The 42,296-nt window shown below is 60.5% G+C and carries 46 protein-coding genes and 1 pseudogene; 28 read left to right on the top strand and 19 right to left on the bottom strand.

Translation table 11 applies throughout. The features are described from left to right. Both HX812_RS32470 and HX812_RS23985 read left to right on the top strand, forming a co-directional pair. Positions 1-212 (top strand): HNH endonuclease (locus tag HX812_RS32470; RefSeq protein ID WP_372849575.1); only part of this gene is annotated, 212 nt, incomplete at its 5' end. 52 nt (positions 213-264) lie between these two features. Continuing rightward, on the top strand, positions 265-906 hold the full coding sequence (locus HX812_RS23985) for an HAD-IB family hydrolase (RefSeq protein ID WP_038846731.1): 642 nt from the start codon (positions 265-267) through the stop codon (positions 904-906). 536 nt (positions 907-1,442) lie between these two features. Here the strand turns inward: HX812_RS23985 and HX812_RS23980 are convergent. Next, positions 1,443-2,402: a LysR family transcriptional regulator gene (locus HX812_RS23980; protein WP_038846733.1), complete on the bottom strand. Its 960-nt coding sequence runs from the start codon at positions 2,400-2,402 to the stop codon at positions 1,443-1,445. 193 nt (positions 2,403-2,595) lie between these two features. Between HX812_RS23980 and argH the strand changes: the two genes are divergently transcribed. The 7 genes from argH (at position 2,596) to HX812_RS23945 (ending at position 9,458) form a co-directional block, all read left to right on the top strand. Next, positions 2,596-4,023 carry an argininosuccinate lyase gene (argH, locus tag HX812_RS23975; RefSeq protein WP_038846735.1) on the top strand — a complete coding sequence of 476 codons (1,428 nt, stop codon included), beginning with the start codon at positions 2,596-2,598 and terminating at the stop codon, positions 4,021-4,023. A 118-nt stretch (positions 4,024-4,141) separates the two neighbouring features. Beyond that, the gene (locus HX812_RS23970; protein WP_016979819.1) at positions 4,142-5,020 is read left to right on the top strand and encodes an amino acid ABC transporter permease; all 879 of its coding nucleotides are present in this window, start codon (positions 4,142-4,144) and stop codon (positions 5,018-5,020) included. Between the two features lie 24 nt (positions 5,021-5,044). Next, entirely contained in the window at positions 5,045-5,809 is a 765-nt protein-coding gene (locus HX812_RS23965; protein ID WP_010208290.1) for an amino acid ABC transporter ATP-binding protein, read from the top strand. 25 nt (positions 5,810-5,834) lie between these two features. Beyond that, complete coding sequence (locus HX812_RS23960) at positions 5,835-6,656, top strand: ABC transporter substrate-binding protein (RefSeq protein ID WP_038846737.1); 822 nt, start codon at positions 5,835-5,837, stop codon at positions 6,654-6,656. A gap of 171 nt (positions 6,657-6,827) precedes the next feature. Next, positions 6,828-7,997: an MFS transporter gene (locus tag HX812_RS23955; protein ID WP_038846739.1), complete on the top strand. Its 1,170-nt coding sequence runs from the start codon at positions 6,828-6,830 to the stop codon at positions 7,995-7,997. Positions 7,998-8,051: 54 nt separating this feature from the next. Next, complete coding sequence (locus HX812_RS23950) at positions 8,052-8,999, top strand: hypothetical protein (protein ID WP_038846740.1); 948 nt, start codon at positions 8,052-8,054, stop codon at positions 8,997-8,999. 93 nt (positions 9,000-9,092) lie between these two features. Further along, the gene (locus tag HX812_RS23945) at positions 9,093-9,458 is read left to right on the top strand and encodes a helix-turn-helix transcriptional regulator (protein WP_038846741.1); all 366 of its coding nucleotides are present in this window, start codon (positions 9,093-9,095) and stop codon (positions 9,456-9,458) included. Positions 9,459-9,462: 4 nt separating this feature from the next. Here the strand turns inward: HX812_RS23945 and HX812_RS23940 are convergent, their stop codons facing one another. After that, entirely contained in the window at positions 9,463-10,401 is a 939-nt protein-coding gene (locus HX812_RS23940; RefSeq protein WP_038846742.1) for a GlxA family transcriptional regulator, read from the bottom strand. A 114-nt stretch (positions 10,402-10,515) separates the two neighbouring features. Between HX812_RS23940 and HX812_RS23935 the strand changes: the two genes are divergently transcribed. Next, positions 10,516-11,319: an SDR family oxidoreductase gene (locus tag HX812_RS23935; protein ID WP_038846744.1), complete on the top strand. Its 804-nt coding sequence runs from the start codon at positions 10,516-10,518 to the stop codon at positions 11,317-11,319. On the opposite strand, the gene HX812_RS23930 is transcribed toward HX812_RS23935, so the two are convergent. The 3 genes from HX812_RS23930 to HX812_RS23920 form a co-directional block, all read right to left on the bottom strand. After that, entirely contained in the window at positions 11,303-12,805 is a 1,503-nt protein-coding gene (locus HX812_RS23930) for an amidase family protein (protein ID WP_038846745.1), read from the bottom strand. The genes HX812_RS23935 and HX812_RS23930 overlap by 17 nt on opposite strands. Before the next feature lie 97 nt (positions 12,806-12,902). Further along, positions 12,903-13,385 carry a hypothetical protein gene (locus tag HX812_RS23925; RefSeq protein WP_038846747.1) on the bottom strand — a complete coding sequence of 161 codons (483 nt, stop codon included), beginning with the start codon at positions 13,383-13,385 and terminating at the stop codon, positions 12,903-12,905. Positions 13,386-13,772: 387 nt separating this feature from the next. Next, on the bottom strand, positions 13,773-14,822 hold the full coding sequence (locus tag HX812_RS23920) for an MBL fold metallo-hydrolase (RefSeq protein ID WP_038846748.1): 1,050 nt from the start codon (positions 14,820-14,822) through the stop codon (positions 13,773-13,775). A gap of 123 nt (positions 14,823-14,945) precedes the next feature. Between HX812_RS23920 and HX812_RS23915 the strand changes: the two genes are divergently transcribed. The 5 genes and pseudogenes from HX812_RS23915 to HX812_RS23900 all read left to right on the top strand — a co-directional run bounded on the left by HX812_RS23915 (position 14,946) and on the right by HX812_RS23900 (position 18,986). Beyond that, a complete protein-coding gene (locus HX812_RS23915; RefSeq protein ID WP_038846750.1) occupies positions 14,946-15,560 on the top strand; it encodes a TetR/AcrR family transcriptional regulator in 615 nt (204 codons plus the stop codon). A 190-nt stretch (positions 15,561-15,750) separates the two neighbouring features. After that, positions 15,751-16,809 carry a diguanylate cyclase gene (locus tag HX812_RS23910; protein WP_038846751.1) on the top strand — a complete coding sequence of 353 codons (1,059 nt, stop codon included), beginning with the start codon at positions 15,751-15,753 and terminating at the stop codon, positions 16,807-16,809. 172 nt (positions 16,810-16,981) lie between these two features. Then, positions 16,982-17,839: pseudogene (locus HX812_RS32465) on the top strand (PAS domain-containing protein); the annotation flags it as partial. Next, positions 17,840-18,391 carry a methyl-accepting chemotaxis protein gene (locus tag HX812_RS32460; protein ID WP_371317939.1) on the top strand — a complete coding sequence of 184 codons (552 nt, stop codon included), beginning with the start codon at positions 17,840-17,842 and terminating at the stop codon, positions 18,389-18,391. Between the two features lie 76 nt (positions 18,392-18,467). After that, positions 18,468-18,986, top strand: a complete 519-nt coding sequence (locus tag HX812_RS23900; protein ID WP_033896262.1) for a DUF1003 domain-containing protein — start codon at positions 18,468-18,470, stop codon at positions 18,984-18,986. Here HX812_RS23900 and HX812_RS23895 read toward each other — a convergent pair. Next, positions 18,983-19,861, bottom strand: a complete 879-nt coding sequence (locus HX812_RS23895) for a LysR family transcriptional regulator (protein ID WP_038846754.1) — start codon at positions 19,859-19,861, stop codon at positions 18,983-18,985. The genes HX812_RS23900 and HX812_RS23895 overlap by 4 nt on opposite strands. Before the next feature lie 80 nt (positions 19,862-19,941). On the opposite strand from HX812_RS23895, the gene HX812_RS23890 reads away from it, so the two are divergent. Then, positions 19,942-20,643 (top strand): CTP synthase, encoded by a 702-nt coding sequence (locus tag HX812_RS23890; RefSeq protein WP_177128222.1) that lies wholly within the window; start codon positions 19,942-19,944, stop codon positions 20,641-20,643. Further along, positions 20,640-20,963, top strand: a complete 324-nt coding sequence (locus HX812_RS23885; RefSeq protein WP_038846759.1) for an antibiotic biosynthesis monooxygenase — start codon at positions 20,640-20,642, stop codon at positions 20,961-20,963. Before HX812_RS23890 ends, HX812_RS23885 begins: the two co-directional genes overlap by 4 nt. 221 nt (positions 20,964-21,184) lie before the next feature. On the opposite strand, the gene HX812_RS23880 is transcribed toward HX812_RS23885, so the two are convergent. Next, a complete protein-coding gene (locus tag HX812_RS23880; RefSeq protein WP_033896266.1) occupies positions 21,185-21,508 on the bottom strand; it encodes a DUF2025 family protein in 324 nt (107 codons plus the stop codon). A gap of 232 nt (positions 21,509-21,740) precedes the next feature. On the opposite strand from HX812_RS23880, the gene HX812_RS23875 reads away from it, so the two are divergent. Both HX812_RS23875 and HX812_RS23870 read left to right on the top strand, forming a co-directional pair. Continuing rightward, positions 21,741-22,868, top strand: coding sequence for a glycerophosphodiester phosphodiesterase family protein (locus HX812_RS23875; RefSeq protein WP_033896267.1), 1,128 nt, complete (start codon positions 21,741-21,743; stop codon positions 22,866-22,868). Beyond that, the gene (locus tag HX812_RS23870) at positions 22,869-23,522 is read left to right on the top strand and encodes an AraC family transcriptional regulator (RefSeq protein WP_038851063.1); all 654 of its coding nucleotides are present in this window, start codon (positions 22,869-22,871) and stop codon (positions 23,520-23,522) included. Here the strand turns inward: HX812_RS23870 and HX812_RS23865 are convergent. After that, positions 23,514-24,377, bottom strand: a complete 864-nt coding sequence (locus tag HX812_RS23865; protein WP_038851061.1) for a sterol desaturase family protein — start codon at positions 24,375-24,377, stop codon at positions 23,514-23,516. The genes HX812_RS23870 and HX812_RS23865 overlap by 9 nt on opposite strands. A 152-nt stretch (positions 24,378-24,529) precedes the next feature. On the opposite strand from HX812_RS23865, the gene HX812_RS23860 reads away from it, so the two are divergent. Beyond that, positions 24,530-24,835 (top strand): PepSY domain-containing protein, encoded by a 306-nt coding sequence (locus HX812_RS23860; RefSeq protein WP_033896270.1) that lies wholly within the window; start codon positions 24,530-24,532, stop codon positions 24,833-24,835. Between the two features lie 134 nt (positions 24,836-24,969). On the opposite strand, the gene HX812_RS32455 is transcribed toward HX812_RS23860, so the two are convergent. Then, a complete protein-coding gene (locus HX812_RS32455) occupies positions 24,970-25,578 on the bottom strand; it encodes a methyl-accepting chemotaxis protein (protein WP_372849579.1) in 609 nt (202 codons plus the stop codon). Positions 25,579-26,861: 1,283 nt separating this feature from the next. Between HX812_RS32455 and HX812_RS23850 the strand changes: the two genes are divergently transcribed. Together HX812_RS23850 and HX812_RS23845 are read left to right on the top strand one after the other, a co-directional pair. Continuing rightward, positions 26,862-27,884, top strand: a complete 1,023-nt coding sequence (locus HX812_RS23850) for a transporter (RefSeq protein WP_016978332.1) — start codon at positions 26,862-26,864, stop codon at positions 27,882-27,884. Positions 27,885-27,985: 101 nt separating this feature from the next. Next, the gene (locus tag HX812_RS23845) at positions 27,986-29,602 is read left to right on the top strand and encodes an inorganic phosphate transporter (RefSeq protein ID WP_038845272.1); all 1,617 of its coding nucleotides are present in this window, start codon (positions 27,986-27,988) and stop codon (positions 29,600-29,602) included. 125 nt (positions 29,603-29,727) lie between these two features. Here the strand turns inward: HX812_RS23845 and HX812_RS23840 are convergent, their stop codons facing one another. The 3 genes from HX812_RS23840 to HX812_RS23830 are packed head-to-tail and all read right to left on the bottom strand — an operon-like array spanning position 29,728 to position 32,393. Continuing rightward, positions 29,728-30,702, bottom strand: a complete 975-nt coding sequence (locus HX812_RS23840; protein WP_038850615.1) for a biotin-dependent carboxyltransferase family protein — start codon at positions 30,700-30,702, stop codon at positions 29,728-29,730. After that, positions 30,699-31,577 carry an allophanate hydrolase subunit 1 gene (locus HX812_RS23835; RefSeq protein ID WP_038850612.1) on the bottom strand — a complete coding sequence of 293 codons (879 nt, stop codon included), beginning with the start codon at positions 31,575-31,577 and terminating at the stop codon, positions 30,699-30,701. The genes HX812_RS23840 and HX812_RS23835 overlap by 4 nt, the downstream gene beginning before the upstream one ends. Before the next feature lie 57 nt (positions 31,578-31,634). Further along, on the bottom strand, positions 31,635-32,393 hold the full coding sequence (locus HX812_RS23830) for a 5-oxoprolinase subunit PxpA (RefSeq protein ID WP_038850610.1): 759 nt from the start codon (positions 32,391-32,393) through the stop codon (positions 31,635-31,637). A gap of 120 nt (positions 32,394-32,513) precedes the next feature. On the opposite strand from HX812_RS23830, the gene HX812_RS23825 reads away from it, so the two are divergent. Next, positions 32,514-33,431, top strand: coding sequence for a LysR family transcriptional regulator (locus tag HX812_RS23825; RefSeq protein ID WP_016978327.1), 918 nt, complete (start codon positions 32,514-32,516; stop codon positions 33,429-33,431). Here HX812_RS23825 and HX812_RS23820 read toward each other — a convergent pair. Then, positions 33,428-34,324: a LysR family transcriptional regulator gene (locus HX812_RS23820; RefSeq protein WP_038850609.1), complete on the bottom strand. Its 897-nt coding sequence runs from the start codon at positions 34,322-34,324 to the stop codon at positions 33,428-33,430. The genes HX812_RS23825 and HX812_RS23820 overlap by 4 nt on opposite strands. 106 nt (positions 34,325-34,430) lie before the next feature. On the opposite strand from HX812_RS23820, the gene HX812_RS23815 reads away from it, so the two are divergent. Together HX812_RS23815 and HX812_RS23810 are read left to right on the top strand one after the other, a co-directional pair. Continuing rightward, positions 34,431-35,189, top strand: a complete 759-nt coding sequence (locus HX812_RS23815; RefSeq protein WP_038850607.1) for an SDR family NAD(P)-dependent oxidoreductase — start codon at positions 34,431-34,433, stop codon at positions 35,187-35,189. 50 nt (positions 35,190-35,239) lie between these two features. Then, positions 35,240-36,145, top strand: a complete 906-nt coding sequence (locus HX812_RS23810; protein ID WP_038850605.1) for a LysR family transcriptional regulator — start codon at positions 35,240-35,242, stop codon at positions 36,143-36,145. Here the strand turns inward: HX812_RS23810 and HX812_RS23805 are convergent. Beyond that, on the bottom strand, positions 36,132-36,572 hold the full coding sequence (locus HX812_RS23805; RefSeq protein ID WP_038850604.1) for a multidrug/biocide efflux PACE transporter: 441 nt from the start codon (positions 36,570-36,572) through the stop codon (positions 36,132-36,134). The genes HX812_RS23810 and HX812_RS23805 overlap by 14 nt on opposite strands. 88 nt (positions 36,573-36,660) lie before the next feature. Here HX812_RS23805 and HX812_RS23800 point away from each other — a divergent pair, with 88 nt between their 5' ends. Beyond that, positions 36,661-37,515: a LysR family transcriptional regulator gene (locus tag HX812_RS23800; RefSeq protein ID WP_038850602.1), complete on the top strand. Its 855-nt coding sequence runs from the start codon at positions 36,661-36,663 to the stop codon at positions 37,513-37,515. A 10-nt stretch (positions 37,516-37,525) separates the two neighbouring features. Here the strand turns inward: HX812_RS23800 and HX812_RS23795 are convergent, their stop codons facing one another. Next, the gene (locus HX812_RS23795) at positions 37,526-38,368 is read right to left on the bottom strand and encodes a LysR family transcriptional regulator (protein WP_038850601.1); all 843 of its coding nucleotides are present in this window, start codon (positions 38,366-38,368) and stop codon (positions 37,526-37,528) included. 111 nt (positions 38,369-38,479) lie between these two features. Here HX812_RS23795 and HX812_RS23790 point away from each other — a divergent pair, with 111 nt between their 5' ends. Beyond that, complete coding sequence (locus tag HX812_RS23790) at positions 38,480-39,205, top strand: SDR family oxidoreductase (protein ID WP_038850599.1); 726 nt, start codon at positions 38,480-38,482, stop codon at positions 39,203-39,205. A gap of 1 nt (position 39,206) precedes the next feature. Here HX812_RS23790 and HX812_RS23785 read toward each other — a convergent pair whose 3' ends face one another. From HX812_RS23785 to HX812_RS23770, 4 genes are read right to left on the bottom strand one after another with little or no spacing between them, the layout of a single operon-like run. Continuing rightward, positions 39,207-40,415, bottom strand: a complete 1,209-nt coding sequence (locus HX812_RS23785; RefSeq protein WP_038850598.1) for an RNA polymerase sigma factor — start codon at positions 40,413-40,415, stop codon at positions 39,207-39,209. Then, complete coding sequence (locus tag HX812_RS23780) at positions 40,412-40,891, bottom strand: SRPBCC family protein (RefSeq protein WP_038850597.1); 480 nt, start codon at positions 40,889-40,891, stop codon at positions 40,412-40,414. The genes HX812_RS23785 and HX812_RS23780 overlap by 4 nt, the downstream gene beginning before the upstream one ends. 34 nt (positions 40,892-40,925) lie before the next feature. Beyond that, entirely contained in the window at positions 40,926-41,270 is a 345-nt protein-coding gene (locus HX812_RS23775) for a YciI family protein (RefSeq protein WP_038850595.1), read from the bottom strand. Positions 41,271-41,312: 42 nt separating this feature from the next. Further along, on the bottom strand, positions 41,313-41,732 hold the full coding sequence (locus HX812_RS23770; protein WP_038850594.1) for a nuclear transport factor 2 family protein: 420 nt from the start codon (positions 41,730-41,732) through the stop codon (positions 41,313-41,315). 149 nt (positions 41,733-41,881) lie between these two features. Between HX812_RS23770 and HX812_RS23765 the strand changes: the two genes are divergently transcribed. Next, on the top strand, positions 41,882-42,296 hold a 415-nt coding region (locus tag HX812_RS23765), incomplete at its 3' end, for a GNAT family N-acetyltransferase (RefSeq protein WP_178949130.1).

Here is a 42,296-nt window from a genome sequence, read left to right as displayed (position 1 = left end):
GACAGCGGACATTTTTTATGCCCGATGAATGGCCACTTCTTGAAGCACATCAGGCGCACCGACTCGCCCAGAAGGGTTCGGATCGCATCACCAATGCTGTAGCCTTGTGCCCCAATTGCCATCAGCGTAGTGATCGGGATGCCTTCACCGAGGTGGCTTTACGCCAAAGTAGGAAGATTGGCACGGGAGTAAACTCCCGCTGTCACACCTGATGAACACTCAAAAAATACCAGATAGGACCGAGGCCAACCCGTGACCCCAGACATGCTCGAAGCCGGCCCCGCTGACGCCAAAGTACTCTCCGTCTTTGACTTCGACGGCACCCTGACCCACCACGACAGTTTCGTACCCTTCCTCAAGTTTGCCTTCGGCCCTGGCGAGTTCTATGGCCGGATGGTCAAGCTGGCGGTGCCGGGGCTGCGCTTTTTGGTGCGGCAGATCAGCCGGGATGAGTTGAAGGCGCAGTTGATCCGCACGTTTATGACCGGGGTGGAGAAGGCGTGGGTGCAGCAAAAGGCCGAGGAGTATTGCCAGAAGACCTGGGCGCGGTTGATGCGGCCGACGGGGGTGTTGTCGGTTGAGCAGGAGTTGGGCTCCGGGGCGGAGGTCACGCTGTGTTCGGCGTCGCCGGCGTTGGTGTTGCAGCCGTTTGCGAATCGGCTGGGGATCAAGTTGATCGGGACTGAGCTTGAGGTGGTGGATGGGGTGCTGACCGGCAAGCTCACCGGGAACAACTGCCGGTGTGAGAACAAGGTGCTGCGGCTTGAAGCTGTGTATGGGGATTTGGGCGAGTATCGGCTGCGGGCTTGGGGCGATACACGTGGGGATCGGGAGTTATTGGCAGCGGCGCAGGATGCGCATTTTCGGCACTTTCATGCGAAGAAGAAGCGCAAGCAACTGCGGTAGTCGCGCACTAGCATGGGGTGCTAGGGGTTGAGAGATTGAATTACGTTGCCCCGAAATCTCGTTTTCATTAAGCCCAATCTGGAAGATTGGGCTTTTTTATACGCGCTCTGCGTCGATACCAAACTCAATTCTTTCGGACGGTTTCTGTCTCAGCCTCGTTGATCAGATCGTCGAGGGGCACATGAATGGGCGTTTCACTGGCGTCGAGCCGTTCCTGACCTATCTGATTCAATTCCAGAACCTCCAATCGGTCATCCTCAGACATAAGTCGTCAGACACTGATTCGCCATGGAGAAAATAGCTGTCCCAGGTGCTTCTTGCTGGGGGGCTGTTTTTTGTTTCAGTCATGGGCATCCCACCTTTTGGCTGGCTGAAGACAATACAAGTCAGTTTGTTTGTTGCCTAGGCGGAAAATGTATCGATGCTGATGGCTGATTCGGCAGGGAACCCGGGTCGATCCCTTCGTAGCCTCGCTGGGGCTCGACAACTCCCACATTTGATCTTTGTCGGCTCGTTAATCGGTGTTCAACGGGTGTTTATGTCGTGGCTTTGAGGTCCACGCCCAACGCTGTGGCGAAGGCTTTTACCATCGGGCTTCTGGGGGCGTTGTGGCGCAGGATGAGGTTGAAGGCGGTGCTGAGGTGAACCTGCTCCGGGCACAGTGCGCGCAGGCGCCCTTCTCTCACCAAGGGCATGGCGTAGTGTTCGGGCAAGAAGCCGAGGAAACGGCCAGTAAGGATCAGGATCGCGACGGCTTCGACTTGCGAGGCCGAGGCGGACTGGCTGTCGTAGTTGACGAAGTTGACCTTGTCGCGGTGGATCGCATACCGGTGGTTCACCACTTCGTACTGGCGCAGCAGTTCCGGTGTGATGTCACTCGCGTTGAACAGCGGATGTCCTACAGCACAGTAAGCGTGGGCCTTTTCTTCATACAGCGGGAAATAGTCGAATTCTTCGCGGCGCTGGTACACCGGCACGATGCCGACAATCAGCCGCCCTTCCACCACGCCGCGTTCAACTTCGTCCAATTGCGAGGCATGTAGGCGCAATCTAATCTTGGGTGATTCGCTATGTAATGTCCCCAATGCGGTAATCAGCGGGGAATTAGCATCGGAAACCGTGTTATCAATAACGCCGACACTAAGATCACCAATAAGCTCGTTTTGCGCCGAACTAAGCTTGTCGCGAAAACTGTCCACCGAGGTAAATAATTCGATGGAGGCTTGATATACCAGCTTGCCTTCTTCGGTCAACCCGAACCCTTCCCGCCCCCGTGTACACAGGCGCATGCCGATGCGGATTTCCAGGTCGGAGATCTGTTTGCTGATCGCCGCCAGGCCCACGTTCAGCTCGTTTTGCGCGGCGCTGAAGCCGCCCGCTTCGACCACGGCCATGAACACGCGCAGCAATTTGAAGTCCAGCCCGCTCAACTGCAGGGGCGGTCTTGTGCCGGGTTTTGGCGGCAGGTTTCCAGAAGTGGAAAGTGGGGTTTCCATAATACGCGTTGACCTCAAGTGCCATATTCAACAGGCTTCAACCCAATCCTTGAACATAGCCAGGCGGCGATAATGAACATAAACATCCGCCCTTGGCAACCTTGAATACGGCGCGTCAGACGCTGGTTCAGTCTAGTTGAAAACTTATTTTTACTGCCTCCGACTCTTCTAAAAACAAGCGTGAGGAATACCCATGTCCCAGCCCACCGACCGCCTTTGGGGCGCTCGTTTCAAGACCGGTCCGTCTGCTGCATTGGCCGCATTGTCCCGTTGCCCTGAGCGCTATTTCCGCCTGACGCCCTACGACCTGGCCGGCTCGCGTGCCCATGCCCGTGAGTTGCAGCGCGCCGGTTTACTGGACGAGTCGGAAACCCTGCGCACCCTAGAGGCCCTGGATGGTATTGGCGCAGATTTCGCTGCCGGCGACCTGCATCCAACCCTGGATGACGAGGACGTACACACCTTCATCGAGCGCGTATTGACTGAGCGCCTCGGCGCCCTGGGCGGCAAGCTGCGCGCCGGGCGTTCGCGTAACGACCAGACCGCCAATGACCTGCGGCTTTTCCTACGCGACCATGCGCGCACCATCACCACCGAGGTGCTGGGTTTGCAGCAGGCGTTGGTGGAACAGGCCGAGCAGCATATCGAGAGCATCTGCCCCGGCTTTACCCATTTACAGCAAGCGCAACCGATTGTGTTTGCTCATCACTTGCTGGCTCACGCGCAGTCAATGTTGAGGGATGTGCAACGTCTGGTGGATTGGGATGCGCGCACGGCCTTGTCACCCTTGGGTGCCGCCGCCATGGCCGGTTCCGCGATTGCGCGACAGCCAGAGCATTCAGCCAAGGAAATGGGCTACACCGGCCCGTGCGAAAACTCCATCGACGCCGTCGCCAGCCGTGACCATGTCGCGGAATTCCTGTTTGTGGCGGGCATGCTCGGGGTAAATATTTCGCGTCTTTCCGAAGAGTTTTGCCTGTGGTCGTCACGGCAGTTTCGCTGGGTGGTATTGGACGATGCCTACGCTACGGGCAGTTCGATCATGCCGCAGAAGAAGAACCCGGACATTGCCGAATTGGCGCGGGGCAAGGCTGGGCGGTTGATTGGCAACCTGACGGGGTTGATGTCGACGCTCAAGTCGCTGCCACTGTCGTACAACCGCGATTTGAGTGAAGACAAGCACAGCGTGTTGGACAGTGTGGATACCTTGCTGCTGGTGTTGCCGGCGATGGCCGGGATGGTCGCGACCATGAAGGTGCAGATGGAAGAGCTGCGCAGGCAAGCGCCGATGGGTTTTACCTTGGCGACGGAAGTGGCGGATTGGTTGGCCACCCGTGGTGTGCCGTTCAAAGAGGCGCATGAGATTACCGGCGCCTTGGTGCAGGCCTGTGAGAAGTATGAGATTGAATTGTGGGAAGCCTCCCCGGCGATGTTGGCGGAGGTGGATGCTCGGTTGACGCCTGAGGTGCGCGACTGCCTGACATTGGAAGCGGCGATTGCAGCCCGCAGTGGATGGGGTGGGACGGCGCCGGAGCGGGTCCGGGAGCAGATTGGGCGGTTGAAAGTGGCATTGGCCGAACAGCAAAAATGGACAGAGAGTTACCAAGGATTTCGCATTTAAGCCTGTGGGTGATGAGGTGTCTGGCCGGGCGCTTTCGCAGGCAAGCCAGCTCCCACATTGGATCGAGTTTCAACAGTTGCACCGAGTACAGCGGTAATCGCTTTTTTGGAGAATCACCATGAACCAAACCCCGGCAGAGCGCTTGGAAGCCGAGCGCAAGTTGTCCGAGAACCAGTTCGATATCACGCAGTACGAACACGTGCCGCGTCGTTATTACGGGCGGATGTTTTTTGCCACCTTGATCGTGATCGTGTTGGCCGCGCTGTTGCGCGCATTTGCCAATGGCCAGATCGAATGGTCCTACATCGGTCAGTTCCTCACGTCTGAGGCCATCCTCTGGGGTCTGGTGAACACCATTGTCATGTCGATTTTGGCGATGGCACTGGGTGTGGTGATCGGGGTGATCACCGCGATCATGCGCATGTCGGCCAACCCGATCCTGCGTTACGTGGCCATCACTTACACCTGGCTGTTTCGCGGTACACCGTTGATCCTGCAGCTGCTGCTGTGGTTCAACCTGGCGTTGATCTTCCCGGTGATCGCGATTCCCGGCCTGTTCAGCATCGACACCGTCGACCTGATGACGCCGTTCGTGGCCGCCCTGCTCGGCCTCAGCATCAACCAGGGCGCCTATACCGCCGAGGTGGTGCGCGCCGGCCTGTTGTCGGTCGATACCGGCCAGTATGAAGCCGCCAAGTCCATCGGCATGCCGAGCCTGCAGGCGTTGCGTAGGATCATTCTCCCGCAGGCGATGCGAGTGATCATTCCGCCTGTAGGCAACGAGTTCATCAGCATGGTGAAAATGACCAGCCTGGCCAGTGTGATCCAGTACTCGGAGCTGCTGCACAACGCGCAAAACATCTACTACGCCAACGCGCGGGTCATGGAGCTGCTGATCGTGGCCGGCATCTGGTACCTGGCGGTGGTGACTGTTCTTTCATTTGGTCAAAGCCGCCTCGAGCGTCGTTTTGCCCGCGGCGCCGGCAAGCGTTCGTAATTCTGGGTTGAGGAGATTTGCCCCATGAGAAGCATCGTCAAGGCCGTCAACCTGAACAAGTATTACGACCAGTATCACGCGCTGCGCGACATCAATATCGAGGTCGAGCAAGGCGAAGTGATGTGCATCATCGGCCCGTCGGGGTCCGGTAAAAGCACCCTGCTGCGTTGCGTCAACCAACTGGAAAAAATCGACAAGGGCGGCCTGTGGGTCGACGGCGAACTGGTGGGTTACCGCGTCGTCGGCAACAAGCTGCATGAGATGAATGAATCACAGATTGCCCGCCAGCGTTTGGCCACTGGCATGGTGTTCCAGCGCTTCAATTTGTTCCCGCACATGACCGTATTGCAGAACATCATCGAAGGCCCCTGCCAGGTGCTCAAGCGCTCGCCCAAGGAAGCTATCGAAGATGCGTTGGAACTGCTGGCCCGCGTGGGCCTGGCGGACAAGCGCAATGCCTACCCGGTGGAGTTGTCCGGCGGCCAGCAGCAACGTGTGGCGATTGCCCGCGCGTTGGCCATGCGCCCCAAGTTGATGTTATTCGACGAACCCACGTCAGCCCTCGACCCGGAGTTGGTAGGCGAAGTGCTGTCGGTGATGCGCGACCTGGCCACCACCGGCATGACCATGATCGTGGTCACCCATGAATTGGGCTTCGCCCGTGAAGTGTCCAACCGCATGGTGTTCATGGATGCCGGCCAGATTGTGGAAGCCGGCAGCCCGGAAGAAATTCTAATAAGCCCACAAAACCCGCGTACCCAAAGCTTTATTTCTGCCGTTCGCACTTAACTAAAAAACAAACGAGAACGCCCCCATGAAAAAATTGTTTATCCCAACGTTGCTTGCAGGCCTGATGGCCTCCTCCGCTGTTTTCGCGGCATTGCCGGCGGCAATCAAGGACAAGGGCGAGATCAGCGCGGCCATCGTGCCGAACTATCCGCCGATGGATTTCAAGGACCCGGCCACCAACAAGATCACCGGCCTGGACTTTGACCTGGGCAACGCCCTGGCCGAGCGCCTGGGCGTGAAGATCAAGTGGCAGGAAACCGGCTTCGAGCAGATGCTCAGCGGCCTGACCACAAAGCGCGTGGACATCGTGTTGTCGGGCATGAGCGACACCGCCGAGCGCCAAAAGGCGGTGACCTTCATCGACTACTTCACCAGCGGCCCGCAGCTCTACACCCTGGCCAAGCGTGAAGACCTCAAGGAATTGACAGACCTGTGCGGTAAAAAAGTCGGCACCAGCCGCCGTACCACCTGGCCGTCGGAAATTGCCGCATGGAGCAAGGAAAACTGCGAGGCGGCGGGTAAGCCGGCGATCGTGGTGATCGGCACCGAAGGTTCGGCGGATGCGCGGGCACAGTTGCAGCAGAACCGGTTGGACGCGGCGATGCAGGGCAGCGAGACCATTCCTTATTTAATGTCGTTGGATAAGGGCAAGTACAAGCCGGTGGGGTTGGCGATTTCCAAGCAGTTCACCGGGCTTGGGATCGAGAAGAGCAACACGGAACTGGTCACCGCGATCAGTGAAGTGTTGCAGGGCATGATCGATGATGGCACGTACGGCAAGATCCTGAAGAAGTGGGATCTGGAGCAAGGTGCTGTAGAGAAGATCACCATTAACTCCGGCCAGTAATTGGGAAGCGCTTTTTGTGGCGAGCGAGCTTGCTCGCGTTGGGGTGCGAAGCGCCCCTGAAAGCCGGTGACTGCTGCGCAGTCAAACGGGAGCAAGCTCCCTCGCCACAGAAGCCCGTTCCACCTGTGATGTGTGTTGCGTTGAAAAAATAATAAGGACACTCGCCCCGCCGTGGCCACCTACTCCCTGGTAATCCGTCGCCTGATGATTTGCTCGCTGACCATCGTCATCAGCCGGGCCATGACCAGTCCCTTGATGACCTTGCTGCTGAGCCGACGCCTGGGCCTCGACCAGCAGGACATCGGCTTGCTGATGGGCATCGCGGTGTTCACCGCCACCTTGATGGGCCTGTACGGCGGCTACGTCATCGACCGCATGGAAAAGCGCAAATTGCTGATCCTGGCGATGCTCTCCAGCTCCATCGGTTTTCTGTTGCTGACCTTTGCCACCAACCTCTACCTCACCACGTTGACGTTGGTGATTACCGAGTCGGCATCGGCGCTGTTCCTGATCGGCTCCAAGGCGATCATCAGCGAGAACCTGCCGGTTGAGCAGCGCGCCAAGGTGTTTTCCCTGCGCTACACCCTCACCAATATCGGCTATGCCACGGGCCCTATGGTCGGCGTGGTGATTGCCGGGCAGATGCCGCTGTTGCCATTCATGTTGTCCAGCGCCATTGCGTTTATCAGCGTGTTCCTGATGATCGGCATCCCGCCCACCCAGCGTGATGAAAGCAGCAAACCCTTGAGTTTTCTCAGCACCCTCAAGACCCTGCGCAACGACCGCAGCCTGGTGCTGTTCACCGGCGGCAGCCTGTTGAGCACCATCGTGCATGGCCGCTACACCTTGTACCTGTCGCAATTTCTGTTGGTGATCCACAACCCGGATGATGCGCTGAAGATTCTTTCCGCGGTCCTAGCCTGTAACGCCATTACCGTGATGTTGCTGCAATACCAGATCGGCCGCTTCCTCAAGCGCGAGCAATTGCGCTACTGGATCCTGCTGGGCACTGCGCTGTTCATCGGTGGCCTGATCGGCTTCAGCCAGGCTGACAGCCTGCTGTCGTGGTGTGTGGCGATGTTCGTGTTTACGTTGGGCGAGATGATTATCTTCCCATCCGAGTTCCTGTTTATCGACACCCTCGCCCCCGAGTCGCTGCGGGGCAGTTACTACGGCGCACAGAACCTGGCGGCCTTTGGCGGCGCGCTGAGCCCGGTGATTTGTGGCTATCTATTGATCAACTCACCGCCGACCACGATGTTTTATGCGCTGGCCGGGTTGACAGCGGTGGGCGGAACACTGTGTTTCTTGAGCGGGCGAAGGGTTGCAGGTTCTTGCTGATATTTACGCAAGATCCCGCTATTAATAGCGAAACCTCTCACGGACCCGAGCCCCATGAAATTCGACACGGCCTACAGCCTGAGTCTCGATGACAAGCTGTCGATCTACGACGTACGAGACCTGAATTTCGACGAAACAACCGACTTCGATTCAGACAAGGACAGCTTCCTCTGCCCCAATGATGAGTGTCGCGCGGCGTTTGATACCGGCAACGCACTGAGCACCTTCAACGCCAAAAACGTCAATTACCTGCGCACGCCGCATTTCAAGAACAAGACCAGCACCCGGCATATCGACGGTTGCCGTTACGCCAGCACTCACAAGGCTGCGACAGGTGAAAATGAAGACGAGCGTGAGGACAATTTCCCATCGGAGTTTGTACTCACCCGTCGTCAGTACGAACGCAAAACGCCGCCTGTCGGGGCAGAGGGAAACATCTCACACGATCCCGTGAAGGCACCTTCAAATCGAAGCTATGTCTCCCACAGCGCCAGTGACAGCACTCCAGACAAAACCAGCGTGTTCGCCCACCCGGTGGAATGTTTCGTGTCCAACCTCGACGACAAGGACAAGCTCAGGTCCATGCCGTTGAAGATTGGTGAGCACGCCGCAACCTACTGGACGTTTTTCAAGAAGATCGAGTACCTGCAGGACAACAAGGGCCTGATCTACTGGGGCAAGATCAAGGCGATCAAGGACTACACCAGCAGCTTTCGCATCGACTTCGAAAGGAAGGTGTGGCTCGACAAGAAGCCCTACTCGGTCAACGTTTACCTGAGCAAAAAACTCATCGAGAACTACCGCAAACGCAAAGCGTTCCTGGAGCAGATCAAGGCAGCGGTGGACAGTGAGCGCGCGTTGTACTGCTTCTTCTATGGGGTGACGCCGGAACTGAAACAGGTGCCGAGCAAGAAGAACCCCGAGCAAACGTTCGGGGTCTTCAGCGCGAATATCGAAAATCTGGACCATCTGATCATTCGGGAGGCGCCAGGGGTGGAATAGCGGGTCCGCGAGAATCCAGTTGATGAGCGGTCAAAACAACTGTACAAAAACACAGTATAGTTTGTCCTCCCCCGTCGAACCTGGAGAAAACCCATGTCCTCTCTGGCAATGAGCTCTTTCGTAGAACAGCAGATCGTCCTGCATCAATTCACCGCCAAGCACAGCGTTCAGGCCCGCGCGATGCTGGGCTGGAGCCGGGAAGACCTGGCTTGCCAGGCCGGTGTGGCGGTTGAAGCGGTTCAACAGTTTGAACACCATCATGACGTAGGTGATGAAACCCGCCTGGCCTTGGCGTTTCGGTTGGAGGCTGAAGGGCTGGTGTTCTTCCCAGGGTTTGCGCCGGGGTGGGGGATGAGTGCGCGCCGGTTCGACACCGAAGAACCGGAGCCTGTAGCGCAAGGCATCCTCTCTCGCTTGATAGGTTCAACGTCGGCCCCCCTTAAACCTAGTGGTGCATAGAGCCTCAGGCCTGCAGTTGCAGCGCCCGACGCATCATCTGCGGCGGTTGGCCAAAGGCCCTCAGGAAGGCGCGGCGCATGCGTTCCGGGTCGCCGAAGCCGGTTTCGCGGGCGATGATGTCGATGGAGTGATCGCCAGATTCAAGCAGCAGGCGGGCTGCCTCGATGCGCAACCGCTCGATAGCCTTGGCGGGAGACTGGCCGGTTTCGGCACGGAACAATCGGCTGAATTGGCGCGGGCTCAAGTGCGCAACTTCAGCCAACTGCTCTACTGAGAGATCGTCCTGCAAGTGCTGCCGGGCGTAGAGCAGGGCGGTTTGAATGCGGTCGGATTTGGGGTCGATCTCCAACAGTGCGGAGAATTGCGACTGGCCGCCTGCGCGGCGATGGTAGACCACCAATTTACGCGCTACTGCACGTGCAACCTCGACACCCAGGTCATGCTCGACCAAGGCCAGGGCCAGGTCGAGGGCGGCGGTCAGGCCGGCGGAGGTCCAGAGCGGGCCATCGACGGTGAAGATCCGGTCTTCCTCCAGCCGTACATTCGGGTAGGCCTGACGAAAGGTGTGGGCGTGGTACCAATGGGTCGTCGCTCTGCGGCCCTCCAGCAACCCGGCGGCGGCCAGATAAAAGGAGCCGGTGCAGGCCGATGTCACGCGACGCGAAGTGAGCATGGCTTGCTGCAGGTAAGTGAGCATGCCGGGCGTGGCTTGCAGCAGTTCGTTGTCTCCCACCACCAGCAATGTGTCGTAGTGCTGTTGGCCGAAGGGCATGGTAGCGATGGCGAAACCCATGGAGCTTTGGATCGGCCCACCGTGTTCCGACAACAGGTCCACGCGATAGAACGGCTGGTCCAACTCGAAGTTGGCGAATTCGAACACGGTACTGGTGCCCAGGCTGAGCATCTGGAACCCGGGAAACAGCAGAATACCGATGGATACCATGGCGAAACCTCATGTCCTGAAAGGAGGGATATACGACATTGCAGCCAATACATTACACCCATAATCTTGGCTCCAACAAGGCCGCCCTTCCCCGGCCCTTCTGGAGCAACTGCAATGACTCAATCCAAAGGTTATGCCCTGATCACTGGCGCTTCGTCCGGGATCGGTGCCGTGTATGCCGACCGCCTGGCTCGCCAGGGTTACGACCTGATGCTGGTGGCACGCAATCAGCAACGACTCGACCAACTGGCGGCCCGACTGAAAGTCGAGACCCAACGGGACATCCAGGTAGTGGCCGCCGATCTCAACTTGCCTGCCGATCTGTCGCGCATAGAACAGATTCTGCTTGAAGACAGCCGCATCAGCCTGCTGGTGAACAACGCCGGCGTTGGTGCGACGGCGTCATTGCTGGCCTCTGACCCGGACAAGATGGACGCCATGATCCTGCTCAATGTCCTCGCGCTCACTCGCCTGGCAAAAGCTGCCGCGACAAACTTTGTCGCCCAGGGCCGTGGCACCCTGATCAACATCGGGTCGATCGTCGCGGTCGCGCCTAAGTTGTTGAATGGTGTGTACGCCGGCACCAAGGCTTTTGTGCAGGCGTTCAGCGAATCCCTCGACCATGAGCTGAGTGACAAGGGGGTCAGTGTTCAAGTGGTGCTGCCCGGCGCCACCGCCACCGAGTTCTGGGATGTTGCGGGGCTGCCCGTGAACAACCTTCCCGACACCATCGTCATGAGCACGGAAAATCTGGTGGATGCGGCACTGGCAGGCCTTGCCCAGGGCGAAAAGGTGACCATCCCGTCATTGCCCGACAGCCTCGACTGGGACGCCTACGAAACAGCACGCCTGGCCCTGGGGCCCAACCTGTCGCATCGCTCCCCAGCGGCACGTTATGGCATCAAAGCTCCGGCTTAACCGCTACCTGAGCGGCCTGCTCATACCCATGGGCCACTGCCAGCAAGGTGGGTTCGGTCCATTGGGTACCAAAAAAGTAGGCACTGGTGGGTAGGCCATCCTCATCTACGCCAGACGGTACGGCGATTCCAGGATAGCCAGCCGCTGCGACACCGAAGTAACTGTTGGTGTCGAAATCCGACACCATCGCGTCCAGGTTTTCTGCCTTGACCGGGTCATCGATCGTGCTTCTGAAATCCTGAATGAGCGCATCCCAAAGTGGCTTGCGCTCCTCTGGTGTCAGGGTTGAGGCGCTGATTTCCTTGAGCACTGGCTGATGATCCGTCTCACTGCCGTCACGTAGATCATTGAACCGGATCAACTCGGTCAACGATTTGACCGGCAACCCCGAACGTTTGCCCAGATAGGTGTTCAGCTCCTCTTTCACATCCGAGAGCAGCAACTCATCGTAGCGCGAGGCATCAGCCAGCCGCAGGTTGACCGGCACCAACACCGCGCCTTGCTCGCGAAGCACTTCCAGTGTCCGATTGAACTGCGCGCTGTTCTCCACAGGCAAGGTTTCACCCTCTTTGGAGAACGTGGAGGGATAGCCGATACGCTTGCCTTTCAAAGCGCTTGGAACCAGCAACTGCGTGTAATCGATACCTTGAGGCGCCCCCACACTTGCCGGGTCCTTAGGATCACTGCCAGACATGGCATTGAGCATCAGGGCAGCGTCATGCACCGAACGCGTCATTGGGCCCGGTGTGTCCTGGTGATGGCTAGCGGGAATAATCCCGTTGCGGTCCAACAGGCCGACAGTGGGCTTGAGCCCGACAATACCGTTGCGTGCTGCCGGCACAATGATCGAACCGTTGGTTTCCGCCCCCACCGCCAAGGGCGCCAACCCGGCTGCAACAGCAGCGGCAGAACCCGAGCTGGACCCCCCAACATCGGCATCTGATCGATGAGGATTTCGGGTCTGCCCGCCCCGACTGCTCCAGCCATCCGGACCTCCACGGAACCCCGCCATTTCGGTCATATTGGTTTTACCGAGGATCACCGCGCCCTGCTTGATCAGGTAATCCACCAACGGGGCATTCTTGCCGGCCGCAGCACCGACCAACCCAAACGCACCGGCACTGGTTTGCATATTTTCGGTGTCGATCGTGTCCTTGAGCAAGACGGGGATGCCATGCAGGGGCCCGCGCACCTTGCCGCTGGCTCGCTCACGGTCCAACTCGAGCGCGGTCTCAAGTGCCTTGGGGTTGAGTTCTATGACGGAGCTGAGTTGCGGATCCAACCTGCGGATCCGCTCCTGCAGGTAAGCGACCAGACTGGCTGAGGTAAGTCCGCCCGACTGGGCCATTTGCGCGCCAAGCTCTTTGACACTCAGGTACTCAGTGCCAGCGGGCACGGGTGTTGAAACAGCGGGTGAGTAGTCTCCGGCAAACGACTGTACGACTTGCCGGACCATGGAGCCCATCCCATACGCGATACCTAACATACGACCTCCTGGGGAGTAAGAAATGAAGAAGGACCAACGTTGATCCGTGGCCCAGTCTAAAAACTCCACTCCTCCCGGGCAGCGCGACGTAGGCGATTCAGCGTGTGGGATAGTTCAACGCAGTGGGTGGTTCATCCTGCAAATCCGCCGCGCGACGGGCGCTTCGATACCCCTGCACCAGAGCAGGAAACCAATCCTTCGCCCATCGTGCACCGTAGAACCACAGCGTCGCCCCATCCCCAAGGGGCTCACCAAACCCTGGGTATCCACTCCAGCACGCCCCGTGGAATGCGCTGCTGCGGCTGTCGGAAACCAGGGCGTCCAGGCGGAATGCCCGTACCAGTTCATCGATTTCGTTGCGCGAATGCAGGGTGTGGTTGGCCCGGTGCGCAGGCACCGGTACCAGCTCGGTTCCAGACCGGCGCAAGATATACAAGGCCCTCAGGAAAGAAGGGTTGTGCTCGATCTGCTCATGTTGGTTACCCTCCACGAACCGCTCGGCAAACCCTACGCGTCTGCCGCCGAGCGCGTGATCGGCAGTGAAGGTCGTGTTGTTTTCTACCAGGGGCACTTCCACCATCACCGGCCCAGAAGGATCGACCCCACCCAAGGCAATCAATGACAGCGACGGGTCCCGCGAGGGTTTCAGGGGAAGACTTGGCGCGTCATATCCAGGAATGGGGACGCTTCGCCCAGGGTTGTCACGAGCCAGGGGCTCGACACCAAAAGCAATACCTCGCGGATTCACTTGCTCGTTGAGCGCAGTCGCCAATCCAGACGCTTCAGCGAGTACAGATGCAGGTTGCCCCGTCGGACACGGTATACCCGCCTGCCAGAATTTCCGACACTTGCTTTCCATAAAAACCACCCCCGGAAAAAGACTTTCCGGGGGATCATCGCACCGTTGACTGGCGTCTGTCGCAGCTCTGAAACAGCTTGAAAACTCCTTTTTCCGACGCCTTGTCCTTCAGCTGGCGAGGCGCTCCTCTGCACCTTGATTTTCCACTTCCAGCCACCACGCATACCCACGCTCGGGCTGGTTCAAGCTGAACGCCTGGCCCATCTGCGGTGTGGTGATAAACACGTTGCGCTCCCAGGCCAGGGCCATGATGCGGTCGAACGGTTCGTGCCAGGCATGGAACGCCAGGTCGAAGGTGCCGTTGTGAATCGGCAGCAACCAGCGGCCTTTGAGATCGATATGCGCTTGCAGGGTTTGCTCAGGTTGCATGTGCACGTGCGGCCAATCGACGTTGTAAGCACCTGTTTCCATGAGCGTCAGGTCAAACGGACCATACTGTTCGCCGATGCGTTTGAAACCGTCGAAGTAACCGGTATCGCCGCTGAAAAAAATCCGCCGGGCACCATCGATCATCACCCAGGAACACCACAAGGTCTGATTGGCATCAAACAGGCCGCGCCCGGAAAAATGCTGCGCTGGCGTGGCAACAAACCGAATGCCATCCACCTCAGTGCCCTGCCACCAATCCAGCTGGCGCACTTTGCTGGCGTCCACGCCCCATTTCACCAGAATGTCCCCGACGCCCAGCGGCGCGAGAAAATAGCGGGTCTTATCGGCCAATTGGACGACAGCCTTGCGGTCAAGATGGTCGTAGTGGTTGTGGGAAAGAATCACTGCCTCTAGCGGCGGCAGCTCTTCAAGACTGATCGGCGGCTGATGAAAACGCTTGGGGCCGGCCCAACTGAACGGCGACGCACGCTCGGCGAATACCGGATCGGTCACCCAGAATTTGCCGCGCATTTTCAGTAAGACGGTGGAATGCCCGAGGCGGAACACGCTGTGATCAGGCGCCGCCAGCAACTGCTCACGGCTCAGCGGTTGTACCGGAATCTGCCCCACCGGCCGCGTGCTGCGCGGCTTGTTGAACAGCATGTTCCAGAAAATACGCAAGGTCTTGCCCAAGCCACCCTGCTGCACGGGCGCCTCGTTGCTGAAGTGCCCCAGGTCTTGCTTGGGCGCTGCCGGCGAAGAATCGACACGGGACGAAATCGTGGCCATTTACAGGTGACTCCTACAGACCGCTCTAAAATTACACTGCACAGTGTAGTTTCAAGATTGCAACAAAATACACAGCAAGTAAACTACCGAGTGTAACTTTCCTTGACCAGCCGAGCGCCCTCCATGACTGCCCCACAACGCCTCACCGACCGTAAGCGCGAAGCCATCGTGGCCGCAGCCATCGCTGAATTTCGCGAGAACGGTTTCGAGGTCACCAGCATGGACAAGATCGCCGCTACCGCCAGTGTTTCCAAACGGACGGTGTACAACCACTTCCCCAGCAAGGAAGAGTTGTTCGCCGAAATTCTCCATCAACTCTGGGCCAGCAGCGTTGCGCAGCTTGACGTCAGCTACGCCAGCGATCGCCCGCTGCGCGAGCAATTGCGCGGCTTGTTGGAAGCCAAGATGAAGATGATGGCGGATGCCAATTTCCTCGACCTGGCCCGGGTCGCCATCGCCGCCACCATCCATTCGCCGGAGCGCGCACAGGATATGGTCACCCGCCTGAGCAAGCGCGAAGAAGGTTTTACCCAATGGGTACGCGCCGCCCAGGAAGATGGCCGGCTCAACTGCAGCGACCCGGCGTTTGCCGCCCACCAGATTCAAAGCCTGCTCAAGGCGTTTGCCTTCTGGCCGCAGATTACCTTGGGCCAACCGGTCCTGGACCCCGCCAGTCAGGCCAGCGTTATCGAGTCGGCCATCGACCTGTTCCTGGCCGGTTATGAGGTCACGCCGTAAAAGCCGGTTGTGCGAACGACATTCCGGGTCGTTTTTGACGCATTCGCCCTCTGTTTTGCGCAAATGGCCTGGAAGGACACTGATTATTCCCACGCGAATAACTGACAATATTCGCCGGTATTATCCGATCAACGGTTAACCCTGCGAACGTGTGTCGTCGTATCTGCAAAAAGAGCTGAACCAGGAATTTATGGAAAACAGACAAGGCAAAGGGCTTTCCTTTGCCAGGCGTATCTACAAGCCAAGGATCATCGGCACGGCCATGTGCTGCGTCAGCGTGATAGCGGCCCTGTACCCCTTAGGTAAACCAGACTGGTTATGGGCGTTATTGCTGGTCAACGGTTTCGTCTGGCCGCACCTGGCATATCAGCTGGCAACCCGCTCCAAATTCCCCTACGACGCCGAACAGCGCAACCTGGTGTATGACGCCGTGTTCAGCGGGTTTTGGGCCGCCACGCTGCAGTTCACACCGCTGACCACCGTGACCCTGCTGTCGATGGTCGCCATGAATAACGTCGCCGCCGGTGGCAAACGCCTGCTGATACGCGGCGCATTGGCTCAAGTGCTGGGCGCCGTCGTGGGGGCAGCAGTGTTCGGCTTGCAGTTCAACCCTTCGGTCAGCCTGGTTCAGGTCTATGCCTGTTTGCCGATGTTGACGCTCTACCCCATGGCTATTGGCATGGTCTGCTTTCAACTGGCAATCAAACTGTCCGAACACAAACGCGCCCTCAGCGCCTTGAGCCGCATCGACAGCCTCACCGGCCTGCTTAACCATGGCTCATGGAAAGACCTGCTGCACCTCAAGTTCCACAAGTGCCAGCTGCAGCAAAGCCACGCCACCATCGCCCTGATCGATATCGATCACTTCAAGCAGATCAATGACACCCACGGTCATATTGTCGGCGACGCGGTCCTACGGCAGTTGAGCCTGGAGTTACGGCGACACCTGCGGGAAAACGACCTGGCTGGACGGTATGGCGGCGATGAGTTCTGTGTGATTCTTCCGCAAATGCCACTGGAACAGGCCGCGCAGGTTATGGAACGCATGCGCGAGACCTTCAGCAATTACCGCAACCCGCAGATCCCTGAGTTGCGCGTGAGCCTGAGCATCGGCCTGGCTGATTTCCAACCCTTCTTCACCGACGCCGCCATGTGGCTGAATGCGGCGGACCGGGCGCTGTATGCCGCCAAGGACACCGGACGTAACCGGGTCAACATCAGCGAAGAAGTGGTCGCTCATTCCGCCTGAGGTTGTCATACGACACCTCGTCTGATTTTTCCTACCCACGGCCTAGGCGATAGCATAATGCCGCCATTGGTCGCCTTCCATAAAAGTGCCTGCCCTGAGGCCGAACTTCCGACGCAACGCACGACTCTGAACCCGTTGTTCCACCCCCGCTGCTGGCACAAGGAAGCTGGCAATGAGCACGTCAACCGTATGGCCCATGCCTTACGGGGGCAGGCGCATAAACATGGATACTCCCGACGCTTGCTTGCCCGAGCACCCGAACATGCTATTCAACGCCCACAAAAAAACCATCAATGCCCTGCAACACACCGTCGCTCAACAGGCCAGCCTGCTGGACGCCATCGAGCGCTCCATGGCGGTGATCGAATTCGACCTGTCCGGCACTGTGCTGCGTGCCAATGCCAACTTCCTCCAGACCATGGGCTACCGCGCCGAGCAGGTCGAAGGCCAATCGCACCGTATGTTCTGCACCCCGGCGTTCGCCCGCAGCGCCGAGTACAACCAGTTGTGGTCGAACCTGCGCAATGGCCAGTTCCAGTCAGGCACCTTTGAACGGGTGGCGGGCGATGGCCAGTCGGTTTGGCTGGAAGCCAGCTACAACCCGGTACGTGATGACACGGGCCAGGTGACCAAAGTGGTGAAGTACGCCATGGACGTCACTCCGCGCCTGCAAGCCGAAAGCGAAGCCAATGCCAAACTGGCCGCTATCGGCCGCGCCATGGCGGTGATCGAGTTCAACCTCGACGGCACCATCATCACGGCCAATGCAAACTTCCTGCAGCGCATGGGTTACACGCTGGCGCAGATCGAGGGCCAGCATCACCGTATGTTCTGCACCGCAGAGCTGGCCAATAGCGCGACCTACAGCGACTTCTGGAAGCGCTTGAACCAAGGCGAAATGTTCAGCGGGCAGTTCGAACGGGTGGACAAGAACGGCCAGACGGTGTGGCTGGAAGCCAACTATAACCCCGTGTACGACGCCGGCGGGCGCCTGTGCAAAGTGGTGAAGTTCGCCTCGGACGTGACCGCCATGGTGCAACAACACACCGCCGACGCCGCCAGCGCGGCCCAGGCGTACCACATCTCCCTGAACACCCGGGACATCGCCGAAAAAGGCGCCGAAGTGATTCAGCAGACGGCCAGCGGCATGCGCGACATTGCGGCGAATATCGACGGCTCCTCCCAGTTGATCGCCAAGCTGGGCGAGCGTTCGCAGCAGATCACCGCCATCGTCAACACCATTCGCGGCATCGCCGACCAGACCAACTTGCTGGCCCTCAACGCCGCCATCGAGGCCGCACGTGCCGGCGAACAAGGTCGCGGGTTTGCCGTGGTGGCCGATGAAGTAAGGCAACTGGCAGCGCGCACCAGTGGCTCCACGGCGGAAATCTCCAGCATGATCGCGATGATCCAGGAGGAAACCCGCCAGGCCATCCACAGCATGGACGGCACCCGGGACCGCGCCGCGCAAGGGGTCGACCTGGCCAACCGCGCCGGCACAGTGATCCTGCAGATCCGCGAAGGCACCAGCGAGGCCGTGCAGGCGGTGAGTGCATTCGCCAATGAGCGCGGTGGCAACTGACCCGATCTTCATACGGAGCGCTGGGGGCTCGGTCTATAGTGCTTGCTTGTCTTCAAGCAAATGATCCGAGCCTGCCATGACCCCAGAAAAGACCGAAACCGCTCCCGTCGACCACCTGCGTTTCCACCGCCCTCATGCCCACCTGGCGCCAACCTTCGGCAATGACACCTTTGCCCTCAAGGCCGAAGCCTTCGCCCGGTTCTTCGGCACCCCCACCTTCCTCGGCGCACAAACCGCCATCGTAGTGTTGTGGGTGGTGCTGAACATGACCGGCGTCACGCACTTCGACGTGTACCCGTTTATCCTGCTCAACCTGGCGTTCAGCCTGCAATCGGCCTATGCCGCGCCGCTGATCCTGCTGGCCCAGACCCGCCAGGCGGCTCGCGACAAAGCGCAGTCAGATGCCGACGCGCAACACCGCGAAGCCCTGGCCATAGCCAACACCGAGCGTCAGGCCCAGGCCGCGCAGACTACTAAACAGTTGTTGGAACTGCTCGAACAAAACACCCGGCTGACGGAAATGACCAAACAGCTGACAGAACACATCGAAAGCCTGACTAGCGAAATGCACGAGCACTTTGTGCGAAAAACCTAAGGTAACCGCAGGTGTCGCCCCAGCTCGTCAAACAGCGTCACCACCGAGCGCAGCGCTCGACAATCGGGACGCGTGAGCAACCATAACGCCGTGTCGTGTCCCGCCAATGCGGGGCCCAGCGGTTGCAAGCCGTTGCCCAATAGAAAGTCCGGCAACGCCGCCACTCCCAACCCTGCGCGCACCAGTTCGGTGACCGACAACATGCTGTTGCAGCGATAACTGGGACGCACGCCGGGCAGGTGCCCGCGGCGCCAAACGACGGTGGGGTGATCAGGCAGGAAGTCATCCGGGGCAATCCAGGGCAGGTCTGCCAGCTCGCGGCCTTCGTGCAGTTGGGCGAAACCCGGACTGGCGCACACCTGATACGCCACATTGCCCAGGCGCCGGCCCACCAGATGCTCCGGCGGCGTGCGGGTCAGGCGCAGGGCGATATCCGCGTCGCGACGGCTGAGGTTGGCGAAATCATTCGACGTACTCAGTTCCAGGGTCAACGCCGGATACTGCGGCATGAACTGCGCCAAGGCTGGCAACAGCAAGCCTTGCAGCACCGAGTCGGTACAGGTCAGGCGCACCGTGCCGCTGATCACTTCACCGCCCTGCTCCACACCAATGCGCGCGGCCTCCAGCGCCTGCTCGGCGCGTTCCGCCTGCTGCGCCAGATGGCTTGCCAGGCTGGTGGGCAGGTAGCCGGCGCGGCTTTTTTCGAACAACGTCTGGCCTAGGGCCGCCTCCAGGCGCCGCACCGCGCGGAACACCGTGGATACGTCCACCCGCAACAACGTGGCCGCCCGTGCGAGTGTGCCGCCGCGCACCAGGGCGAGGATCAGCGAGAGATCCGGGTAGTCGATTGAATAGTGCGTGACTGCATTGAGCATGTGCTAAAACGCCCATATTGATTGCGTGAACGCCAATCTATAGTGCGCCCCAGGACTCCACAAGCCATGGGATGAACACGATGAAAACCACGCCTCTGCACCTCGCTCTGATCGGCGATTACAACCCCGATGTCATCGCTCACCAAGCCATCCCCGTGGCGCTGCAACGCGCCGCCGAAGCCCTCGGCCTGAGCGTTCATGTGCAGTGGCTCGACACCGATACCCTGCCTGAGTCACTGCACGACTTCGACGGTTTCTGGTGCGTCCCCGCCAGCCCCTACCGCGACACCGAAGGCGCTATGCGGGCGATCCGGTTTGCCCGCGAGCAACGCCGACCGTTCCTCGGCACGTGCGGCGGTTTTCAGCATGCCGTGCTGGAATACGCACGCAATGTCCTGGGCTGGAAGGATGCCGAACATGGCGAACTCGCGCCACACGCCAAGCGCGCCGTGATCGCACCGCTGAGCTGCGCCCTGGTGGAAGCCACCGACACCGTGCGCCTGGCGCCCTACACCCGGATCGCCGAAGCCTATGGCACCCTGGATGTGCAAGAAGGTTATCGCTGCCGTTATGGCGTGAACCCCGAGTTCCTCGGTGCCTTGCTCGAAGGCGACCTGATCCCCAGCGGCCACGATTGCGCAGGTGACCTGCGCGCGGTGGAACTGCTCGACCACCCGTTCTTCGTCGCCACCCTGTTCCAGCCCGAACGCGCCGCGCTGGAAGGCATTACGCCGCCATTGGCGATGGCCCTGGTCAAGGCTTGCCAGGCGGTGTCCGCATGATCGCCCGCACACCTTCGCCGCCCTACTATGCGGTGATCTTCAGTTCACTGCGCACCGAAGGCGATCAAGGCTATAGCCAGGCGGCCAGCCGCATGCTGGAACTGGCACGCGAACAACCAGGGTTCCTCGGCGTGGAGTCCGCACGGGAAGACGGCCTGGGCATCACCGTGTCGTACTGGGAGAGTGAGGCGGCCATCCTGGCCTGGAAGCAGCAGGCCGAACACCGGACGGTGCGCGAACAGGGGCGCGCCACCTGGTACTCGGCCTTCCAGACTCGGGTGTGCAAAGTCGAACGGGCCTACGCCTTCGAAAGCGAATAACCCCAGTGGTGATCGGACTTGTTGTGGCTTCCTGTGGCGAGCGGGCTTGCCCCGCGTTGGGCTGCGCAGCAGCCCCAAACCTGACAACTCGTTCTAGCGGGAAGAATGCGGCGCCCTTATTGGGGCCGCTTCGCGCCCCAGCGCGGGGCAAGCCCGCTCACCACAACAAGCACGCTCGCTACAGAAAGCACGCCTGCCACAAAAAGCCGAGCACTACGGGGTTAGCTCACCAGACTGCGCAACGCGCTGATCTGCGGTATCTCCACCCGGCGCATATACACCCGCAACGGCTCGGTGATGTTGATGCGGTCGTCGATGTTCTGGTCCAGCAGCAACTGGATGCGCTCGCGGGACAGGGTCATGGTCTGCTCCGGGGCCGGCAGCCAGACGAATTCGGCGGTGGGGATGATGCCGTCATCGGCCACGTCCATGCCGAAGGCGTCTTCGCTGAAACGCACGATGTACTGGCCGGTCTTGCGGTTGAGGCCAACAAACCCGTGGAGTTGGTCGGCAGCCTGGCAGATAAGTTCGGAAGTGATGCGCATGGTAAACCTCACTGAAAAGTCCCAAAGGGACTGGAAAGATGGTTTACACGCGTGGCGGAAAGTACCGCCCTCTGATGGGGCAGCTGCGAGCAAGAATACTGCAATGCCTGGGGAAAAATCCGAGAAAATTGAAGCCTGCGCACGTTAATGTCGGTTTGGTGATAGCGCCTTTCGCAATCAATTGTTAAAAAGGAGGCCTTCTCAAAGCTACCTCCACGAAAGGACTTCGCATATGCCCGTCACGTTTACCAAGAGCGCCCTGCTGCTCGCCCTGATGCTCGGCCTTGGCCAGGCACATGCGCAAGACCCTATCAGCCCGGCTGAATTGGCAACCAATGAAGGCATTCCGTACCCGGCCGTGATCGCCCACCGTGGCGCCTCCTTCGATGCACCGGAGTCCACCGCCGCCGCCTACAAGATCGCCCGCGACCTGGGTGCCGACTACCTGGAAATGGACCTGCAGCGCAGCAAGGACGGCGTGCTGTTCGCCCTGCACGACAACAACCTGCAGCGCACCACCGACGTGGCCACCAAGTTCCCTGATCGCAAGGACGCCCCGGCCAACGAGTTCACCTGGAAAGAACTGCAAACCCTCGACGCCGGCAGCTGGTTCAACGCCGCGTACCCGGACCGTGCGCGCCCAGGTTTCGTCGGCCTGAAAATCCAGAGCCTGGACGACATCATCAAGATCGCCGAAGGCAACCCGCAGCACAAACCCGGCCTGTACATCGAAACCAAGGAGCCCAAGCAATTCCCGGGCATCGAAGCCGACCTGAAGAACAAGCTGCTCGACAAAGGCTGGCTGAGCTCCGCTGGTTCCAAGCTGGGCAAGAGCAACACTGGCGTCGGCCAGGGCAAGGGGCGCGTGGTGCTGCAAACCTTCGAAGTGGCCAGCCTGAAAGAGCTGCAGAAAGAAATGCCGAACACCCCGAAAATCCTGCTGCTGTGGGTGGGGGAAGGCAGCATCGAGCCGAAGAACAAGCAAACGTTCGCGGAGTCCGGCGAAACCACCAAGGCCGCCTACTACGCCAAGCAAGAGCCGAAAGACGCGGCCGAGTTCGAAAAGTGGGTCGACGAAGCCAAGAGCCTCGGCGCCATCGGCACCGGTCCCTCGGCTGAGCTGACCCACCACGGCGACCAGAGCTATTCGGACCTGGTCAAACCGGAGATGAACAAGCTGACCCACGACAAGGGCTTGCTGGTGCACGTCTACACCGTCGACGAGCCGGTGGACTTCGACAAAGTGATGAAGGCCGGCGTCGATGGCATCTTCACCAACCGCGCCGCCGAACTGCTGAAGTTCTACAAGCGCTGGCCGTCGTCCAGCGTGCAAGACCTGCTGAACGACTATAAGTACTGAGTGAAGGCCGAATGGTCAGGCCGCCTGTGGTTGGGTCGTGACTACGGCCTGATCCTCGGCGAGCTGGGGCGCACCGCGCCCCATGCGCACTACGCCGACCAATTGATGTGCTCCCAAGGCGCACCGATCACGGTCAGCCTCGATGGCCAGGTCACCACGGCCCATCGCCTGTTCATCCCGTCGCGACAGACCCACGCCATTCTTGAAACTCAAGGTGAGGTCTCGGTGCTGTACGCCGAACCGGCCGTGTTTGATATCGCCCCTTTGCTGCACCAAGACCTGTCCCTGGAGGCATTGCGCCAACTCCCCCGACGCAGCCTGGATGATCCGCGCCTGGAACGCGCCCTCGCCGCACTGGATCAACAACTCGACGGCAAAGTGTCAGCCCAAGCCCTCGCCCAGGCCGCGCACCTGTCATTGAGCCAACTGGAGCGGCTGTTCGCCCACCAACTCGGTTTACCCGTGCGTCGTCTGGTGCTGTGGCGACGATTGCGCATCGCCCTGCAGTTGGCGCTTGCCGGCGGCACGCTGACCGAAGCGGCTCACGGTGCGGGTTTTGCCGATTCGGCGCATTTTTCGCGGACCATGAAGCAGCTATTTGGCGTCACGGCGGCAGCCTCATTGCGCCAGCTGGATGTTCAACTGTTAACGTAAATCGTCCGGCAGTGACGGTTCCTTGCTCAAGCGAACCGGCCTGAAGGGATCACGCAACTGTGCCCCATAGTCCACCGGGAAATCCGGTCGACTACCAATCCCCAGATCCCCCGGCCCCATGCGATAGCGTTCGCGGTAATACGCCGTGCCCAGCAGCCAATCCCACAGGTTGAAGAACAGACCGAAATTCACATCTCCGGCGCGGCCATATTTCATGTGGTGAAACCGATGCACCGGCGCCCAGGCGAACACCCAGCGCAACGGCCCCAGGCGCATGTCCACATTGGAATGCTGCAACAGCAGTTGCAGGGCAATGGCCAACGCCAGCAACTGCGCCACGTCCAGGGGAATCCCCAGCAGGATCAACGGCAGCAACCCGGCCGTGGCTTCCAGCATCTGGTGCAGCGGATGCTTCATCAGCCCGTTGAAACCATACAACCGCTGCACGCTGTGATGCACCGCATGGAGTCGCCACAGCGGCCGGATGCGATGGCTGGCGTAATGCATCAAGGTGATACCGGCATCGGCCAGCACAATGGCCATCAGCAGTTGCTCCCACAACGGCCAGCCACGCGGCCAAATGCCTTCGAACGCCAACAGCGCCGTGAGCCCCGGCAGGATCAACAAACCCAGCGCGTTCAGGCTTTCGTTGACCAGGGCGTGCAACGTATCGCGCCGACGATCGCGCAGGCTGCGATTCCACTGCGGTTCATAGGGCAACCAGTGTTCTGTCAGGAATGACACCGCGACCGCAATCACGAACAACACAATCAAGCTATCCGGCCGCCAAAGCGCGTAACCGAGAAACCCTAGCAGGAATGCAGGGGCGTAGAGCCAACTCACGAATCGTTTCATGCCGAGTCTCCTTTAAGTGAGCCTCCAGCATGAAATTCCGTGCGCGTGGCGGATTGAACAAACTGCGCAACCGCTTGAAATAATTAAGGGTGAATTAAGTTGCGCTGGATAACCTGATCCCACTTAAACAGCTCACCAGAAGGACACACACCATGAAAACCCTGACCGCTTTGTTCGCCGCTACTGCTCTGACCCTGACCGCCGGCCTGGCCCAGGCCGATGTTCGCCCGGACCAGATTCCAAGCCTGTTGCAGTCCGGCGCCGTGAAGCCTTTCGAGCAGCTCAACAAAGACGCCCTGGCCAAACATCCCGGCGCCGTGATCAACGACACCGAGCTGGATAACGAAGCCGGCCGCCTGGTCTACGAAGTCGACCTGACTGACACCACCGGCAAAAAGTGGGACGTCAAGCTCGACGCCAAAACTAGCGAAGTGCTGGAAAACAAACTCGATACTTGATTAAAACGCAGAACCCCATGTGGGAGCGGGCTTGCTCGCGAATGCGGTGGATCAGTCAATGAATAGGTCGACTGACACTCCGCGTTCGCGAGCAAGCCCGCTCCCACATTTGGGTGGCGTTTTTTTGTGCCCGGTCAGGCGCCCAGACGCGCCGTCACTTCATTCAACTCGCTCGATAACCCACGCAAGTTGTGGCTCGCTGCTTCGGTGCGCTGCACGTTATCCAGGTTGGCCGTCGCCACCGTGGTGATCTGCGTGATGTTGCGCGAGATGTCCTCGGCTACCGAGGTCTGCTCTTCGGCCGCCGTGGCGATCTGGCGGTTCATGTCGCGGATCGCCTCCACCGCCTGGGTGATGTGCGCGAGCATGGCGCCGGCCTGTGTGACCTTCTCCACACTCTCATCGCTGCACGACTGGCCACTCACGATGGCTTCAGCCGCATCCACCGCGCCGGTCTGTACCGCTTCGATAATCCCGTTGATCTCGATGATCGACGCCGCCGTGCGTTGCGCCAGGCTGCGCACTTCATCGGCCACCACCGCAAAACCCCGGCCGGCTTCACCCGCGCGTGCCGCTTCAATGGCGGCGTTGAGCGCCAGCAGGTTGGTCTGTTCGGCAATGCCGCGAATCACTTCCAGCACCTTTCCAATGCGCACGCTGTCGGTTTCCAGGCGGCGGATGATGGTGCCGGTATTAAGGATCTCGTTACGCATCTGGCCGATGGTGGCAATGGTGACTTTCATCACTTCACCGCCTTCGCGGGCCGAGTGATCGGCGTCGTCCGCCGCGCGGGAGGCACTGGCGGCGTGGCGCGCGACTTCCTGCGCGGTGGCCGACATTTCCGTCATGGCCGTGGCCACTTGGTCGGTACGGTTGAATTGATCGTTGGTGCCCGTCGCCATCTGCCCGGCGATGGCATTCAACTCGCCGCTGGCGCTGACCAAGTCGGTAGCACTGCGCTGCAAACGGCTGAAGGTTTCGGCCAGGAAGTCACGCAAGGTATTTGCGGCAGCGGCCAGGTGGCCCAGCTCATCCTGACGACGGCTGGCAACACGCTCGGCAAAGCGACCATGGCTCAGTTGCGTCACGTAGTCGATCAAGCCACGGATCGGCAGGATCAGGTTGCGGTTGATCAGCCACAGGCTGAACAGTCCGATCAATATGCCGGACAACAGCATGATCGCCAGCCCCACCAGCACGGTGCGTTCGGCATAGGCACTGATGGCCTTGGATTGCTGGCTGCCTTGTTCGCGCAGGTCGCTGACCAACGCACTCATCTGCTCACTGGCGGCACGGTCCACTCCTTTTACCGCAGTGTCGCCGACCGTTGCATCGCCACCTGCGGCCACGTAGGCATCGCGGCCTTTCTGGTAAGCCACGCCGAGTTGCTGGTGTTCCTGGCGCAAGGTGTCGATGCGGCGGCTCAGGCTCGGGTCGCTGCTGGTCTGGGTGACAAGCCGCGTGAGGATACCTTGCACATCGCGCTGGCGGTCCTGGAACTGGCCCCAGTATTTCTCCATGTCCTGGGGCTGCTTGCCGCGCAGCAGAACGTTTTTCCATTCCTGCACCTGCACCTTGAATTGCAGGTTGGCCTCGTCAATCAATTGTGAAGTCAGCAGCGGCCCATCGATCAAGCTGCGATAGCTCTGCACCCCGTTGGACAAAAAGTTGAAACAGGCCAGGGCGATCAACAGCATCGCCAACAGGCTGCCACCGAGCAGCGACAGGATTTGTGCTCTCAAGGAGGTTCGCAAAACATTCATCGGGGAAAAGCCTCGATACAAGGAATGGGTGCATGCACGCCTAACGTCCTTGTCATCAAAAGGCACCGCCGGTCCACTGCGGTTCTTAACGCCTTGAATCGGCCGATTTAGAGCCTTCTTGAACGGTTGCTGACAAACGGTCAAATAAATGTCACCACAACGAAATAAATTCAAAACCGTCACAAAACTGTCAAATCTCCTTGCAATGATTCGCGCATGCGTACCTGTGAAACCTCCTACAGGCGCTTTTTCTGCGAGCCCTCATGAACCACAGCATCGATCACAGCCACCAGGATTCCGACCTGTTTGGCTTGCTCTACGGTTTTCGTTTTCGCCCAGGGGAAAAGGGTGAGCAGATAGATTCGGCGGCGGCGCTCCAGGCGTTGCGCCAACCGGGCGACCCGGAGGAGTTTTTGTGGCTGCACCTGAACCTCGCCCATGCCGCGTGCGAGCGTTGGATGCAGGCCCACTTGGACCTGCCGGAAGAATTCTTCGAAGCCCTGCATGAAGGCTCGCGTTCCACGCGCATCGAACACGTCGACTCGGCCTTGCTGGCGGTGGTCAACGACGTGGTGTTCAACTTCAGCAGCATGGTCTCGTCGGACATTTCCACGCTGTGGGTCTGCGCCCGCAGCCGCCTTTTGATCAGCGCGCGCCTGCAACCCTTGCACTCGGTGGATAAGTTGCGCTCGTCGGTAAAGGCTGGCGAAAGCTTTCGCTCGCCACTGGCCTTGCTCGTGCATTTGCTGCGCGACCAGGGTGAAGTGCTGACCCAGATCGTGCGCAAGACCAGCATCAGCGTCGACCATATCGAAGACCAGTTGCTGTCCTCACGCCTGTCCACCAACCGTGCCGAACTGGGCGCCGCACGCCGGGTGCTGGTGCGCCTGCAACGCCTGCTGGCACTGGAACCGGGCTCACTGCTGCGCCTGCTCAACCGCCCGCCGCAGTGGCTGCAAAAGGAAGACGTGAAGGAATTGCGCAAATCCACCGAGGAGTTCGCGCTGATCATCAACGACCTGATGGCCCTGGGCGAACGCATCAAGTTGTTGCAGGAAGAAATCGCCGCCAACCTCAACGAGCAAAGCAACCGCACGCTGTTCACCCTGACCGTGGTGACAGTGCTGGCGTTGCCGATCAATATCATTGCCGGTTTTTTTGGCATGAACGTGGGGGGCGTGCCGCTTTCCCAGGACCCGGAAGGCTTCTGGATTCTGGTGGCGTTGGTCGCGACCTTTACCCTGATTGCCGGGCGTTGGGCGTTCAGGAAGCGCAAGGATTACTGACCAGCGGCCGGTTCAATCACCTAAACACTGATATATGGCAGCATCTCTGTAACATCTTGCAATGATCATGAACGACATCCTCCCAACATGGATGCTCCGGCATGGCCACCCCTTCCCTGACTGCCTCCCCCCACGCGTCTCCCGCAGACCCCAAACCCAGGCTGGACAAGAAACCCGGCCTGGTGACGGTGATCATCTTCTTTGCCGTGCTCGCCATGGGCCTGCTGTTCACCGCCTACAGCCTGATGCACGACATGCACGAAATGGGCGCCCAACTCACCACCTGGACGCCCTTCTTGCTGCTTGGCGTGGCACTGTTGATCGCCCTGGGGTTCGAGTTCGTCAACGGCTTCCACGACACCGCCAACGCCGTGGCGACGGTGATCTACACCAACTCGCTGCCGCCGCATTTTGCGGTGGTGTGGTCGGGCTTTTTCAACTTCCTTGGCGTGCTGCTTTCCAGCGGTGCGGTGGCGTTCGGCATCATTGCGTTGCTGCCGGTGGAGTTGATTTTGCAGGTGGGTTCTTCCGCCGGTTTCGCGATGATCTTTGCCCTGTTGATCGCCGCGATCCTGTGGAACCTCGGTACCTGGTGGCTGGGTTTGCCGGCGTCGTCGTCCCACACATTGATCGGTTCGATCATCGGCGTCGGCGTGGCCAATGCCTTGATGCACGGGCGTGACGGCACCAGCGGCGTGGACTGGAGCCAGGCGATCAAGATCGGTTACGCCTTGCTGCTGTCGCCGCTGATCGGCTTTGCGTTTGCGGCGATGTTGCTGCTGGCCCTGCGCGCGTTCGTCAAGAACCGCGCGCTGTACAAGGCACCCAAAGGCGACACCCCGCCACCGTGGTGGATTCGCGGCCTGCTGATCGCCACGTGCACCGGCGTGTCTTTTGCTCACGGTTCCAACGACGGGCAGAAAGGCATGGGCCTGATCATGCTGATCCTGGTGGGCACCTTGCCGATGGCCTACGCGCTGAACCGCACCATGCCCGCCGAGCAGTCGTTGCAGTTTGCGGCGGTGGCCGAAGTGACCCAGGTCGCCCTGGTGAAAAGTGCACCGCAAGCACTGGCCGGCGACCCGCGCCCGATCCTCTCGACCTACGTGCGCACCAAGGAAGCCACGCCGGAACTGGTCCCCGCCCTCGCCGCCCTGGCCGGGCAGATCGGTGATGAGGTGAAAGGCTACGGCTCCCTGGCCAAAGTGCCCGCCGAAGCCGTGGGCAACGTGCGCAACGACATGTACCTGACCAGCGAAACCATTCGGTTGATGGACAAGGGCAAGGTCGGCAATTTCGACGCCGATACCCAGGGCAAGCTGCAACTGTTCAAGCAACAGATCGACAGCTCCACACGCTTCATTCCACTGTGGGTGAAGATCGCCGTGGCCATCGCCCTCGGCCTGGGCACTATGGTGGGCTGGAAGCGCATCGTGGTCACCGTCGGCGAGAAGATCGGCAAGACGCACCTGACCTACGCCCAGGGCGCTTCGGCGGAAATGGTGGCGATGCTGACCATCGGCGCGGCGGATATGTATGGGTTGCCGGTGTCGACCACCCACGTGCTGTCGTCCGGTGTCGCGGGGACGATGGTGGCGAATGGCGGTGGGTTGCAGATGCGCACGATTCGCAACCTGGCGATGGCGTGGGTGCTGACGTTGCCAGCGGCCATCCTGCTGTCAGGTAGCCTCTACTGGCTGTTCACCCAACTCTTCTGACACCACACAGGGCAAAAATGTGGGAGCGGGCTTGCTCGCGAATGCGGAGTGTCAGTCAGCCTATTAATTGACTGATCCACCGCATTCGCGAGCAAGCCCGCTCCCACATTTGGATTTGTATTTCTTCAGTGATTGAAAAGCCCAGTCATAGCCTTCAACCGCTTCTTGTACACCCGCCGCGCCTCCAACGCCTCTTCCAGCGTCACCGCCACAAACCCCGCCCGCTGGTTCGGCTGCATCTGCCCGATCAGGTCCAGGTCGGCGCTGATCACCGTGCCGATCATCGCGTAGCCACCGCCCGACACTGCATCCCGGTGCAACACTATAGGTTCCAATCCCGCCGGGACCTGGATCGAGCCAATCGGGTAGCAACTGTCGACGATATTCGACGGATCCGACCCCGCGCCAAACGGCTGCTCCCGTGGCTGGAAGCTCAACGCACTGCCGCCCTTGAAGCGATAACCGATGCGGTCGGCTTCGGAACCCACGGTCCAGGGTTCGGCAAAGAAGCTGCTCTTGGCCGCCTCAGTGAGGCGCTCGTAATACAGCCCCGGCACTACACGCAGGGTCACGTCGCCGCCCACTGATCGGCGCAGTGCCATCGGCAGACTGTTGCCCGCCCGGCCCGTGCCACTGGCTGTACCGATGGGCAATTCATCGCCTTCCTGCAAGCGCCGCCCGCTAAATCCGCCAAGCGCGCCGAGGGTATAAGTCGAGCGGCTGCCGAGCACCAACGGCACGTCAATGCCACCGGCCACCGCGAGATAAGTCCTCGCGCCCGCCTTGGGAAATTCAAAGCGCAACACCTGCCCGGCGCGCACCTGGAACGCGGTGTCCTGGTGCACCACTTCACCGTCCAGGCGCGGCGACATCAAGGCGCCGCTGAGGGCTACCAGCGCGTCTTGCTGGAACTCCAGCTCGGGGCCGATCAATGTGCATTCCAGGCCCGCCGCGCCGACGGGATTACCCACCAGGTGGTTGGCCGCACTCAACGCGTATTGATCCAATGCACCCGACGGCGGGATGCCCAAGTGGTAATAGCCTTCGCGGCCAAGGTCCTGCACGGAGGTGGCGAGGCCGGGTTTGAGGACCTTGATCATGCCAGCGCCTCCTGCAGGGATTTCGGATAACCGATGGGGTCGGCGAGAAAAGCATCGAGGGAAAATTCCACAGGGCGGATGCGCAGGTCGAAACGTCCTGCGTCGACTTCGGCAACGGCCAGGTCGTAGGCCTCACGGTCCATAGGTTTGAACTGCACAATATCGCCAGGACGGAAGAACACCATGTGTTCCTTGAGGTACGCCAGTTGCTGCGCCGGGTCGTAGATCGGCGCCGGGGTCACGCCGAACATCTGGTAACCACCGGCACCGCGTACCGAGTAGATGCAACCAAAACAGCCGCCATGGCCGAGGGTGAGTTTCGGCGTGTCGGTGCGTGGACGCAGGTACTTGGGCACCTGAAGTTGCCGCTCACGCTCGACCATCTGGAACATGAACGGCAAGCCCGCCACAAATCCGACCATCGACACAAACCACGGCGCCCCACTGTGGGCGGCAATAAACGCCTCCACATCGGCCAGGCCGTTGATGCGCGCGGCGTACTCCAGGTCCGTACCGCTGGGGTCTTGATGGCGGTCGCGAAAACGCATCAGGGTCTCAAAGGTCCACGGGTCGTTGTACAGCACTGGGATTTCGATGATGCGTGTGTGCAAGGTGCGCTCAGCCACGGCCTGGGCTTCGGCGGTCTGCACCGCATCGAGCAGAACGTGGGGCGCGATGCGGTCGGGGTCGAAGCGGATCTGGAACGACGCATTGGCCAGGCACACATCCAGCACACCCTCCAACGCCAGGCGCTCCACGGCACGGGTCACCGCCATGCCTTTGAAAAAGGCCTCCAGGGACATGCTGTCGCTGACCTCGGCAAACAGGTGTTCATCGCCGCCGAAGCTGTAGCGGATGGGGGATGTTTCAGCCATGTCTGTTCCTCTTGGAATCATTGTAGAAAGGCAGGCGAAAAAATTGAGGAATCGTTTTTATTGGGGTGTTTTGACGGTGATGCCCGCTCGGTCCAACGCGTCGCGGGTCGCCTCTACCAACTCAAGGGCACCCGGCGTGTCGCTGTGCAGGCAGATGGAATCGAATTCAATAAACAGGTCTTCGCCTTCCACCGTTCGCACCAGCCCGGTCTGACAAGCCCGCAGGACGCGCGCCGCCACCGTCGCCGGATCCAGCGCGCGCACATTGCGGGTAAACACGATGGAGCCGGTCAGATCGTACTCACGGTCGGCATAAAACTCCCGCACCACCGGCTGCCCCAACTCCTTGGCCACGCGCCAGATCACCGAGTTGGGCATGCAGTACAACAACAGCGTCGGTTCGATGATTTGCAGGTTCTGCACCAGCAACCGCGCCGCTTCTTCATCACGGGCCAGGTGCATGTAGAGCGCGCCATGGGGCTTGATGTGTTGCAGGGTCACGCCTTGGGCGCGGGCGATTTCCCGCAGGGCGCCGAGCTGGTAGAGCATGTCGTCCACCAGCTCCTGGGCCGGTGCGTTGATGTGGCGACGGCCAAAACCGACCAGGTCCCGAAAGCCCGGATGCGCGCCGATGGCCACGCCCAGTTGCTTGGCGCGCTCGACCGTACGGCGCATGGTGCCGGGATCGCCGGCATGGAAGCCGGTGGCAATGTTGGCCGAGCTGATGTAGGCCATCAGCTCCGCGTCGACGCCATCGCCGATGGTCCAGGGGCCGAAGCCTTCGCCCATGTCCGAGTTGAAATCCACTGCCTGCATCAAAGTCGCTCCGCCTAAGTGATGGACGAAAAGTAGGCTGCGGCTTGACCCCTTGGGAAGATCTATTATCAGATGACCCATCTTCTGAAAATCAGATAGCCCTATGTTTTGGAGAGGCCGATGTCCCTCACCTTGCGCCAAATTCGTTATTTCGTTGCCACCGCCGAAATCGGCCAGATCTCCCAGGCGGCCATTCACCTGAATATCTCGCAATCGGCGGTGACCACGGCGATCAAGGAGCTGGAGGCGATGCTCGGCGTGCAGCTGTTCGTGCGTTCGGCCCAAGGCATGAACCTGACCGACGCCGGGCGGCACTTTCTCAACCGTGCCTACGTGATCCTGCGCAGTGTCGATGACGCGCTGAACAGCCCGCTACCCGACTACCGCGCCCGTGGCGTGCTGCGCTTGGCCGCCAGCTACACGGTGCTCGGTTACTTCCTGCCGCACCACTTGCAACGCCTGGAACACTGGCACCCGGACGTGACCATCGAAGTCTTTGAGCAGGAACGCCAGGCCATCGAACAAGGGTTGCTCGACGGCCAGTTCGACATGGCCGTGGTACTCACCGCCAACCTGACCCACCCGGATATCGTCTCGGAAATCCTGTTCAATTCAGAGCGCCGCCTGTGGCTGCCCAGCCATCATCCCTTGTGCGAACGTGGCGCCGTGAGCCTGGCGGATGTGGCCCAGGAGCCCTATATCCTGCTCACGGTTGACGAGGCCGAACACAGCGCCATGCGCTATTGGGAGCAGGCCGGGCAGACGCCCAAGGTGCGCCTGCGCACCAGTTCGGTGGAGGCAGTGCGCAGCATGGTCGCCAACGGCAGCGGCGTGGCGATCCTGTCGGACCTGGTGCACAGGCCCTGGTCCCTGGAAGGCAAACGCATCGAAACGCTCACCGTCACCGATCCAGTGACGCCAATGAGCGTGGGCCTGGCCTGGCACCGTGAGCGCGCGTTTACCCCGGCAATGCAGGCGGTGCGCGATTATTTCCACGACGCGTTCCTGGCACCGCAGCAGTTGTCGGCACGGCGCTAGAGGTGGGCTTGCAAGGTCGCCGCTAACCAGTCCATGAACACTCGCACCCGCAACGGCAAATGCCGCTGGCCGGCGTAGAGCAATGACACGTCCAGCGGCGGCGCCGGGTAATCCGGCAGCACCGACACCAGCTCTCCACTGGCCAACAAGGTGCGAATCCCCAGCAGCGGCACCTGGATAATGCCGAAGCCGCCCAGGCACGCCGCTTGGTAGGCATCGGTGCTGTTGACGGTGACACGCCCGGCCATCGGCACCCGCTGCACTTTGCCGCCCGCCTGGTATTCGAAGCCGGACGAACGTGCGCCCAACGGCCGTACGTAATGCACCAATTGATGATCCGCCAAGTCCGCCAGGGTCTGCGGCACGCCATAGCGTTGCAGGTAGGCCGGGCTCACGCAGTTGACCATCGGCATGCTGCACACCCGGCGCGCCACCACGGTTTGATCGGGCTGGGCGCCCACCCGCAACACGCAGTCGAAGCCTTCGGCGATCAGGTCCACCTGGCGGTCCGAGCTGCTGATTTCCATCTGGATCAGCGGATGGCGCTCCATGAACAGCGGCAGGTGCGGCAGGATCATGCCGCGCGCCATCACGTTGGGCATGTCCACGCGAATCCGGCCGGTCAGCTGCGCCTCATCCTGGCGAAACAACCCCTCCAACTCTTCCATGTGCGCCAGCAAGTCCTTGCTGCGCTCATACAGCACACGGCCATCCTGGGTCGCCTGCACCTTGCGCGTGGTGCGTTGCAACAAGCGTGCGCCGAGCAATTCTTCCAGCGCCTGCACGTGCTCCGACACGGTAGAACGCGGCAGGCCCAGGCTCTCGCCGGCCTGGGTGAAACTCGACAGTTCGGTGACGCGCACAAAGGTGCGCAGCAGCTCAAGCTTGTTCATGGGATTGTTCGCCTTATCCGGCCAGTGATTCCGGTATAGCGCTGTTTATCACGTTATGGGCGAATAAATACACTCGCTGCCACTGATCACCTGAGAGGACCGCACCATGACCCGTAAAATCGCACTCATCACCGGCGCCAGCCGTGGCCTGGGCAAAAGCGCCGCGTTGCACCTGGCGGCACAGAGCGTTGACATCATCGGCACCTACCACAGTGCGGTAACTGAAGCCCAAGCGGTGGTCGAACAGGTTCAGGCCCTGGGTGGCCGCGCCGCCATGCTGCAACTGGATGTGAGCCAGAGTGGCAGCTTCGATGGTTTTGTCGGTGAAGTCGGCCGCTTGCTCAAGGATGTATTCGCACAGGATCACTTCAACTTTCTGATCAACAACGCCGGCATCGGCGCCCACGCCAGTTTTGCCGAGACCACCGAAGCCCAGTTCGACCAACTGGTGGCGATCCACTTCAAGGCACCGTTTTTCCTCACGCAAAAACTGCTGCCGCTGATCCGCGATGGCGGGCGCATCATCAATATCTCCAGCGGCCTGGCGCGGTTCAGTCTGCCGGGGTATGCGGCCTATGCCTCGATGAAAGGCGCCGTGGAAGTGCTGTCGCGCTACCAGGCCAAGGAACTGGGCCCGCGCGGGATCACCGTGAACACCCTGGCTCCCGGCGCGATTGCCACCGATTTCAGCGGCGGCGCGGTGCGCGACAACCCGGATGTGAATGCGATGGTGGCCAACAACACGGCCCTGGGGCGCGCCGGTTTGCCGGACGACATCGGCGGCGCGATTTCCACGCTGCTGGCCGATGGCAGCAACTGGATCACTGGCCAGCGCATCGAGGCCTCGGGCGGCATGTTTCTCTGAACATTCTGCGCTAGCATCCATGCCTTCAGATCACTGACAGGCAATCACCGATGAGTTTTGATCCAGGTTTGGCCGGCGGCATGGGCGTATTGGCGGCCGTGGTCGACAGCGGCAGTTTCGCCCGCGCCGCCGACAGCCTGGACATGACCCCCTCGGGGGTCAGCCGGGCGATTTCCCGCCTGGAAAAACGCCTGGGCATCCGCCTGTTCGACCGCACCACCCGTTCAGTGCAATTAACCGACGAGGGGCGACGTTTCTACCAGGAAATCGCCCCACTGCTGGCCGGCCTCGAAGACGCCGCCAACGCCGCTGCCGACAGTGCATTGACCGTGCGCGGACGCCTGCGGGTAAACATCGACCCGTACTTCTCGCGGCTGGTGTTGGGCCCGGTACTCGGCGACTTCATGCGCCTTTATCCGCACCTGCAACTGGACCTGCACACCCGCGACCAACTCGGTGACCTGGTGGCCGACGGGTTCGACCTGGCGATTCGCTTCGGTATCCCGCAATCCTCCTCGTTGATCGCCCGCAAGCTGATGGAAGTGCGCGTGCTGACCCTGGCCTCCCCGGCCTACCTTGAGCAGTACGGTCGCCCCACAGTCCCGCAAGACCTGGAAACCGGGCACATGTGCCTGGACTTTCGCGACTCGCAAACCGGTCGTCCGTTTGCCTGGGAATTCCATCGCCCCGGCGAAAAGCTGATCGTGCGCACCAATGGCCGCCTGGTGGTCAACGATGCCAGCACCTTGTACAGCGTGTGCGAACACGGGCACGCGGTGGCGCAGATGCTCGACCTCGGGCTGGCGCCGGCGCTTAAGGCCGGCGGGTTGGTGGAGTTGTTTGCGGATTGGCCGGACGAGCGTTTTCCGTTGTACGCCTACTACCCGTCGCGGCATTTGCCCGCCGCCAAGGTGCGGGCGTTCCTGGATTTTGTCGCCGGGCTCAAGCTTGGCTAGGCAGGCGCTGCTGTACGACTTTTTCCCGGATCACGTCATACCCCCAGTGATACACATAGGTGTAAGGCAGGAAGAACAGCAGCACGCCAATATCGAGCATAAACGCCTGCATCAGGCTGATGTTGAGCCACGCGGCAATCAACGGCACCGCGACGATGATCAGTCCGCCTTCGAACATCAGCGCATGCAACACCCGCGTCCAACCGCCACCCGAGAGTTGCAGGCGCACCTTGAGGCGGTCGAACAGGCTGTTGAAAATGATGTTCCAGGTCAGCGCCAACAGGCTCAAGCCCAGGGTCACCGCGCCCATTTCCAGGGCCGGCCGCCCGGTGATCCAGACTAGCAGCGGTGTACAGATCAACAACGCCAGGCCTTCGAAACCCAGGGCTTGGCAAACACGTTCAGTAATCGACTTGGTGGGGTGCATGACCCTTCTCCGTAAGTGACGATGGTTGCCATGATTACCCTTTGAATCGATACTTCATAACTAATAACCATCGATCAAGGCGATAGTCATGGCCTCCCACGAAGTGCTGCAAGCGTTTGTCCAGGCCGCGACCCAGGGTTCGTTTTCCGCGGCGGCGCGCAAGCTGGGCAAGAGCCAGTCCACCGTCAGCGCGGCAGTGGCGAGCCTGGAGATTGACCTGGATGTGGTGCTGTTCGACCGCAGCAGTCGCAAACCGACACTGACCCCGGCCGGGCATGTGCTGCTGCAACGCGCCGAGCAGGTGCTGGAGGCCAGCAGCCGTCTGGAGTTGGCGGCGAGCCAGTTGGCCCAGGGGTTGGAGCCGAAGGTGACGATCGCCATGTCAGACACCTACCAGTCGGAACGTTTTGAGCTTGCGCTCAAGGCGTTCGAACAACGCTACCCGGACCTTGAACTGGAATGGCTGATCGCCGAGTGCGAAGACCTGATCGCCCTGGTGCAGAGCGGCCGCGCACAGATTGCCTTGATCGAAGCCCAGGAGGTTTACCCGCCCGATCTGACCCGCTCGCCCGTTGCCGAACGCACGGAAATCGCGCTGTTCGTCGCACCCGATCACCCATTGACCCGCGTAGCGAACATCGACCCGCACGCCTTGCAACAACACCGTGAACTGCGCCTGGCGAGCATCATCAGCCCCAACGAAACGCGCCCCTCGGGCCGTGTGTGGTCGGCGCCGAGTTTTCTGATGCTGATGGAGATGGCGCAACTCGGCTTTGGCTGGGCAGAGTTACCGCGTTGGTTGGTGGAGCGTTTTGGCAACGCCGGGCTGGTTGAACTCAACGTCCGGGGTTGGCCCCGCTCGGTGGCGGTGGATGCGCTGTGGTCGCGGCAGCACCCACCGGGGCCGGCTGGTAGCTGGATGATGAGCCAGATGCTCGAATAATCCGCAAGGGTTATGCGGCCGACAATTGCGGCGGGCGGTTGTTCTGGAAGTATTCGTGCAAGGCACGCAACGCAGGCAGCTCCAGGGCTTGCGCGGCGAAACACAGTCCGACCCGACGCGTGGGTGCCGGCAAATGCCATTCACGAATCACCACACCGGCCCGCTCAACCGCCAGCGACAGCGGCAACATTGCCACGCCCACACCGGCCGCCACCATATGCAACGCCTGGGTCAGCGAACCGGCGTGCCCGGCCACTGCTTGCGGCGACCGGCCGTACAAGGCCATCAAGCGTTGGTGTGAATCGTGTTGTGGGCAGGTGATCCAGTCTTCAATCGGTGCCCAGGCCTGCTCCTTTCCCGATTGCGCCATGGGGTGCGCGGCAGGCAACACCATCACGTAGGACTCTTCCCAAAGTGGCAGGAATAATTCGTCCTCACAGCACATTTCCTCCACGGCCAGACGCCCTTCGCCTTCGCAGCCCTCCTGCAAAGTCAGCAACAAGCCCGGCAGGCCTTGGTGCGCCATGCGCAAGAAGGTTTCGATCTGGCTGTCGGCAATATCGCCTTCCACACCCAGTTCCAGGGCGATGCGATTTTCGCGTCCGCGAAACAGGCGGCTCAACGCCTCGGCTTCAGCCACCATGCGCCGCGCCTGGGGGTACAGCACCCGCGCCTCGGCACTCACCTCCACACCCCGTGGCTGACGCACAAACAACGCCACTCCCAGCTCGTCCTCCAACTGCTTGATCGTCACCGACAACGTCGGCTGGCTGATAAACAACCGCTGGGCTGCCGCAGTGATATTGCGCTCTTCAAAGACTGCAAGAAATGCCTTGAGGTGACGAACATCCATAGCTTAATCCGATGACTGACAGAGAAATAAGGCATTTTTCAGCCTTGGCGACGGTAAATATACTGCGCCCACGATCCCGTTATCGATTTTTCTTATCTCAGGAGTTCATGCATGAGCAAGCCATTGATCATCATCACCGGCGCCAGCTCCGGTATCGGCGAAGCCACCGCCCGCCTATTGTCGGCCGCCGGCCATCCGTTGTTGCTGCTGGCGCGTCGCATTGATCGCCTTAACGATCTGGGCCTGCCGAATACCTTGAACCGTGGTGTCGACATCACCGACCGCGCGGCCCTGGTCGCCGCAGTGCAAGAAGCCGAAGCCCAGTTCGGCCCGGCCGATGCGCTGATCAACAATGCCGGCGTCATGCTGCTGGGCGCCGTCAGCGAGCAAGACCCGACGCAGTGGGAACAGATGCTGGATGTGAACGTAAAAGGCCTGCTCAACGGCATCCACGCCGTGGCCGGCAGCATGGTTGCGCGCCAAAGCGGCACTATCATCAACGTCAGCTCGGTGGCGGGCCGCAAGACCTTCCCGAATCACGTGGCATACGTCGGCACCAAGTTTGCCGTGCATGGGATTTCGGAAAACCTGCGCGAAGAATTGTCGCCGAGCAACGTGCGCGTCATCACCATTGCCCCAGGTGCGGTGGAAACCGAATTGCTCAGCCATACCACCAATGAAGCGATCAAGACCGGCTATCAGGCGTGGAAACAGGACATGGGCGGCACCGTGCTCAGCGCCGATGACGTGGCCTCGGCGATTGCCTATGCCTACCAGCAGCCGCAGCATGTGTGCATTCGCGAAATTGTGTTGGCGGCGACGCGTCAGCAGCCTTGATTCAGCGTTCAGCCAAACGCTTTTCGATAAACCTGCGTTCGGGTGCTTGCTGGGTCAAGGCCAGCGCCCGTTCGTAGGCGACTCGTGCCTCTTCGACACGACCCAATTGCCGGTAAAACTCCCCGCACGCCGAGTGCGCCAGGTGGTATTCCAGCAACTCGCCACGCGCCAGAATCCCTTCTACCTGCTGCAATCCCGCCAAGGGCCCATCGCGCATGGCGAGTGCCACGGCGCGGTTCAGTTCGATCACGGCTGACGGCATCATCCTGAGTAACACATCATAGAGCCCGACGATCTGCGGCCAGTCGGTTTCACCCGCACTGGGCGCTTCGGCGTGCACCGCCGCAATTGCGGCTTGCAGGCAATACGGACCAAAGCGCCGTGTGCTCAGCGCGTGCTCCACCAGTGCACAGCCTTCACCGATCATGGACATATCCCACAGCGAGCGGTCCTGTTCATCCAGCAGCACCAATTCACCACTGGCTGAGGTGCGTGCCGGGCGACGGGATTCGTGTAGCAGCATCAACGCAAGCAGGCCCATGACTTCCGGTTCGGGCAGCAATTCCATCAACAATCGGCCTAGCCGAATGGCCTCACGGGTCAGATCCTCGCGGGTCAGGTCCGCCCCCATGGACGCCGAATAGCCCTCGTTGAACACCAGGTAAATCACCCGCAACACGCTCTCGAGGCGCTCGGGCAATTCGTCGCGGGAGGGCACTTGGTAAGGGATCTTCGCCTCGCGGATCTTGCCCTTGGCCCGCACGATGCGCTGGGCAATGGTGGCCGGCGTGGCCAGGTACGCCCGGGCGATTTCTTCGGTGGTAAGGTCGCAGATCTCGCGCAAGGTCAACGCCGCCTGGGCATCGGCCGCCAACGCGGGATGGCAGCAGGTGAAGATCAGGCGCAGGCGGTCATCTTCCACGTCTTCATCGCTCCAGTCAGCGGCTTCCAGTGTATCGGCCTGCGCCTGCAACAACGGGGTGAACCGCGCCTGGCGGCGCAGACGGTCGATGGCCTTGAAGCGCCCAGTCGACACCAGCCAGGCGCGGGGATTGTCCGGCACTCCGTCTATCGGCCAACGCTGTACCGCCACGAAAAACGCTTCGTGCAGGGCTTCTTCGGCCAGGTCGAAATCGCCCAGCAAGCGAATAAGCGTCGCGAGGACCCGGCGTGATTCGCCGCGGTAAATGGCCTCGACCGACAGGGTCAATCGGGCATGCCCTCGGTCACCAGGGTGACCAGCCGATCCAGGCTTTGGCCCCAGCCGTCATGAAAGCCCATGGCTTCGTGGGCCTGCTTGTCTTCGGCACTCCAGTGCATGGCGCGGGCGGTGTAAAGCGTCTTGTTGCCCTCGATTTCCTGCAACGTCACTTCGGCGGTCATGAACGGCTTGCCAGACGGAATCCAGCCCGGCGTGAAGGCATCGGTAAACACCAACCGCCGTGGCGCGACGATTTCCAGAAACACACCCTGGGTCGGGTATTCGGCGCCGTCCGGTGCGCGCATCAAGGTGCGAAACAGGCCACCAACCCACAGGTTCATTTCGCACTCGGGGGTGGTCATGCCATGGGGCCCCCACCATTGCTGGAGCAAGGCGGGTTCGGTCCAGGCACGGAACACACGGCTGCGCGGTGCATCGATCACGCGGCTGATGGACAATTCAAACTCGGCAGGTTGCGTAGACATGGGGTAAACCTCTTGAGTCTTAGGGTTGTTGTATTCAGAGATTCAATTCACGCACAGGGCGCACTTCCACACTGCCGACCCGGGCGGCCGGAATGCCACCGGCCACCTGGATCGCTTCGTTCAAATCACGGGCCTCGATCAGGTAGAACCCAGCGAGCTGCTCCTTGGTCTCGGCGAACGGCCCGTCAGTGACCGACAACTTGCCATTGCGCATGCGCACAGTGGTGGCGGTGGTCACCGACTCCAGCGGCTCGGCGGCCAGCATGCGGCCGCTGGCCTGAACGGACTGCGCGTAGGCGAAACACTCAGGGTCTGCCGGGCTGTCCGGCGAGGTGTGCAGCACCTGTTCGTTGATATAGATCAGGCAGAGATATTTCATGGGTTTCTCCATTTTCGGACGACTGACTATAGATCGCGCGGGTCAAGGTTTCAGGTCGAACAGACCAGCGCCGGTTTCCATGTCGAACGGCGCGGACCAGTGTTCATGCACCACTTTCCATTGACCATCGATGCGCTGGTAGCCGGCGCTGACCCGCATCCAGCAGGTCTTGAGCACGCCGTCCGGGCCGGTGCCGCCGCAGTGGGCCAACCAGTGGGCGAAAGCGCTGTCTGCTCCGGCAACGATATGCAGCTCATGAAAGTCGAAAATGCCGGGGCCAGGGCAGAATTCCATACAGGCCTGCCAATGTGCCTGGTAAGCCGTCTTGCCCTTGAATTGCAGGGCGCCAACGGCGTCGAACGCGACGATATCGTCGGCGTAAAAGCTGACAATCTTCTCGACATCCTTAGCGGTGACCGCTTGTTTCCATTGGTCGATCAGGGTGTTGATGGCCGTGCTCATGGCGATACTCCTCGGGGTAGAAAACATCACGGAAGACACCCTTAGTCGAATGGCCCACCGGCCAATCGACAAGCCGCTTAAAAATAATTTCGCCCCCGGCAAACCCGCTAGAATCCACGCCTCTTTGTAGGATTTCGGATACGCACCCGATGGAAACCCGCCTCGCCCTGTATGAGACGTTGAGCCTTGCGCAGAAACAGCAACTCGACACCCTGCAAGTGCACCCCGAGCAACTGGCGTATTCCGGCGATATCTACTGTGCGCTGAACAGCCTGCTGGTCAATCCCCATCCTGACGCCATCAAGGGCTTCGCCCTGCTCGCCGACGAAACGCCCGTGGCCTTCCTGCTGCTCAAACGCCCGCCTTGCCTGCCCCACTGGGCGGATGAGCACAGCGCGACCTTGCATGCGTTGCAGGTGGATCGGCATCAGCAAGGGCGTGGCTTCGGCAAAGCCTGCCTGCAGGCGCTGCCCGCAGCGGCGTTGCAGGCGTGGCCGCAGATTCAGGGGCTGGAGTTGTCGGTGGATGCGGAGAATGGGGCGGCGATGGGGCTGTATCTGGGGG

This window comes from Pseudomonas sp. IPO3749 (assembly GCF_013386605.1).
GTDB classification, from domain to species: domain Bacteria; phylum Pseudomonadota; class Gammaproteobacteria; order Pseudomonadales; family Pseudomonadaceae; genus Aquipseudomonas; species Aquipseudomonas azotoformans_A.
The sequence above is the reverse complement of the archived record's forward strand: the minus strand, read 5'-3'. Positions and strand labels throughout refer to the sequence as shown.

Excerpts from the sequence above, each read along its gene's own strand:
- HX812_RS23985 (WP_038846731.1), top strand. The coding sequence starts at position 265 with ATGCTCGAAGCCGGCCCCGCTGACGCCAAAGTACTCTCCGTCTTTGAC.
- HX812_RS23980 (WP_038846733.1), bottom strand. The coding sequence starts at position 2,402 with ATGGAAACCCCACTTTCCACTTCTGGAAACCTGCCGCCAAAACCCGGC.
- argH (WP_038846735.1), top strand. The coding sequence starts at position 2,596 with ATGTCCCAGCCCACCGACCGCCTTTGGGGCGCTCGTTTCAAGACCGGT.
- HX812_RS23970 (WP_016979819.1), top strand. The coding sequence starts at position 4,142 with ATGAACCAAACCCCGGCAGAGCGCTTGGAAGCCGAGCGCAAGTTGTCC.
- HX812_RS23965 (WP_010208290.1), top strand. The coding sequence starts at position 5,045 with ATGAGAAGCATCGTCAAGGCCGTCAACCTGAACAAGTATTACGACCAG.
- HX812_RS23960 (WP_038846737.1), top strand. The coding sequence starts at position 5,835 with ATGAAAAAATTGTTTATCCCAACGTTGCTTGCAGGCCTGATGGCCTCC.
- HX812_RS23950 (WP_038846740.1), top strand. The coding sequence starts at position 8,052 with ATGAAATTCGACACGGCCTACAGCCTGAGTCTCGATGACAAGCTGTCG.
- HX812_RS23945 (WP_038846741.1), top strand. The coding sequence starts at position 9,093 with ATGTCCTCTCTGGCAATGAGCTCTTTCGTAGAACAGCAGATCGTCCTG.
- HX812_RS23940 (WP_038846742.1), bottom strand. The coding sequence starts at position 10,401 with ATGGTATCCATCGGTATTCTGCTGTTTCCCGGGTTCCAGATGCTCAGC.
- HX812_RS23935 (WP_038846744.1), top strand. The coding sequence starts at position 10,516 with ATGACTCAATCCAAAGGTTATGCCCTGATCACTGGCGCTTCGTCCGGG.
- HX812_RS23930 (WP_038846745.1), bottom strand. The coding sequence starts at position 12,805 with ATGTTAGGTATCGCGTATGGGATGGGCTCCATGGTCCGGCAAGTCGTA.
- HX812_RS23925 (WP_038846747.1), bottom strand. The coding sequence starts at position 13,385 with ATGGTGGAAGTGCCCCTGGTAGAAAACAACACGACCTTCACTGCCGAT.
- HX812_RS23920 (WP_038846748.1), bottom strand. The coding sequence starts at position 14,822 with ATGGCCACGATTTCGTCCCGTGTCGATTCTTCGCCGGCAGCGCCCAAG.
- HX812_RS23915 (WP_038846750.1), top strand. The coding sequence starts at position 14,946 with ATGACTGCCCCACAACGCCTCACCGACCGTAAGCGCGAAGCCATCGTG.
- HX812_RS23910 (WP_038846751.1), top strand. The coding sequence starts at position 15,751 with ATGGAAAACAGACAAGGCAAAGGGCTTTCCTTTGCCAGGCGTATCTAC.
- HX812_RS32460 (WP_371317939.1), top strand. The coding sequence starts at position 17,840 with ATGGTGCAACAACACACCGCCGACGCCGCCAGCGCGGCCCAGGCGTAC.
- HX812_RS23900 (WP_033896262.1), top strand. The coding sequence starts at position 18,468 with ATGACCCCAGAAAAGACCGAAACCGCTCCCGTCGACCACCTGCGTTTC.
- HX812_RS23895 (WP_038846754.1), bottom strand. The coding sequence starts at position 19,861 with ATGCTCAATGCAGTCACGCACTATTCAATCGACTACCCGGATCTCTCG.
- HX812_RS23890 (WP_177128222.1), top strand. The coding sequence starts at position 19,942 with ATGAAAACCACGCCTCTGCACCTCGCTCTGATCGGCGATTACAACCCC.
- HX812_RS23885 (WP_038846759.1), top strand. The coding sequence starts at position 20,640 with ATGATCGCCCGCACACCTTCGCCGCCCTACTATGCGGTGATCTTCAGT.
- HX812_RS23880 (WP_033896266.1), bottom strand. The coding sequence starts at position 21,508 with ATGCGCATCACTTCCGAACTTATCTGCCAGGCTGCCGACCAACTCCAC.
- HX812_RS23875 (WP_033896267.1), top strand. The coding sequence starts at position 21,741 with ATGCCCGTCACGTTTACCAAGAGCGCCCTGCTGCTCGCCCTGATGCTC.
- HX812_RS23865 (WP_038851061.1), bottom strand. The coding sequence starts at position 24,377 with ATGAAACGATTCGTGAGTTGGCTCTACGCCCCTGCATTCCTGCTAGGG.
- HX812_RS23860 (WP_033896270.1), top strand. The coding sequence starts at position 24,530 with ATGAAAACCCTGACCGCTTTGTTCGCCGCTACTGCTCTGACCCTGACC.
- HX812_RS32455 (WP_372849579.1), bottom strand. The coding sequence starts at position 25,578 with ATGAAAGTCACCATTGCCACCATCGGCCAGATGCGTAACGAGATCCTT.
- HX812_RS23850 (WP_016978332.1), top strand. The coding sequence starts at position 26,862 with ATGAACCACAGCATCGATCACAGCCACCAGGATTCCGACCTGTTTGGC.
- HX812_RS23845 (WP_038845272.1), top strand. The coding sequence starts at position 27,986 with ATGGCCACCCCTTCCCTGACTGCCTCCCCCCACGCGTCTCCCGCAGAC.
- HX812_RS23840 (WP_038850615.1), bottom strand. The coding sequence starts at position 30,702 with ATGATCAAGGTCCTCAAACCCGGCCTCGCCACCTCCGTGCAGGACCTT.
- HX812_RS23835 (WP_038850612.1), bottom strand. The coding sequence starts at position 31,577 with ATGGCTGAAACATCCCCCATCCGCTACAGCTTCGGCGGCGATGAACAC.
- HX812_RS23830 (WP_038850610.1), bottom strand. The coding sequence starts at position 32,393 with ATGCAGGCAGTGGATTTCAACTCGGACATGGGCGAAGGCTTCGGCCCC.
- HX812_RS23825 (WP_016978327.1), top strand. The coding sequence starts at position 32,514 with ATGTCCCTCACCTTGCGCCAAATTCGTTATTTCGTTGCCACCGCCGAA.
- HX812_RS23820 (WP_038850609.1), bottom strand. The coding sequence starts at position 34,324 with ATGAACAAGCTTGAGCTGCTGCGCACCTTTGTGCGCGTCACCGAACTG.
- HX812_RS23815 (WP_038850607.1), top strand. The coding sequence starts at position 34,431 with ATGACCCGTAAAATCGCACTCATCACCGGCGCCAGCCGTGGCCTGGGC.
- HX812_RS23810 (WP_038850605.1), top strand. The coding sequence starts at position 35,240 with ATGAGTTTTGATCCAGGTTTGGCCGGCGGCATGGGCGTATTGGCGGCC.
- HX812_RS23805 (WP_038850604.1), bottom strand. The coding sequence starts at position 36,572 with ATGCACCCCACCAAGTCGATTACTGAACGTGTTTGCCAAGCCCTGGGT.
- HX812_RS23800 (WP_038850602.1), top strand. The coding sequence starts at position 36,661 with ATGGCCTCCCACGAAGTGCTGCAAGCGTTTGTCCAGGCCGCGACCCAG.
- HX812_RS23795 (WP_038850601.1), bottom strand. The coding sequence starts at position 38,368 with ATGGATGTTCGTCACCTCAAGGCATTTCTTGCAGTCTTTGAAGAGCGC.
- HX812_RS23790 (WP_038850599.1), top strand. The coding sequence starts at position 38,480 with ATGAGCAAGCCATTGATCATCATCACCGGCGCCAGCTCCGGTATCGGC.
- HX812_RS23780 (WP_038850597.1), bottom strand. The coding sequence starts at position 40,891 with ATGTCTACGCAACCTGCCGAGTTTGAATTGTCCATCAGCCGCGTGATC.
- HX812_RS23775 (WP_038850595.1), bottom strand. The coding sequence starts at position 41,270 with ATGAAATATCTCTGCCTGATCTATATCAACGAACAGGTGCTGCACACC.
- HX812_RS23770 (WP_038850594.1), bottom strand. The coding sequence starts at position 41,732 with ATGAGCACGGCCATCAACACCCTGATCGACCAATGGAAACAAGCGGTC.